At 73.8% G+C, this 55,784-nt stretch carries 57 protein-coding genes and 1 pseudogene; 28 read left to right on the top strand and 30 right to left on the bottom strand.

Annotation, left to right across the window (positions count from 1 at the left end; all coding sequences use genetic code 11):
• Nucleotides 1–31: 31 nt before the first annotated feature.
• Complete coding sequence (locus V6U77_RS14930; protein ID WP_334606915.1) at nt 32–3,403, bottom strand: S8 family serine peptidase; 3,372 nt, start codon at nt 3,401–3,403, stop codon at nt 32–34.
• A 97-nt stretch (nt 3,404–3,500) separates the two neighbouring features.
• Between V6U77_RS14930 and V6U77_RS14925 the strand changes: the two genes are divergently transcribed.
• Nucleotides 3,501–4,058, top strand: coding sequence for a sugar O-acetyltransferase (locus V6U77_RS14925; protein ID WP_334606914.1), 558 nt, complete (start codon nt 3,501–3,503; stop codon nt 4,056–4,058).
• Between the two features lie 100 nt (nt 4,059–4,158).
• Nucleotides 4,159–6,792 carry a hypothetical protein gene (locus V6U77_RS14920; RefSeq protein ID WP_334606912.1) on the top strand — a complete coding sequence of 878 codons (2,634 nt, stop codon included), beginning with the start codon at nt 4,159–4,161 and terminating at the stop codon, nt 6,790–6,792.
• Nucleotides 6,793–6,877: 85 nt separating this feature from the next.
• Here V6U77_RS14920 and V6U77_RS14915 read toward each other — a convergent pair whose 3' ends face one another.
• The 6 genes from V6U77_RS14915 to fdxA form a co-directional block, all read right to left on the bottom strand.
• Entirely contained in the window at nt 6,878–7,528 is a 651-nt protein-coding gene (locus V6U77_RS14915; protein WP_334606910.1) for a nucleoside/nucleotide kinase family protein, read from the bottom strand.
• Nucleotides 7,528–8,172, bottom strand: a complete 645-nt coding sequence (locus tag V6U77_RS14910) for an SIMPL domain-containing protein (RefSeq protein WP_334606909.1) — start codon at nt 8,170–8,172, stop codon at nt 7,528–7,530. Before V6U77_RS14910 ends, V6U77_RS14915 begins: the two co-directional genes overlap by 1 nt.
• 96 nt (nt 8,173–8,268) lie before the next feature.
• Nucleotides 8,269–9,294, bottom strand: a complete 1,026-nt coding sequence (locus V6U77_RS14905; RefSeq protein WP_334606908.1) for a prephenate dehydrogenase — start codon at nt 9,292–9,294, stop codon at nt 8,269–8,271.
• Complete coding sequence (locus tag V6U77_RS14900; RefSeq protein WP_334606907.1) at nt 9,294–9,602, bottom strand: hypothetical protein; 309 nt, start codon at nt 9,600–9,602, stop codon at nt 9,294–9,296. The genes V6U77_RS14905 and V6U77_RS14900 overlap by 1 nt, the downstream gene beginning before the upstream one ends.
• 76 nt (nt 9,603–9,678) lie before the next feature.
• A complete protein-coding gene (gene dapC, locus V6U77_RS14895; RefSeq protein ID WP_334606944.1) occupies nt 9,679–10,785 on the bottom strand; it encodes a succinyldiaminopimelate transaminase in 1,107 nt (368 codons plus the stop codon).
• Complete coding sequence (gene fdxA, locus V6U77_RS14890) at nt 10,782–11,108, bottom strand: ferredoxin (RefSeq protein WP_007464872.1); 327 nt, start codon at nt 11,106–11,108, stop codon at nt 10,782–10,784. Before fdxA ends, dapC begins: the two co-directional genes overlap by 4 nt.
• A 79-nt stretch (nt 11,109–11,187) precedes the next feature.
• Between fdxA and V6U77_RS14885 the strand changes: the two genes are divergently transcribed.
• On the top strand, nt 11,188–12,147 hold the full coding sequence (locus V6U77_RS14885) for a GNAT family N-acetyltransferase (protein ID WP_334606906.1): 960 nt from the start codon (nt 11,188–11,190) through the stop codon (nt 12,145–12,147).
• Between the two features lie 235 nt (nt 12,148–12,382).
• Here V6U77_RS14885 and V6U77_RS14880 read toward each other — a convergent pair whose 3' ends face one another.
• The 3 genes from V6U77_RS14880 to mshB all read right to left on the bottom strand — a co-directional run bounded on the left by V6U77_RS14880 (nt 12,383) and on the right by mshB (nt 14,306).
• The gene (locus tag V6U77_RS14880) at nt 12,383–12,847 is read right to left on the bottom strand and encodes a hypothetical protein (RefSeq protein WP_334606905.1); all 465 of its coding nucleotides are present in this window, start codon (nt 12,845–12,847) and stop codon (nt 12,383–12,385) included.
• Nucleotides 12,848–12,924: 77 nt separating this feature from the next.
• A complete protein-coding gene (locus V6U77_RS14875) occupies nt 12,925–13,362 on the bottom strand; it encodes a hypothetical protein (protein WP_334606943.1) in 438 nt (145 codons plus the stop codon).
• Nucleotides 13,363–13,379: 17 nt separating this feature from the next.
• Nucleotides 13,380–14,306, bottom strand: coding sequence for an N-acetyl-1-D-myo-inositol-2-amino-2-deoxy-alpha-D-glucopyranoside deacetylase (mshB, locus tag V6U77_RS14870; protein ID WP_334606904.1), 927 nt, complete (start codon nt 14,304–14,306; stop codon nt 13,380–13,382).
• 87 nt (nt 14,307–14,393) lie between these two features.
• On the opposite strand from mshB, the gene V6U77_RS14865 reads away from it, so the two are divergent.
• Nucleotides 14,394–16,535 carry a S9 family peptidase gene (locus tag V6U77_RS14865; RefSeq protein WP_334606903.1) on the top strand — a complete coding sequence of 714 codons (2,142 nt, stop codon included), beginning with the start codon at nt 14,394–14,396 and terminating at the stop codon, nt 16,533–16,535.
• 136 nt (nt 16,536–16,671) lie between these two features.
• Here V6U77_RS14865 and V6U77_RS14860 read toward each other — a convergent pair whose 3' ends face one another.
• The 5 genes from V6U77_RS14860 to V6U77_RS14840 form a co-directional block, all read right to left on the bottom strand.
• Nucleotides 16,672–18,417, bottom strand: coding sequence for an ABC transporter substrate-binding protein (locus V6U77_RS14860; protein WP_334606902.1), 1,746 nt, complete (start codon nt 18,415–18,417; stop codon nt 16,672–16,674).
• Nucleotides 18,418–18,524: 107 nt separating this feature from the next.
• Nucleotides 18,525–19,511 carry an ABC transporter permease gene (locus V6U77_RS14855; protein WP_334606901.1) on the bottom strand — a complete coding sequence of 329 codons (987 nt, stop codon included), beginning with the start codon at nt 19,509–19,511 and terminating at the stop codon, nt 18,525–18,527.
• Nucleotides 19,512–19,523: 12 nt separating this feature from the next.
• Nucleotides 19,524–20,525, bottom strand: a complete 1,002-nt coding sequence (locus V6U77_RS14850; protein ID WP_334606900.1) for an ABC transporter permease — start codon at nt 20,523–20,525, stop codon at nt 19,524–19,526.
• Nucleotides 20,522–21,631 (bottom strand): ABC transporter ATP-binding protein, encoded by a 1,110-nt coding sequence (locus tag V6U77_RS14845; RefSeq protein ID WP_334606899.1) that lies wholly within the window; start codon nt 21,629–21,631, stop codon nt 20,522–20,524. The genes V6U77_RS14850 and V6U77_RS14845 overlap by 4 nt, the downstream gene beginning before the upstream one ends.
• Nucleotides 21,628–22,683, bottom strand: a complete 1,056-nt coding sequence (locus tag V6U77_RS14840; RefSeq protein WP_442934435.1) for an ABC transporter ATP-binding protein — start codon at nt 22,681–22,683, stop codon at nt 21,628–21,630. The genes V6U77_RS14845 and V6U77_RS14840 overlap by 4 nt, the downstream gene beginning before the upstream one ends.
• A 391-nt stretch (nt 22,684–23,074) precedes the next feature.
• Here V6U77_RS14840 and V6U77_RS14835 point away from each other — a divergent pair, with 391 nt between their 5' ends.
• The 5 genes from V6U77_RS14835 to V6U77_RS14815 all read left to right on the top strand — a co-directional run bounded on the left by V6U77_RS14835 (nt 23,075) and on the right by V6U77_RS14815 (nt 30,144).
• On the top strand, nt 23,075–24,511 hold the full coding sequence (locus tag V6U77_RS14835) for a TldD/PmbA family protein (protein WP_334606896.1): 1,437 nt from the start codon (nt 23,075–23,077) through the stop codon (nt 24,509–24,511).
• Nucleotides 24,508–25,953: a TldD/PmbA family protein gene (locus V6U77_RS14830; protein WP_334606895.1), complete on the top strand. Its 1,446-nt coding sequence runs from the start codon at nt 24,508–24,510 to the stop codon at nt 25,951–25,953. The genes V6U77_RS14835 and V6U77_RS14830 overlap by 4 nt, the downstream gene beginning before the upstream one ends.
• Before the next feature lie 326 nt (nt 25,954–26,279).
• The gene (locus tag V6U77_RS14825; RefSeq protein WP_334606894.1) at nt 26,280–27,086 is read left to right on the top strand and encodes a hypothetical protein; all 807 of its coding nucleotides are present in this window, start codon (nt 26,280–26,282) and stop codon (nt 27,084–27,086) included.
• Nucleotides 27,087–27,098: 12 nt separating this feature from the next.
• Entirely contained in the window at nt 27,099–29,042 is a 1,944-nt protein-coding gene (locus tag V6U77_RS14820; protein ID WP_334606893.1) for a fumarate reductase/succinate dehydrogenase flavoprotein subunit, read from the top strand.
• Between the two features lie 4 nt (nt 29,043–29,046).
• Nucleotides 29,047–30,144, top strand: a complete 1,098-nt coding sequence (locus V6U77_RS14815) for a succinate dehydrogenase/fumarate reductase iron-sulfur subunit (RefSeq protein ID WP_334606892.1) — start codon at nt 29,047–29,049, stop codon at nt 30,142–30,144.
• Nucleotides 30,145–30,220: 76 nt separating this feature from the next.
• On the opposite strand, the gene V6U77_RS14810 is transcribed toward V6U77_RS14815, so the two are convergent.
• Nucleotides 30,221–30,661 (bottom strand): (deoxy)nucleoside triphosphate pyrophosphohydrolase, encoded by a 441-nt coding sequence (locus tag V6U77_RS14810; RefSeq protein ID WP_334606891.1) that lies wholly within the window; start codon nt 30,659–30,661, stop codon nt 30,221–30,223.
• A 183-nt stretch (nt 30,662–30,844) separates the two neighbouring features.
• Between V6U77_RS14810 and V6U77_RS14805 the strand changes: the two genes are divergently transcribed.
• The 5 genes from V6U77_RS14805 to V6U77_RS14785 all read left to right on the top strand — a co-directional run bounded on the left by V6U77_RS14805 (nt 30,845) and on the right by V6U77_RS14785 (nt 33,729).
• Nucleotides 30,845–31,150: a 4a-hydroxytetrahydrobiopterin dehydratase gene (locus V6U77_RS14805; RefSeq protein ID WP_334606889.1), complete on the top strand. Its 306-nt coding sequence runs from the start codon at nt 30,845–30,847 to the stop codon at nt 31,148–31,150.
• A gap of 299 nt (nt 31,151–31,449) precedes the next feature.
• Nucleotides 31,450–31,611, top strand: coding sequence for a hypothetical protein (locus V6U77_RS14800; RefSeq protein WP_334606888.1), 162 nt, complete (start codon nt 31,450–31,452; stop codon nt 31,609–31,611).
• A gap of 34 nt (nt 31,612–31,645) precedes the next feature.
• Nucleotides 31,646–32,383, top strand: a complete 738-nt coding sequence (locus tag V6U77_RS14795) for a class I SAM-dependent methyltransferase (protein ID WP_334606887.1) — start codon at nt 31,646–31,648, stop codon at nt 32,381–32,383.
• Nucleotides 32,384–32,418: 35 nt separating this feature from the next.
• Nucleotides 32,419–32,781 (top strand): PH domain-containing protein, encoded by a 363-nt coding sequence (locus V6U77_RS14790; protein WP_088998502.1) that lies wholly within the window; start codon nt 32,419–32,421, stop codon nt 32,779–32,781.
• 219 nt (nt 32,782–33,000) lie between these two features.
• Nucleotides 33,001–33,729, top strand: coding sequence for a class I SAM-dependent methyltransferase (locus V6U77_RS14785; RefSeq protein ID WP_334606886.1), 729 nt, complete (start codon nt 33,001–33,003; stop codon nt 33,727–33,729).
• A gap of 71 nt (nt 33,730–33,800) precedes the next feature.
• Here V6U77_RS14785 and V6U77_RS14780 read toward each other — a convergent pair whose 3' ends face one another.
• From V6U77_RS14780 to V6U77_RS14760, 5 genes are all read right to left on the bottom strand, one after another.
• Nucleotides 33,801–35,042, bottom strand: a complete 1,242-nt coding sequence (locus tag V6U77_RS14780) for an RNA polymerase sigma factor (RefSeq protein ID WP_334606885.1) — start codon at nt 35,040–35,042, stop codon at nt 33,801–33,803.
• Complete coding sequence (locus V6U77_RS14775; protein ID WP_442934432.1) at nt 35,035–35,370, bottom strand: YciI family protein; 336 nt, start codon at nt 35,368–35,370, stop codon at nt 35,035–35,037. The genes V6U77_RS14780 and V6U77_RS14775 overlap by 8 nt, the downstream gene beginning before the upstream one ends.
• Nucleotides 35,371–35,494: 124 nt before the next feature.
• Nucleotides 35,495–37,513 (bottom strand): hypothetical protein, encoded by a 2,019-nt coding sequence (locus V6U77_RS14770; protein ID WP_334606884.1) that lies wholly within the window; start codon nt 37,511–37,513, stop codon nt 35,495–35,497.
• 11 nt (nt 37,514–37,524) lie between these two features.
• Nucleotides 37,525–37,785, bottom strand: coding sequence for a hypothetical protein (locus V6U77_RS14765; protein WP_334606883.1), 261 nt, complete (start codon nt 37,783–37,785; stop codon nt 37,525–37,527).
• Complete coding sequence (locus V6U77_RS14760) at nt 37,782–38,099, bottom strand: DivIVA domain-containing protein (protein ID WP_442934434.1); 318 nt, start codon at nt 38,097–38,099, stop codon at nt 37,782–37,784. Before V6U77_RS14760 ends, V6U77_RS14765 begins: the two co-directional genes overlap by 4 nt.
• A 286-nt stretch (nt 38,100–38,385) precedes the next feature.
• Between V6U77_RS14760 and V6U77_RS14755 the strand changes: the two genes are divergently transcribed.
• Complete coding sequence (locus V6U77_RS14755) at nt 38,386–38,802, top strand: GntR family transcriptional regulator (protein WP_334606882.1); 417 nt, start codon at nt 38,386–38,388, stop codon at nt 38,800–38,802.
• 46 nt (nt 38,803–38,848) lie between these two features.
• On the opposite strand, the gene V6U77_RS14750 is transcribed toward V6U77_RS14755, so the two are convergent.
• Genes V6U77_RS14750 through V6U77_RS14735 form a run of 4 tightly spaced genes read right to left on the bottom strand, consistent with a single transcriptional unit; the run spans nt 38,849 to nt 41,539 of the window.
• The gene (locus V6U77_RS14750) at nt 38,849–39,460 is read right to left on the bottom strand and encodes a tyrosine-protein phosphatase (protein WP_334606881.1); all 612 of its coding nucleotides are present in this window, start codon (nt 39,458–39,460) and stop codon (nt 38,849–38,851) included.
• Between the two features lie 41 nt (nt 39,461–39,501).
• Nucleotides 39,502–40,527: a hypothetical protein gene (locus tag V6U77_RS14745; RefSeq protein ID WP_334606880.1), complete on the bottom strand. Its 1,026-nt coding sequence runs from the start codon at nt 40,525–40,527 to the stop codon at nt 39,502–39,504.
• Nucleotides 40,528–40,566: 39 nt separating this feature from the next.
• Nucleotides 40,567–41,091: a DUF3995 domain-containing protein gene (locus V6U77_RS14740; RefSeq protein WP_334606879.1), complete on the bottom strand. Its 525-nt coding sequence runs from the start codon at nt 41,089–41,091 to the stop codon at nt 40,567–40,569.
• On the bottom strand, nt 41,078–41,539 hold the full coding sequence (locus V6U77_RS14735; RefSeq protein ID WP_334606878.1) for a hypothetical protein: 462 nt from the start codon (nt 41,537–41,539) through the stop codon (nt 41,078–41,080). The genes V6U77_RS14740 and V6U77_RS14735 overlap by 14 nt, the downstream gene beginning before the upstream one ends.
• 162 nt (nt 41,540–41,701) lie before the next feature.
• On the opposite strand from V6U77_RS14735, the gene V6U77_RS14730 reads away from it, so the two are divergent.
• The 7 genes from V6U77_RS14730 (at nt 41,702) to V6U77_RS14700 (ending at nt 44,739) form a co-directional block, all read left to right on the top strand.
• Nucleotides 41,702–42,058, top strand: a complete 357-nt coding sequence (locus tag V6U77_RS14730; RefSeq protein ID WP_334606877.1) for a hypothetical protein — start codon at nt 41,702–41,704, stop codon at nt 42,056–42,058.
• A gap of 263 nt (nt 42,059–42,321) precedes the next feature.
• Nucleotides 42,322–42,948: a superoxide dismutase gene (locus tag V6U77_RS14725; RefSeq protein WP_334606876.1), complete on the top strand. Its 627-nt coding sequence runs from the start codon at nt 42,322–42,324 to the stop codon at nt 42,946–42,948.
• On the top strand, nt 42,948–43,211 hold the full coding sequence (locus V6U77_RS14720; RefSeq protein ID WP_334606875.1) for a superoxide dismutase: 264 nt from the start codon (nt 42,948–42,950) through the stop codon (nt 43,209–43,211). The genes V6U77_RS14725 and V6U77_RS14720 overlap by 1 nt, the downstream gene beginning before the upstream one ends.
• Before the next feature lie 29 nt (nt 43,212–43,240).
• A complete protein-coding gene (locus V6U77_RS14715) occupies nt 43,241–43,576 on the top strand; it encodes a YnfA family protein (protein ID WP_334606874.1) in 336 nt (111 codons plus the stop codon).
• 60 nt (nt 43,577–43,636) lie between these two features.
• Entirely contained in the window at nt 43,637–44,065 is a 429-nt protein-coding gene (locus V6U77_RS14710) for a hypothetical protein (RefSeq protein WP_334606873.1), read from the top strand.
• A 79-nt stretch (nt 44,066–44,144) separates the two neighbouring features.
• Complete coding sequence (locus tag V6U77_RS14705) at nt 44,145–44,471, top strand: hypothetical protein (RefSeq protein WP_334606872.1); 327 nt, start codon at nt 44,145–44,147, stop codon at nt 44,469–44,471.
• 49 nt (nt 44,472–44,520) lie between these two features.
• Entirely contained in the window at nt 44,521–44,739 is a 219-nt protein-coding gene (locus tag V6U77_RS14700) for a hypothetical protein (protein ID WP_334606871.1), read from the top strand.
• An 81-nt stretch (nt 44,740–44,820) separates the two neighbouring features.
• On the opposite strand, the gene V6U77_RS14695 is transcribed toward V6U77_RS14700, so the two are convergent.
• The 4 genes from V6U77_RS14695 to V6U77_RS14680 all read right to left on the bottom strand — a co-directional run bounded on the left by V6U77_RS14695 (nt 44,821) and on the right by V6U77_RS14680 (nt 47,939).
• The gene (locus V6U77_RS14695; RefSeq protein WP_334606870.1) at nt 44,821–45,276 is read right to left on the bottom strand and encodes an Rv0361 family membrane protein; all 456 of its coding nucleotides are present in this window, start codon (nt 45,274–45,276) and stop codon (nt 44,821–44,823) included.
• 30 nt (nt 45,277–45,306) lie between these two features.
• Entirely contained in the window at nt 45,307–46,389 is a 1,083-nt protein-coding gene (gene ychF / locus V6U77_RS14690; RefSeq protein ID WP_334606869.1) for a redox-regulated ATPase YchF, read from the bottom strand.
• Between the two features lie 157 nt (nt 46,390–46,546).
• Entirely contained in the window at nt 46,547–47,314 is a 768-nt protein-coding gene (locus tag V6U77_RS14685; protein ID WP_334606868.1) for a peptidase E, read from the bottom strand.
• A gap of 121 nt (nt 47,315–47,435) precedes the next feature.
• Nucleotides 47,436–47,939, bottom strand: coding sequence for a MarR family winged helix-turn-helix transcriptional regulator (locus V6U77_RS14680; protein WP_334606867.1), 504 nt, complete (start codon nt 47,937–47,939; stop codon nt 47,436–47,438).
• A 92-nt stretch (nt 47,940–48,031) separates the two neighbouring features.
• On the opposite strand from V6U77_RS14680, the pseudogene V6U77_RS14675 reads away from it, so the two are divergent.
• Nucleotides 48,032–48,847 (top strand): annotated as a pseudogene (locus V6U77_RS14675) (EamA family transporter); the annotation flags it as partial.
• Between the two features lie 155 nt (nt 48,848–49,002).
• On the opposite strand, the gene V6U77_RS14670 reads toward V6U77_RS14675, so the two are convergent.
• Entirely contained in the window at nt 49,003–49,485 is a 483-nt protein-coding gene (locus V6U77_RS14670) for a hypothetical protein (RefSeq protein ID WP_334606866.1), read from the bottom strand.
• 140 nt (nt 49,486–49,625) lie between these two features.
• Here V6U77_RS14670 and V6U77_RS14665 point away from each other — a divergent pair, with 140 nt between their 5' ends.
• The 5 genes from V6U77_RS14665 to V6U77_RS14645 form a co-directional block, all read left to right on the top strand.
• On the top strand, nt 49,626–51,170 hold the full coding sequence (locus tag V6U77_RS14665) for a DNA-3-methyladenine glycosylase 2 family protein (protein ID WP_334606865.1): 1,545 nt from the start codon (nt 49,626–49,628) through the stop codon (nt 51,168–51,170).
• Nucleotides 51,167–51,667 (top strand): methylated-DNA--[protein]-cysteine S-methyltransferase, encoded by a 501-nt coding sequence (locus tag V6U77_RS14660; protein ID WP_334606864.1) that lies wholly within the window; start codon nt 51,167–51,169, stop codon nt 51,665–51,667. The genes V6U77_RS14665 and V6U77_RS14660 overlap by 4 nt, the downstream gene beginning before the upstream one ends.
• Nucleotides 51,668–51,715: 48 nt before the next feature.
• Nucleotides 51,716–53,533 (top strand): ABC transporter ATP-binding protein, encoded by a 1,818-nt coding sequence (locus V6U77_RS14655; RefSeq protein ID WP_334606863.1) that lies wholly within the window; start codon nt 51,716–51,718, stop codon nt 53,531–53,533.
• Nucleotides 53,530–55,401, top strand: coding sequence for an ABC transporter ATP-binding protein (locus V6U77_RS14650; protein ID WP_334606862.1), 1,872 nt, complete (start codon nt 53,530–53,532; stop codon nt 55,399–55,401). Before V6U77_RS14655 ends, V6U77_RS14650 begins: the two co-directional genes overlap by 4 nt.
• A gap of 139 nt (nt 55,402–55,540) precedes the next feature.
• Nucleotides 55,541–55,784, top strand: a 244-nt coding sequence (locus V6U77_RS14645) for a hypothetical protein (RefSeq protein ID WP_334606861.1), incomplete at its 3' end; no start/stop codon positions are given.

Raw genomic sequence — 55,784 nt, 5'->3', positions numbered from 1 at the left:
CGGTCGGCCGCGGACCCGGCGGGGGTACGCCTCAGCGCAGGCGGTACGCCTGGATGACGCGCTGGGTGACCGTGTTGCCGGCGGTGTCCCGGGCGGTGGCCCGCAGCGAGACGTGTCCGGTGCCGGCCGGGTGGTGCACGGTGGCCGTCCAGCCGTCCCCGCCGGCGCGGACCCGGGCCCGCTGCCAGGTCTTCCCGCCGTCGTAGGAGGCGTCGACCGTCAGCGCGGCGATCCGCGCCCTGGGCGCGCCCGGCTGCCGCTGCACCTGGACCGGGATCGCGAAGCTCCGGCCCGCCGGGGCGGCGTTGTCCCGGTCGAGCCGGGGCGCGAACCGGATCGCCGACGCCGGCAGCGCGGCCGGGTCGTCCCCGCCGACGTGCCGGGACCGGAACGTCCACGTGGCGGCAACCTCGGTGGCGAGGTCGGTGAAGCTCCGCTTCGACAGCACCTCCAGCCGGTAGTCGGCCGCGCCCGGCGGCACGTCGAACCCGCCGTACGCCCCCTCGGGCGTCTCCCCGACCAGCACGCCGTTGCGGTAGAGGGCGGTGCGGGCGGTGTCGGCGAGCGAGCCTCCCGCGTGCCCCTCGGCGTCGCTGTGCAGCGGCAGGCCCACCTCGATGCGGTCGCCCTGCCGGATGATCCCCGCCACCGGGAACGACGGCCCGTACGGCGCGCTGTTCCAGCTCTCCCGGTAGTGCCGCCCGGGGCGCAGGCTGCGCGCCTCGGAGGAGAGGATCGCCTTGAGGTCGGCCCAGCCCTCGTCGGTCGGCACCCCGAAGTCCAGCTCGGAGTACCAGCGCACGCCCCGCGTGTTGTAGTGCTCGACCCGCTGCCCCGGCGTGGCGGTACGCAGGCCGACCGCCCAGCCGCCGACGTCGGGCTCGCGCTGCGCGAAGACCAGACGGTCGGTGACCAGCCCCGGGCTGCCGCCGTTGAACCGGTGGGTGACCGTGGCCAGGTCCTTCGCCCGGTAGTGCCGGACGAAGCCGGTCGGCATCCGGCCCGGCACGCCCTCGCTCAGGGCGTAGAGGTAGGGGCTGCTCGCCGCTTCGAGGTCGGCCCACTGGCTGCTGACCGTGGCGATGAACCGCTCACCGGACGCCGGTTGCCCGAGGCCGAGGGTGTGCAGGCCGTCGAAGTCGGAGTCCAGCAGGCCGAAGGCGTAGCTGCCCGTCTCGGCGAGGAAGATCGCCTCGGTGACGACGAGCGCCGGGGTGGCCGAGCGCTGCGGGACGCTCATCCGGACCGGCCTGCCCCGACGGGCGTCGAGGGTGATCCGCGTGTCCCCGGCGACCACCAGCTCCGGCTGGACGATCTGGGTGAGCGCGGTGACCTCCTCGCCGGCCACGTCGTACACGTAGCTGACCAGCCCGTACCGGCCCTTGGGGAGCCGCAGCTCGGCGGTGCCGTCGGGGTCGTACAGGTCGTACGGGTCGAGCTTGTCCAGCGAGACCAGCGTGGTGCTGTGCTCGCCGGCGACCGCGCCGGCGCGGTTCAGGTGCCGGGCGGTCACCGTGTAGCTCTCCACCTCCCGGTGCACGGCCAGCGGGGTGACGGCCACGACCGTGCCGCCGGAGCGGGCGACGATCCGGCCGGTGTAGTGGCCGTCCGGGCCGTCGACGCGGGTGTCGGCGGTGACGGTGGCGCTCGCCGTGCCGCCGCCCGGCACGGCGATCCGGCTCGCGCCGAGGGTGAACATGCCGGCCGGGGCCGGCCTGCCGTCCGGGCCGGTCGCCTCCACGGCCAGGTCCAGGTCGGTCGTGGTCGCGCCGTCGTTGCGCCAGGTCACCGTGCGGGTGATCGGGGTGTCGTCGCCGTGCGGCCAGAGTGCCCGCCCGAGCGACACGCTGGGCGGATCGCTGGTCACCGTCTGGCGGACCGCGCTGGCCAGGTCGACCCGCCCGGCCCCCTGCTCGTACGCGGTCAGCTCGGGGTTCGGCTTCGCCGAGGACATCAGGAGGGCCTTGAGCCGGTCGGCCTTCCAGTCGGCGTGCTGCTGGGCGAGCAGCGCCGCCGCGCCGCTGACGTGCGGAGCGGCCATCGAGGTGCCCGAGAGCGAGACGTACCCGTTGCCGGCCGGGTCGCCGATCGCCCCGTCCTTGCTGCGCGCCGCCACGATCTCCACCCCGGGGGCGGTGATGTCGGGCTTGAGCGCGTCGTCACCGGTGCGGGGGCCACGGCTGGAGAAGTCGGCGAGATCGTCGTCGCGGTCGACGGCGCCCACCGAGAGGGCGGCGTCGGCGGTGCTCGGCGAGCTGACCGGCGAGAACCGGCCGGAGTTGCCCGCGCTGATCACGAAGAGGGCGCCGGTCTGCGCGGTGAGCGTGTTGACGGCCTCCTCCAGCGGGTCCACCTCCGGGGTGTCGAAGCCGCCGAGACTGAGGTTGATCACGTGGGCCCGCTGCTCGACCGCGGCCCACTGCATCCCGGCGAGGATCGCCGACTCGGTGCAGCCGTACGTCTCGCAGACCTTGCCGTCGAGCAGCGTCGCGTCCGGGGCCACGCCCTGGAGGCGCCCGCCGGAGGCGGCGCCGCTGCCGGCCACGATGGAGGCGACGTGGGTGCCGTGCCCGACCACGTCGCCCGGGGCGGACTCCTCGGTGAAGTTGCGCACCTGGGCCACCCGACCGGTCAGGTCCGGGTGCGTGGCGTCGATCCCCGTGTCCAGCACCGCGACCCGCACGCCCCGGCCGGTGTATCCGGCCCGGTGTGCCTCGGGGGCGCCGATCTGCGGCACGCTGTGGTCGAGCGTGAGCTGTCGTCGGCCGTCGAGCCAGATCCGGTCGGCACCCCCTGCCGCGCCGACCCTCCTGTCGGTGGCGGTGACCGCCGCCCAGACCTGCGCGGCCCGCCGCTTGCTCGCCGTGGCGGCGAGCCCGCCGACGGCGGGCAGTTCGCGGGTGACCGTCACCCCGGCGGGCACGGCCGAGCGCCGGGCCGCGCCGTAGCCGCCGGTGATCAGCAGCGGCAGGTCGTCGCGCCGGGCGTCGTCGTAGCCGGCGGCGACCAGTTCGGTGACGTCGAACAGCCGCCGGTCGACCCGACCGTCCCGGATCACCGCCAGGGCGTCCTCGGGCACGACGGAGAGGTGACCCCGGTCGCGGCGGGTCAGGAAGCGGAGGTCCTCGCGCCCGGGTGCGGGGCGCACGCTGGCCCGTGAGCCGGTGACGGTCACCCGGTCGCCGGTGAGCAGGGTGACGGTGACCGGGCGGCTGGCGGAGCCCGCCGCCGGGAGGGACGCGGTCGGGGCGGGGCGGGCGGCCGGATCGGCGGGTGCCTGGGCCACGGCCATGCCGGGAGTGCCCAGCACCACGCCGAGCACCAGACCGAGACCGACCAGTCTTCTACTTCGTTGCAACGGATCCTCCTCGTCGGGCGTTACTACCTGTAGGGAGATACGCATTGACAGTCATTAGGGTTGCATACCGGGTATGCAAAAAGAAGACGCGAAGATGACAGACCGGTCAACGAACCCGCCCGGCCTTGGGGATGATCGGCCGGTGACCTCCATGAAGGAACGCATGCTGGCCGGCGAGCCCTACATCGCCGACGATCCCGGGATCGCCGCCGACCTGGACCGGGCGGCGCGACTGATGGAACGCTTCAACGGCAGCCCGGCCGCGGATCCCGAGACCCGGTTGACGGCCCTGCGCGAGCTGCTCGGCGAGGTGGGCGAGGGCACGAGCGTCCGGCCACCGCTCTACGTCGACTACGGCCGGCACGTCCGCATCGGACCCCGCAGCTTCGTGAACTTCAACGCCGTCCTCCTCGACGTCGCCCCGATCACCATCGGCGCCGACGTCCAGATCGGACCGAACGTGCAGCTCCTCACCCCCACCCACCCCGTCGAGCCCGGTCCGCGCCGGGACAAGTGGGAGGCGGCAGAGCCGATCACCATCGGCGACAACGTCTGGCTCGGCGGCGGAGCGATCGTGCTCGCCGGCGTCACCATCGGGGAGAACACCGTCGTCGGCGCGGGCGCCGTGGTGACGAAGGACCTGCCCGCGAACGTCGTCGCCGTGGGCAACCCGGCCCGGGTCGTACGCCAGCTCGACTGAGCACGATCACCCCCGCCACCTGCACAAACACCCTCCCACGCTGGCGCGGCGCCACCCACGACCGGCACCGTGGGTGGTGATGTCGTCACCGGAGGCGGAAATGATCGGTCCGGTTCTCGAACTGCGCGTGCCCGGGGTCTCCAACACGCCCCCGGGCCAGGTCCTCGGCCTACGCCCGGCCCCGGGAGCCGACGCGCCGCCCCCGCCCCGGCTCGTCGCGGGTGGAGCGGCCACCGGCTTCTACCGCTCCCCCGCCGCGGAGCCGGGCGACCCGGTCGTCGTCGAGGCGTACAGCTGGGGGCAGCTGACCTCCGGCCCGCGGACCGCACGCGACGTGGAGCGCGCGCTGTGGACGCTGCTGCTCCCCTTCACCCTGGCCAACGTCGCGCTGCACGCCCGGCCGACCATCCCGGCCGACCCCGGCGCCGAACGGTGGAACAGCAGCTCGGGCGTCACCGCCTGGTTCATCCGCCTGTTCTGCCTGAGCCTCACCGGCACCCTCGCCCTCACCCTCACCGCCGTCGGAGTCGACCTCGTGGGCTGGCAGTGCGTGGACGAGGACTGCCTGCGCCGCGTCCCCGGTCCCTGGGAGTTCCTGGGGCAAGGCTGGTGGAGCGAGGGCGCGAGGGCGCTGGCCGTCGGCCTGCTCCTACCGCTTGGCGCGCTGACCCTGCTCGGGCTGGTGAGCTGGCGGACCTACCAGTACGAGGCACAGATGCCCGCCGAACCGACCCCTGTGCCCAGGGTCCCGCAGCCGCCCGACGCGTCCGCGGACGGACCGGCACAGCCCGAGGCCGGTCCTGACCCGCCCGAACCGCCCTCCGGGCCGCCCGGCAACCCGTTGCAGGACCGCGCCTTCTGGAACGGCGAGGGCCAGTTGCGCAGGGGCGCCGTGCTGCACCTGTGCACCGGCGTGGTCGTCGCCGCCGCCGTACCGCTGGGTGCGGTCCTCGCGATGGACCCGCCCCGGGGCGTACGGGCGGCGCTCGCCTGGCCCACCGTGGCGGCGCTCGTCGCCGTCGTGGTCGTCGCGGTCGTGGCGCTCGCGCGCCCCGGCCTGACCCGGCGCGCGGGGGCCACCCCGCTCGGTCGACGGAGCGGCACGGTGATCGTGCTCACCGCTGCCGGGCTGGCCGGGACGGTGCTGGTCCTGCTGCTGCCCGACGGTGCCGCGGGCACGCCCCTGGCCGACCTGCGCCCGGCGCCCGACTGCGGCCGGAGCGCCGCCGCGCCGACCTGCCCGGCCGACCGGTCGTTGCCCGGCCTCGACTGGATCGTCGCCTGGCTCGGCACGGGACAGTTGCTGCTGCTGGTCGCGATCGGCGCGGTGGCCCGGTCCGGACGGCGGGCGCTGGCCGCGCCGGCGGCGGCCACCCTGCTGCTCGTGCTCGGTTTCGCCTGGTCCACCGGCTGGCTGCCCGGGGTGCCGCCCGCGCCGACCGTGCTGGAGTTCTGGACGGTCGTCGTCCCGGTCGTCGCGCTGGCGGCCGCCGGACTGCTGCTGCCGCGCGTCCCGGCACCGGTGGGACAGCAGCCCCTGCCACCCCACACCGACCTCGCCTGGGGCGGTCGCGCTCCGGCCGTCATCGCCGGCCTCGGCTGGATGCTCTGCGTCTCCTACAGCGCCGGGCTGCTCCACTGGGTCACCGGCCGGCTCAACGGCGGCCCGGTGCCGGACGGGCTCTCCCCCGTCGCGTCCCCGGTTCCCGTGATGTGGGCCGGGCTCGCCTGCGCCGGCGCCCTGCTCGCGCTCGCCGCCACGGTCGGCCGGGCCGGTCTGCTCTACCTCCGCCTGCGCCGGCACGAGTACGCGCAGGCGACGGCGCGCACCGGCACCCCTCTCTCGGCGCACGAGCTGCGGCGCTGCCGCGAGGTCAGCACGTGGCGCGCGCTGCACCGGCTGGTCGGCGAGCACGCCGTGCGGCTGGTCGGCTCCTACGCGGCCGTGTCGCTCGCGCTGGCGGCCCTCGCCTGCGCCGCCCTGCTCTCCCGCGACCCGCCGCACCCCGAGGAGCCGACCGACGGCGCCGCGGTGATCGAGTGGATCTCCGAGATGGGCGGTCGGCTGCTCGGCTGGCTGCCGGTGCTGATCGCCACGGTGGGGCTGATGGTCTACCGCAACGACCTCGTGCGCCGCTCGGTCGGCGTCGTCTGGGACGTGGGCACCTTCTGGCCCCGGGCCGCCCACCCGCTGGCCCCGCCCAGCTACGCCGAACGGGCCGTACCCGAGCTGCAGACCCGCACCGCCGGGCTGCTGGCGCTCGCCGAACACGACCCCCGGGCCGTGGACGGGATCATCCTCTCGGGACACAGCCAGGGCACGGTTATCTGCGCGGCGGTGATCCTTCAACTGCCCGCCCGATCACGCCGGCGGATCTGGTTCTTCTCGTACGGCTGCCAGCTGACCCGGCTCTACGGGCGGGTCTTCCCCGGGTACTTCGGCCCCGACCGGCTGCCGGTGCTCGCCGAGGCGCTGACCCCGCCGGGCGGCCGGGCCCGCTGGACCAACTTCTGGCGGGACACCGACCCGCTCGGCTGGCCGGTGACGGCCGGGGAACGGGACCTGTCCGTACGCGACCCGGAGGCGCTGCACCCCAGCGGCGGGGAGGTCGCCGACCCGCCGATCCGCAACCACAGCGGCTACCCGGAGGCGCCCGAGTTCCACCGGGAACGCTCGCGGGTGGCGTGGCTGCTGCGCCGGGGCGTGCCGGCGCCGAGGGCCGGCTCCGGCTGACCCGCACGGCGGCGGCCGGGTCCTCGCCCCGGCTGGCCGCCTTCGCCGCCCGACCGAGTCGGCACGCGGCGCACGGTCGACGCGGTCAGGGCGTCGACGGCGCCTCCGTCAGGCGTACGACCAGGTCGGCGCGGTGCGCGGTGCCGGCCACCTGGGCCGCGTTGGCCTCGTCGCTGCCGGTCGCCCACGCCCGGGCCTGCTCCGGCGAGCGTCCGTACGCCTCGTGCCGGGCGGTCAGTCGGCGCAGCCGCAGCTCGCCGTCGAGGTCGAGGAACCATGCCTCGTGCAGCAGCTGCCGCACCTCGTCCCAGGGCGTCCGGGTCATCAGCAGGTAGTTGCCCTCGGTGACCACCAGCCGCACCGACGGAGGCACCTCGATCGAGCCGGCCACCGGCTCCTCCAGGTCCCGGTGGAACGCCGGCACGTAGACCGCCGTCGGCTCCAGCCGGCGCAGGCGGCGCAGCGTCGAGACGTAGCCGTCGGCGTCGAAGGTGTCCGCCGCACCCTTGCGCTCCGCCCGGCCCAGCCGGCGCAGCTCGGCCTGCGCCAGGTGGAAGCCGTCCATCGGCACCAGCCGGGCCGTCGGGCCGATCGCCTCGACGATCCGCTCCGCCAGCGTCGACTTGCCCGCGCCGGGCGGCCCGGCGATGCCGAGCAGTTGCCGTGGGCCGGCCTCGGCGAGGGCCCGCGCCCGCGCCACCAGCTCGTCGGTCCCGACGACCCGGGCGTCGGCCATCAGCCGAGGACCGGCTCGCTGATCGCGAACCGCGCCTGCACCGCGGCGTGCACGGTCTGCGGCTGCGGGTCGATCTCCAGCTCCGGCGGGCCGCTCTCGGCGCCGTCGGCCGCGTACGCCATCCGGCTCATCATCGGCTGCTCCCCCGCGCCCGCGTCGGCCAGCTCGATCAGGGCGGTCACGCGGGCGCCGAGCGCCTCCGCGTATTCGCGGGCACGGCGCAGGGCGTCGGCGAGCGCGGCGTGCCGAGCCTCCCGGTGGGCCGGACTGTCCGGCCGCAGCGACCACCACGGGCCGGCCACCTCGACCTGGTCCTGGTCGGCCAGGCGCAGCATCAGCTCGCCGAGCGCGGTGAGGTCGGTGACGGTCACGGTAGTGGTCACGCTGCCGCTGTACGCCACCACCCGCTCCCCGGAGCGTCTGGTCTCCGGCCTGACCCGCAGCTCGCCGGTCTCCCGCCGGTCGATGCCGGGGCCCTCGGCGTCGAGCAGCACCCGGACGGCGGCGGCCCGCTCGGCCAGCCGGGTCAGGGTGGCCTCCCGGTCCCGGTCGCGCGCCGTGGCGGTCACCGCGAACCGGGCGATCTCCGGAGCCACCTCCCGGTACGCCTCGCCGCGCACCACCACCACCGGCCCGTCCACCATGCCCTCACCCTAACCGGGCGCGCACCGGCCCGCCCGGCGTCTCAGCGCACGCTGACCGCGCGGTCGGCGGTCGGCGCCCCACCCGGCCTGCCCGGCTCAGGTCGGGTCGGCCGTCGCCGGGAGGTGGCCCGTGTAGCCCACCCGGTCGCCGTCGAGCCGGCACCCGGTGAGGTAGCCGCCCGCGGCCCCGAGCTCCATCAGGTACGCCACCTCGGCGCGGTGGTCGCCGCCGACGGCGAACTCCCGGCGGTGGGCGAGCAGGTCACGGTCGAGAAGGGCGGTACGCAGGTCCCGCGCTCGCTGGAAGAGGGCGACCAGGGCGTCGCTGTCCTGGGCCCGCAACGCGGAGGCCAGCCCGTCGAGGAACGCGCTGACCTGACCGAGTTGGCGCACCACCTGCTCGCGGTTGTCGAACAGCATGTCGGCCGTACGCCTGGCCGGGGTGCCGGCGACCCGGGTGCCGTCCCGGAAACTGCCCGCGGCGAGACCCAGCACGGCGTCCCGGACGTCCGACCCCGCCACCGCGCCGGCGAGGCTGCCGGCGAGCAGGTGCGGGATGTGGGACGAGAGCGCCACCACCGAGTCGTGCACCGCCGGCGACATCGGCACCACCCGGGCGGCGAAGACGTCCACGACGAGGCTCGACAGCATCCGGAACGGCCCGATGCCCTCGGCCGACGGGCAGAGCACCCACGCCGCCCCCTCGAAGAGCGCCGGCACGGCGGCGGCGATCCCCGACCGCTCGGTGCCCGCCATCGGGTGGCCGGGGACGAACCGGTCGGTCAGCCCGTGGGCGACGGCGAAGGCGGCCACCGCGCCCTTGGTGCTGCCCACATCGGTGAGGACGCACCCGTCGCCGGTGTGCTTCGCGGTGGTGAGCAGGGTCTCCGGCATGCTCGGCAGCGGACCGCAGAGGAACACGACCTCCCGGTCACGGACCGCCTCGCCCAGGTCGTCGGGGAAGGTCACCCCGCGGTCGCGGCCGTCCGCCCGGGTGGCCCGGTCCGGGTCCCAGCCGACGACGTCCAGCCCCGCCTCGTGCAGCCGGAGCAGGATCGAACCGCCGATGAGACCGGTGCCCACCACGGCCACCCGAGGCTGTGCACGGGGACTGTCCACCATCACGCACCTCGGCGGTTCGGTCGGTACATGTCGAGGACACCCCGACTCGACTCGGCGCCGAGGATATCGCTTTTCCAGTACCCCTTCATCGCGTCCGGGCGCAGCGGCCGGAGCGTCAGCATGCCGCTGCGCGTGGGGTGGTCCTCGTGCGCGTCGCTGATCTTGTAGATCAACTCGACCTGGCCCTTCTCGTACGTGACCCCGACGGAGGAGACCGTTGCGAAGCAGCGGGTCACGAAGCCCGGCTCGCCCCGGACCGCCGCCTGCGCGTCCTGCTCCGTCCGGTAGGGCTGGACCGGATAGGACAACTCGCCCCCGCGCAGGTCGATGCGGGCCAGACCCCGGTTGCCGGAGGACGACTTGTAGACGCGGCGCGGCGCCCGCTCAGGCGTGCAGCCGACCGGCGACCGCCGCCACGTGCTCGTCGGACTCGGTCAGCGCCACCCGGACGTGCTGCCGGCCGCCCGGGCCGTAGAACACGCCCGCGGCGGCCAGGATGCCCCGCCGGGCCAGCCAGTCGACCGTATCCCAGCAGTCCTCGCCCCGGGTGAGCCAGAGGTAGAGCCCGGCCTCGGAGTGCTCGACGGTGAAGCCGGCGCCGGTGAACGCGGCGTGCAGGACCTCCCGCCGGGCCCGGTAGCGCTCCCGCTGCTCGTCGGCGTGCCGCTCGTCGCGCAGCGCGGCCACCATCGCCCCCTGCACCGGCGCCGGCACGATCATTCCGGCGTGCTTGCGGACCTTGAGCAGCTCCGCCACCAGCGCCGGGTCGCCCGCCACGAATCCCGCCCGGTAGCCGGCCAGGTTGGACCGCTTCGACAGCGAGTGCACGGCCAGCACCCCGTCGTACGACCCGCCGCAGACCTCGGGCGAGAGCACCGAGACGGGCTCGGCGGACCAGCCCAGCGGCAGGTAGCACTCGTCGCTGGCGACCACCGCGCCGCGCTCCCGGGCCCAGTCGACCACCTTGCGCAGGTGGGCCGCCGGCAGCACCCGGCCCGTCGGGTTGCCCGGCGAGTTGACCCAGACCAGACGCACGCGGGAGGTAGGGCCCACGGCGGTCAGCGAGTCGGCGCGCACGACGGTGGCGCCGGCGAGCCGGACCCCGTCCTCGTAGGTCGGGTAGGCGATCGAGGGCACCACGACGATGTCGCCGGGGCCGATCCCGAGCAGCGTCGGCAGCCAGGCGACGAGTTCCTTGGAGCCGATCGTCGGCAGCACACCGAGGCCGTCGACGCCGGCGCCGCAGGCCCGTGCGATCCACGCCGCGATCGTCTCGCGCAGCACCGGGGTGCCGGCCGTCAGCGGGTAGCCGGGGGCGTCGGCCGCGTCGGCCAGCGCCCGCTTGATCACCTCGGGCACCGGGTCGACCGGCGTACCCATGGAGAGGTTGATCAGGCCCTGAGGATGCGCCGCGGCCAGGGCGGCCGCGGCGTCCAGGGTGTCCCAGGTGAACTCCGGCAGCCGTGACGAGACCGGCGCGGGCCGGTTCAGTGGCCCTCACCGCGCGGCGGCTGCGCGGCGACGAACGTCGCGTCCTTCTCCACCTTGCCGATCTTCGAGGCGCCACCGGGCGAGCCCAGGTCCTCGAAGAACTCGTAGTTGGCGCCGGTGTAGTCCTTCCACTGCTCCGGGACGTCGTCCTCGTAGAAGATCGCCTCGACCGGGCAGACCGGCTCACAGGCACCACAGTCCACGCACTCGTCGGGGTGGATGTAGAGCATCCGGTTGCCCTCGTAAATGCAGTCGACCGGGCACTCCTCGATGCAGGCCTTGTCGAGCACATCCACGCACGGTTCGGCGATGATGTAGGTCACCGGTCTTCTCCTCCGCAAGACACGCCGCGATCACCCGCGACGGTTAGAGCCTAGTATCTCGCCGGGGAGGGGGTCGATCGTGCTCCGACAGCAGGATGTGGGACACCGGATCGTGGTGCGCCGGATCGTGGGGATCCGCGAGGGTCGGCCGCTCTTCTCGGACGCCCTCGGCGAGCTTGTCGAGCTGAACGAGACCCACCTCACACTCGCCACCGCGCAGGGTCGGCTCCGGGTCCCGGTGGCCGAGGTGCACCGGGCGAAACGGGTGCCACCGACCCGCCGACCCACCGCCGCGGCGGTGGTCGAGCTGGAACTGGCCGCCGACGAGGCCTGGCCCGCCGCCGTACGGGGGCGGCTCGGCGACTGGCGGCTGCGCGCCGCCGACGGCTGGACCGGCCGGGCCAACTCGGCGCTGCCCGTGGGCGACCCGGACCGGCCCCTGCCCGCCGCGCTGGACGCGGTGCAGCGCTGGTACACCGACCTCGGCCTGCCGCCGATGGTCAACACCCCGCTGCCGCTCGCCGCCCCGGTCGGCGCGGAGTTGGACGCCCGTGGCTGGGGCAGCCGACCGCCCGTGCTGGTGCAGACCGTGCCGCTGGCGGGGCTGCCGCCGGCCGCGCCGGAGAGCGCCACGGCACCGCCGGTCGAGCTGGCCACCGGCCCGTCGGACGACTGGCTCGCCGTCGCCGCCGGCCGCAAGGGCGGCCTGCCGGACGCCGCCCGGCACGTGCTCACCGCCGTGGACCAGGTCCGCTTCGCCCACGTGTACGCCGACGGCGCACTGCTCGCCATCGGTCGGGGCACGGTCACCGGGCAGGGACGCTGGCTCGGGCTCAGCCTGATCGAGGTGCTGCCCGAGGCGAGGCGGCAGGGCGTGGCCGGCCGGATCGTCCGCGCGCTCGCCGACTGGGGTGCCGCGACCGGCGCCTCGCGCGCCTTCCTCCAGGTCGAGCAGCACAACACCCCGGCCGTGGCCCTCTACCGCTCCCTCGGCTTCACCACCCACCACACCTACCTGACCCGCACCCCACCCCCCTGACCCGCCCTCGCGCTGCCCCCGACCTCGTCGATCATGAAGTTTTCGCCTTTGGATAGCGCATTCCAGGGCGCAAACCTCATGATCGGCGGCCTGGTCGTGCGTCGGGTCGCCGGTCAGCTCCTGGCGGTCGAGGGGGCGGGCGCGCGGTGGGGGGTGGGGCGCGGCGCAGGGGACGGGCAGGGACGGGCGGGGACGGGCAGGGCAGGGTGGGGTGGGTGGGTGGGAGGTCAGGTGGTCAGCGGCGGACGACGCGGCGGGGCTTGGTGGCCCGGAGCTCGGCGTAGCGCTTGAGGGACTGCGAGCGGTGGTCGAGACCGAGCGCCGTGAGGAGCAGGTAGCCGAGCAGCACGCCGACGCCGGCCGCCGCGAGGTAGAGCCAGATCTGGGCGAAGAAGGTGCCCGCGCCCCCGCCGAAGGGGTTGTCGCCGACCAGCAGCGGCCCGACCAGCACCGTCAGCAGCAGCGCGATCCCGACTGCGGCGGCAAGGTCCGCACCCCAGGCCGAGACGGGTCGACGCCTGCCCCAGACGAAGGCGACCGCCGCCAGGACCAGCCCGATCACCACGAACATCCCCAGCGACACCCGGTCGGCGGCTGTGTCGTCGCCGTCGAAGCCGAACCGGGTGACCAGCCGGGCGACCACGTTGACCGCGAACAGCGCGACCGCGAGAACCCCGATCGCCCGCCACCGCTCACTCATCGCACGCCTCCCGCCGTACCGCCCGCCGGGCGGCGGGCCTCCTGGCAGGAATGTCTACCATCGCGACCCGGGCGTCGTCAGTCCCCCGACCGGACGGGTGGCGGAGCCAGGACCTGCCGGAAACCCATCACCGCGAACGTCATCGCGCCGGCCACGATCATCGCCAGGCCGACCCAGTTGTCGCCGGAGACGAGCAGGTCCCCCTCCGCGGTGCGGACCGCCGCGACCGCCATCAGGACGAACCACGGCGTCGCGGGCAGCGCCACCGCCCACCGGCGGCCGACGGTCTCGTGCGCGAACCAGCTCAGCGCGATGTTGGCGCCGATCGCCACGAGCACCGAGACGCCGATCAGCTGCCCGCCGACCCGGAGCGTGGCCAGCAGCAGCTCCAACACCCCGGTGAGCATCCCACCGAGGACGGCGACCAGCCCGCCGGCCACCCGCAGGGCGAGGTCGAGCAGCGGCCGGTGCCGTACGGGCGGTGGCGGGGCGCTCTCCTCGGGGATGACCGACATCGGCGCGGCGGGCAGCGTCACCGGAGGCCGGCCGCCCCGACCGGGGACCGGTCCGGGCCGTCGGCGACGTCGAGCCCGGCGAAGAGGTCGTCCTCCCAGCCGTACGGGCCGCTGCCCGGTCCCTTCTCCCCCACCGCGAGGGTGTAGTACTCCATGCCCATGAACTCGCCGCCGGAGCTGCCGGCGATCGTGTAGAGCCACGAGTCGTCGGGGATCTGGGTGGCGTGCGCCCGCATGGCCGCCTCCTTGGCGGCGTGCTGATCGGTGGCGTCGATGCGGGCGGCGATCTGCGCGTCCGGGGTGCCGAAGGGCAGCTCCGAGATGTCCTGGATCCCGGCGAAGGGGTTGTCCGCCGACTCGACGAACTGGCCCATCCCCGCCTCCAGCACGCTGAGCGGCATCGCGGTCCAGTAGACCTTCGCCGGGGCGAGGCCCTGCGCGCCGGCCAGCTCGTACGCGCGCATCGCCACCCGGTGCGCCTGGATGTGGTCCGGGTGCCCGTAGAAGCCGTTGTCGTCGTAGGTGACCATGACCTGCGGGCGTACCTCCCGCATGATCTCCACCAGGTGCCCGGCGGCCTCGTCGAGGTCTGCCTGCCAGAAGGCCCGGGGGTGCTCGTTGGTGGCGAGGCCCATCATGCCGGAGTCGCGGTAGCGGCCGGCGCCGCCGAGGAAACGGTGGTCGGTGACCCCGAGCGCGGCGCAGGCGGCGTCCAGCTCGGCGATCCGCCAGCCGCCGAGCTGGTCGGCCTCGGCCGCGGCGAGCTGGGCCAGCGCCGGGACGTGGATCTCGCCTTCCTCGCCGAGCGTGCAGGTCACCAGGGTGACGTGGGCACCCGCCGCGGCGTAGTGCGCCATCGTCGCGCCGGTGCCGATGGACTCGTCGTCGGGGTGCGCGTGGACCAGCAGGAGCCGGCGGTCAGGCAGCGTCGTCACGCTGGTCACTCTAACCGGCGGTTCTCCCCCGCCGACCCTGACGCGTCCGCGCAGGTCGGCCACATCACCCGTGGTGGCGGCTCTACGATCTGGGCTGTGGACTTTCCGGAGCTGGCCGCCCGCACCCGCCGGTTCAGCCGCGGAGCGCCGCGGGCGGTCACCGTGGCCGACGACGGCTCCCGGGTGCTCTTCCTGCGCTCGGCCGGCCCGGAGGACCCGGCGGACGCGCTCTGGCTGCTCGACGTGGCGACCGGGGAGGAACGCCTCGTCGCCGATCCGGCGGCGCTGCTCGGGGCCGACGCCGACCCCGACGCGCTGGGCCCGGGCGAGCGCGCGCTGCGCGAACGGCTGCGGCTGAGCGCCTCCGGCATCGGCTCGTACACGCTGGACGGCGCCGGGCGGGTGGCGGTCTTCGCACTGGCCGGGCGGTTGTTCCGGGCCGACCTGGTGCACGGCGACGTGGTCGAGGTCGCCACCGTCGGCCCGGTGCTCGATCCGCGCCCCGACCCCACGGGGCAGCGCCTGGCGTACGTCACCGACGCCGCCGAGGGGGTCCGCCGGGGGCAGCTGCGGGTGGTCGAGCACGACGGCACGGACACCCTGCTGGCCGGGGAGGACTCCGGGGTGACCTGGGGGCTGGCCGAGCACATCGCGGCCGAGGAGTTCCACCGCTACCGCGGCTACTGGTGGGCGCCGGACGGTCGTTCGGTGCTGGCCGCCCGGGTGGACGAGTCCCGGGTGCAACGCTGGCACCTGCACGACCCGGCCGACCCGGCGAGCGCGCCGACCACGGTCGCGTACCCCCGGGCGGGCACCGCGAACGCCGAGGTCAGCCTGCACCTGCTGGACCTCGACGACGGCTGGGTCGACGTGCACTGGGACCGGGAGACCTACCCGTACCTGACCGCCGTGCACTGGGCCGAGGGCGGGCCGCTGATCACGGTGCTGCGCCGTTCCCAGCAGCACGGGCTGGTGCTCGCCGTCGACCCGCGCACCGGCGAGACGCAGGTGCACGCCGAGTTGGCCGACCCGCGCTGGGTGGAGCCGGTCCCCGGCACCCCGGCGCACCTGCCCGACGGTCGGGTGCTGGTCGGCGGCGAACTCGCCCACGACGGGTACGACGCCCGCTGCCTCTTCGCCGACGGCACCCTGCTCACCCCGCCGTCGCTCTACGTGCGGCGGGTGGTGGGGCGGCTGCCGGGCGGCAACGGCCCGGCCGACCTGCTGGTGGAGGCGAGCGACGGGGAGCCGAGCGAGCGGCACCTGTTCCGGGTACGCACGACCATCGGCGGGGGCGTCGACGCGCGCCGGATCACCACCGACCCGGGCTGGCACACCGCCGCCGTGGGCGGCGACGTGCTGGTGGTGGGGAGCGCCTCGCTCGACCATCCGGGCACCCGGTGGACGGTGCGGCGGGGCGGGCAGGAGGTGGCCGTGCTGCGCTCGTTGGCCGCCACCCCGCCGTACGCGCCGCTGCCGCTGCTGGAGCGGGTCACCGACCGGCGGCTGCCGACGGCCGTGCTCTACCCGGACAACCACGTCACGGGCCGGCGGCTGCCGGTGCTGCTGGACGTCTACGGCGGGCCGGGGCACCAGGAGGTGCTCGCCGCCCGCTCGGCGTGGCTGGAGCGGCAGTGGTGGGCCGACGCCGGCTTCGCGGTCGTCACCGTCGACAACCGCGGTACGCCGGGCGTGGCCCCCTCCTTCGAGAAGGCGATCCACCGGCGGGTGGCCGACGTCGTCCTGCTCGACCAGGTGGACGCGCTCACCGCGTTGGCCGGCAAGCACCCCGACCTGGACCTGGACCGGGTGGCGGTGCGCGGCTGGTCGTTCGGGGGCTGGCTGGCCGGCTTGGCGGTGCTGCGGCACCCGGAGCTGTTCCGGTGCGGCGTCGTCGGGGCGCCGGTCACCGACTGGGCGCTGTACGACACCGCCTACACCGAGCGCTACCTGGGCCTGCCGGACGACGGCACGGACATCTACGCGCACCACTCGCTGGTGGAGCTGGCCGGCGAGCCGGTGACGGGTGCGCAGGAGGCCCGGCCGCTGCTGCTGGTGCACGGCCTGGTGGACGACAACGTCGTGGCCGCGCACACGCTGCGCCTGTCGGCGGCGCTGCTGGCCACCGGCCGGCCGCACTCGGTGCTCCCGCTGACGGGGGCCACGCACATGGCCGCCGGGGGCACCGCCGAACGCCTGCTCAGGCTGGAGCTGGACTTCGTCCGCCGGCACGTCTAGGCGAGCGGCCCGGTGACGTGGGGGTGGCGCCGGGATCCGGCCCACCGACACGGCGACCCCCGGCCGACGACGTTGTCGACCGGGGGTCGGTCCGTTGCGGTTTCACCGGGCGGGTGTCATCGCGTCACGGGCGGTGTCACTGCTTGACGTAGGCGTCCACGAAGCTCGGCCAGCCGAAGATGCTGCCGATGAAGACGCCGCCGGCCTTCTCGCCGTGCGCCAGGGAGACCACCTCGACGTAGAGCGGCACCGCCGGCGCCGTCTCCTTCATCAGCCGCTCGTCGATCTTGCTCCACTCGTCGGCCTGCTTGGCCGGGTCGAGCGCGAGGATCCGGTCGAACTCCGCGTTGAGCGCCTCGTTGTTGAGCTGCGAGGTGTTGCTGTTGCCCTCGGCCTTGATGCCGCGGCCGTCGAAGAGCACGGGCAGGATCGACGCGCCGCTGGGCCAGTCGGCCGCCCACGAGTCGACCCAGAGGTCGTACGGGTTGTCCTTCTTCTTCACCGTGTCGAGGTAGCCGTCCTCGGGGATCGTCTTGATCGTGACGGTGAAGCCGGCCTTCTCCAGGGCGTTCTTGATCTGCGTGGCCCGCTCCTGGGAGCTGGTCACGTCGGAGGTGAGCAGAACCAGGTTCTGCGTCTTGCCCGCGAGCAGCTCCTTGGCCTTCTCCGGGTTGCCGCTGTCGCCGGCCGGGTACGCGTCGAACTGCTTGTAGCCGAGCGTGGTGGGCGGCAGCAGCGTCGTCATCGGCACGGCGCCGTAGGGGCCGCCGAGGTTCTTGGTGATGCTGGTGCGGTCGATCGCGTGGTTGATCGCCTGGCGCACCGACAGGTCGGTGACCCGGGCGGTGTTGATGCTCAGGCGGTACGCGTTCGGCGTGGCCGCGACGATCATCCGCTCCTTGAGCTTGGGGTCGCCGGTGACCTTGGCGATCAGCTCGGACGGGACACCGCCGGTGGCGACCGCCGCGGCGTCGTTGCCGGTGCCGGCGAGCACCCGGTTGGTCTGGGCGGCCTGGTCCGCGCCGAGCGACCAGACGAACTTGTCCGGGTACTGGTGGCGCACGGCGTCGGTGGCCGGGTCCCAGTGCTCGTTGCGCTCGAGCACGATCTCGACGCCCGGGGTGTGCTTGGTGAACTTGTACGGGCCCGACGAGAACGGCTGGTTGTCCAGGTTGACGCCGGTGTCCTTGTCGGCCGGCAGCGGCGCGGTCGCCGGCAGCGAGACGGCGAACGGCAGGTCACAGCGGGGCTTGTTGAACTCGAAGCGCAGGGTGCGCTCGTCCGGCGTGGTCAGCCCCGGCGGCAGCGAGGTCTTGTTGGCCTTGAAGTCCCACTTGGTGTCGTACTGCGGGCTGTCGACCAGCCACTCCTGCAGGTAGGTCGGGCCGCCGGTGAGGTCCGGGTCGAAGGACCGGGCGATGCCGTACGCGATCTCCTTGCTGGTGATCGGCCGGCCGTCCTCGAACTTCACCCCCTGCTTGACCTTGAACTCCCAGACCTTGCAGTCGTTGTTGACGTTGGTGCCGGGGGTCTCGGCCAGGTCGCCGACCAGGGTGACGTTGCCCTTGCCGTCGTCCTTGAACGTGGTGAGGAAGCGGGCGTAGAGCTGGCTTCCCATCAGGCCGGCGAACGAGTAGATCCGCTGCGGGTCCATGTGGGAGATCTTGTTCTCCCGCAGGATGTAGAACGTGCCGCCCTTGGCCGCGCCGGGCACCTCCGGCGCCGGGCCGAGCGAGTCCTTGGGGTCGGTGGCGATGGCGCCGCTGCGCGGCTTGGTGGTGTCCACCCCGCCGGTGTCGTCACCGGTGTTCTCGCTGCACGCACCGAGGGAAACCACCAGTGCGATCGCACCGCCCAGTGCGGTGACGTGTCTTGCTCGCATACTCACTCCTCCGGATCGCCGATGAAGGAAAGCTTCGCTCAGCCTTCAATGACGGTAAATTTCGAGCGGATAACGGGGCTACAACGATCGGCGCCCGGCGCGGCGGGTCAGCCGAGGCGCACCCGGGGGTCGACGAACGCGTAGAGCAGGTCGACGACCATGTTGGCGACGACCACGAACAGCGCGGCGATGAGCACGGTCCCCATGATGGTCGGCAGGTCGCCCTGGCTGACCGCCTCCACCGCCGTACGGCCCAGCCCCTGGATGCCGAAGGTGGTCTCGGTGATCACCGTGCCGCCGAGCGCCGTGCCGACGTCGAGACCGGCGATGGTGACGATCGGCGTGATCGCCGCGCGCAGCGCGTGCTTGCCGTACACCTGCCGCTTCGGCATGCCCTTGGCCCGGGCGGTGCGCACGAAGTCCTCCGAGAGCGTCTCGAGCATCTGGGCCCGGGACAGCCGCGCGTAGATGGCGGAGAAGAGCAGTGCCAGGGTGACCCAGGCCAGCACCAGCCCCCGCGCCCACTCCACGGGATCGTCGAAGATGGACGTGTAGCGCGGCGTGGGCAGGATCTGCAGGGTGTAGACGAAGATCAGCAACAGCACCGCGCCGACGAAGTAGAGCTGCAGCGAGGCGAAGGTCAGGGTGAGCCCGATCGAGATCCGGTCCAGCAGCGAGCCGCGCCGCAGCGCCGAGACCATGCCGAGCCCGACGCCGATGGCGAGCCACAGCACCGCCGCGGGCAGGACGATGCTCAACGTCACCGGCAGCACCCGGGCGAAGGTGTCGGTGACCGCCTCGCTGTTGACGTACGAGTAGCCGAGGCAGGGTGCCGCGCACTCGCCGCCCTGCGCGCTGCCCAGGTCGCGGCCGACGAAGATGCCCTTCATGTAGTCGGCGTACTGCTGCACCTTCGGCTCGTTGAGCCCCAGCTCCGTACGCACCCGCTCCAGGCGCTCGGCGTTGCAGTTCTTGGGGCACATGCCGGTCACCGGGTCGGCGGGCAGCGCGAAGAACAGCAGGAAGCTGACCACACTCACCGCGAACAGCACCGAGATCGCCAGCATCACCCGCTTCAGCAGGAAGCGCACCATGTGCAGTACCCCTTACCGTGACGACTTCGGGTCGAGCGCGTCCCGCAACGCGTCGCCGAAGAGGTTGAACGCCAGCACGAGCGCGAAGATCGTGATGCCGGGGAAGAAGACGTAGGCCGGGTCGGTCTGCAGGTAGTCGATGCTCCGGTAGATCATCCGGCCGAAGCTGGGCACCGACTCGGGCAACCCGACGCCGAGGAAGGACAGCGCCGCCTCGCTCGTCACGTACGACGGCACCAGCAGCGAGAACGACACCAGGATCGGGGCCCAGATGTTCGGCAGCAGCTGCCGGAAGAGCATGTGCCCCAGCCCCGCGCCGCTGGCCTTGGCCGCCTCCACGAACTCGCGTTCGCGCAGCGACACCACCTGCCCCCGGACCAGCCGGGCGGTGCTGGTCCAGCCGAACGCGGTGAAGACCACGATCAGCGTGGTGACCGCGAACCAGGTCGGCACCTCGTCGCGCGGGCCGTAGAAGCGCAGCGAGAACGTCGGCACCACGGCCAGCGCGAAGATCAGGAACGGCATCGCCAGCGCCACGTCGGTGATCCAGCTGATCACCGCGTCCGCCACCCCGCCGAGGTATCCGGCGAGGATCCCGAGGACCACGCCGATCGTGGTGGTGATCAGGGCCGCGCCGAGCGCGATCAGCAGCGAGGTGCGGATGCCGTAGATCATCCGCATGAAGATGTCCCGGCCCAGGCCGGGCTCCAGACCGAACCAGTGGTCGCCGCTGATCCCGCCGACGTAACCCAGCGGCATCCCGGTGCTGTCCAGCAGGTCGCCGAACTGCTCGTTCGGCGTCACCCCGTAGAGCCGCTGGACCAGGGGCGCGCCCACCGCCAGCAGCACGAAGAAGACCAGCACCACGCCGCTCACCAGGGCGGTGCGGTCGCTGCGCAGCCGGCTGCGGACGAGCTCGCCCGGCGAGCGGCCGACCAGCGTCTTACCCTCGCCGGCGTCACCGCCGGACTCGATCTCGGCCAGCGCCGTGCCCTCGACCGGGGACAGGCTCACTTCGACACCTCCTCGGCGGTCGTGCCGGCCCCGGCGGTCCCGGGGTCCGCCGGCCGCGCGTCGTCACCGGCCGCTCCCGTGGTGGCGCCGACCGGCCCCGCCTCCGGGAAGTGGCAGGCGATGGACTGGTCGCCGCCGCGCGGCACCAGCGCCGGCTCCTCGGCGGCGCACCGCTCCTGCGCCTTCCAGCACCGGGTGCGGAAGCGGCAGCCCGAGGGCGGGTCCAGCGGCGTCGGGACGTCCCCGGAGAGCCGGATCCGGCCCGCCGCGCCGAGCTGGGTGACGTCGGGGATCGCCGAGAGCAGGGCCCGGGTGTACGGGTGCTGCGGGCGCTCGTAGATGTCGTCCCGGTCGCCGATCTCGACGATCTTGCCGAGGTACATGACGGCGACCCGCTGGCAGAAGTGCCGCACCACGGCCAGGTCGTGGGCGATGAAGACGAACGCCAGGTCGAGATCGCGTTGCAGGTCGCGCAGCAGGTTCACCACCTGCGCCTGGATCGACACGTCCAGGGCGGACACCGGCTCGTCGGCCACGATCAGCTTCGGTTGCAGCGCGAGCGCCCGGGCGATGCCGATGCGCTGCCGCTGGCCGCCGGAGAACTCGTGCGGGTAGCGGTTGTAGTGCTCGGGGTTCAGCCCGACGAGTTCCAGCAGCTCCTGGACCCGTTTCTTCACCCCGCCCGGCGGGTCGATCCCGTTGACCTGCAGGGGCATCGCCACGATCCGGCCCACGGTGTGCCGGGGGTTCAGCGACGCGTACGGGTCCTGGAAGATGATCTGGAGGTCCTGCCGCAGCGCGCGCAGCTCACGGCGGCCCGCGTGGGTGATGTCCCGTCCGGCGAACTCGATGCTGCCCGCCGTGGGGTCCAGCAGCCGGACCAGCATCCGCCCGGTGGTCGTCTTGCCGCAGCCGGACTCGCCCACCAGGCCGAGCGTCTCGCCGGGCCGCACGTCGAAGTCCAGCCCGTCCACGGCCCGGACCAGGCCGGAGCGCCGCAGGCCGTTGCGGACCGGGAAGTGCTTGCTCAGCCCGCGCACCCGCAGCAGCGGTTCAGCCGTCCCGGCCGGCCGCACCGGCGCCGTGTCTGCCTGGGCACTGGTCATCGGGCCACTCCCACCTGGGCGATGTCCTCCGCGTACAGCCGCGTGCGGTCGTCGGCGGAGAGGTGACAGGCCACCAGGTGGCCGGGCGCCCCCGCCGGGCGCAGCTGCGGGACCTCGGTGCGCGAGCGGTCGCCGTTGCGGCCTGCGTAGCGGCAGCGCGGATGGAATGCGCAGCCGGACGGCAGGTTGATCAGGCTCGGCGGATTGCCCTTGATCGGCACCAGCTCCGCGTCCGCGTCGCCGTGCAGCGAGGGCACGCTGGAGAGCAGACCCCAGGTGTACGGGTGCTGCGGCCGGCGCAGCACCTGCTCGACGCTGCCGTGCTCGACGGCCCGGCCGCCGTACATGACCAGCACCTCGTCGGCGACCTGGCTGACCACGCCCAGGTCGTGGGTGATCAGGATGATCGCGGAGTGGAACTCGGCCTGCAGGTCGGCCAGCAGGTCGAGGATCTGCGCCTGCACCGTCACGTCCAGCGCCGTGGTCGGCTCGTCGGCGATCAGCAGGTCCGGGTCGTTGACCAGCGCCATCGCGATCATCGCCCGCTGCCGCATGCCGCCGGAGAACTCGTGCGGGTACTGGTCGAAGCGGCGGGCCGGCTGGGGGATGCCGACCCGGCCCAGCATGTCGACCGCGCGCTGCCGGGCCTCGCGCCTGCCGGCCTTCGGGTGGTGCACCCGGTACGCCTCGGCGATCTGCCTGCCCACCGTGAAGTACGGGTGCAGCGCCGACAGCGGATCCTGGAAGATCATCGCCATGTCGCGGCCGCGCAGCCGGCGTACCTCCTCGTCCGGCAGGCCGACGAGCTGACGGCCGCCGATGGAGATCTCCCCGGTGATGCTGGCCCGCTTGGCGCTGTGCAGCCCGAGGATGGCCAGCGAGGTGACGCTCTTGCCCGAGCCGGACTCACCGACGATGCCGAGGGTGTGTCCGCGCGCCACCTCGAACGACACCCCGTCGACGGCGCGCACCACGCCGTCCTCGGTGTCGAAGCGGACCCGCAGGTCGCTCACCCGCAGGTAGGGGTCCTGACCGGAGCGCTGCTCCGGCACGCTGGGGCGGTCCGGTTTCCCGGACGGCGCCGACTCCGGCCTGTCCACGACCGCCTCCCTCAGTGACGAAGAGAACTTACAGGAAAGCACTGAGGGTGAAAATAAGCTACATCGCCGGGGCTGTCAGCGGGCCACAGCGTAACGACTCTGCAACGGGTGTGAACACCCCTCACCTCGGCATTCACCGGCGTTGACCTTCCGCCTCCGGACGGCGGGTACGACGACGGGCGCGCCGGTCGGACGAGGATGTCCCCGGCACGAGGTGGAGGTGACGATGACCGCGGCGGTGTTCGGCCACGACGGCCCGTGGAGCGAAGAGAAGTACCTCGCCATCCGACCGGCGGACCCGCTCGCCTGACGGCTGTCGGTGGGCTGGCCTAGGGTCGGGCCCATGACCGAGTTCGACGCGGCGACCGCCGCGGTGCAGGCCGCGCTCGACGCCGGGGCCCGGTACGCCGACGCGCGGGTGATGCACCGCCGCTACGAGTCGATGTCCGCCCGCAACGGCGACATCCAGGAACTGACCCAGGACGAGAGCATCGGGCTGGGCGTCCGGGCGCTGGTCGGGTCGGGCTGGGGCTTCCACGCCCTACCGGACCTGTCGGACGCCGCCGCCCGCGACGCCGGCCGGCGCGCCGCGCGGATCGCCGCCGCGAGCGCGCGGGTGCCGGGGCCGCCGATCGACCTGGTGCCGGTCGACGCGGTCACCGCGAGCTGGGCCTCCCCCTGCGCGGTCGATCCGCTCGGCGTGCCGCTCTCCGACAAGGGCGACCTGCTGGTCGGGGCGACGGGCGTCATGGCGGAGCACGGCGCCGACGTGGCCGAGGGGCTCTACCAGGTCTGGGACACGGCCAAGTGGTTCGTCTCCAGCGAGGGGCACCGCATCGACCAGCGGATCCGCGAGTGCGGCGGCGGCATCTCCGCCACCTCCGTCGGTGACGGCGAGACCCAGCGCCGCTCCTACCCCAGCTACCGCGGCCAGTACGGCACGACGGGGTGGGAGCTGGTCGAGTCGCTCGACCTGGCCGCGCACGCGGCGCGGATCGCCGAGGAGTCCAGGGCGCTGCTCACGGCGCCGCCCTGCCCGGCCGGCGAGACCGACCTGATCCTCGGCGGCGAGCAGCTCGCCCTCCAGATCCACGAGTCCGTCGGGCACGCCATCGAGCTGGACCGGATCCTCGGCTGGGAGGCCGCCTTCGCCGGCACGTCCTGGTTGGACCTGGCCCGGCTCGGCTCGCTGCGCTACGGCTCCGAGCTGATGAACGTCACCATCGACCCGACCATCCCCGGCGCGCTGGGCAGCTTCGGCTTCGACGACGAGGGCTCACCCGCCGTGCGGCGGGACGCGGTGCGCGAGGGGCGCTGGGTGGGCGTGCTCGCCGGCCGCGACTCGGCCGCCGTCGCCGGCCTGGACCACGGCGGGAGCGTACGCGCCGACGGGTGGGCCCGGCTGCCGATGGTGCGGATGACCAACGTGGGCCTGGAACCAGGCCAGCACACCCTGGAGGAGATCGTCGCCGCCACCGACGACGGGGTGCTGATGGACATCAACCGTTCCTGGTCCATCGACGACAAACGGCTCAACTTCCAGTTCGGCTGCGAGATCGGCTGGGAGGTGAAGAAGGGCCGGCGGGGGCGGATGCTGCGCAACCCCACCTACACCGGTATCGGGCCACTCTTCTGGCGCTCCATGGACATGCTCTCCTCCGAGACCGTCGCGTGGGGCACCCCGAACTGCGGCAAGGGCCAGCCGGGGCAGACCGGCCACACCGGCCACCCGGCCGCGCCGGCCCGCTTCCGCGACGTGCGGGTGGGGGTCCGCGCATGAGCGGCGGGAGGTTGGGCGTGGGTGAACTGGAGATCGCCGGTCAGGTGGTGGAGCTGGTCCGCCGGCTCGGCGGGCCCGGCGCGCAGGCCGAGGCCGTGGTCACCCGGGCCGACCTGGCGCTGACCCGGTTCGCCAACTCCTACATCCACCAGAACGTGGCCGAGTCCGAGGTGGCGGTCCGGCTGCGGCTGCACGTCGACGGGCGCACGGCCGCCGGCAACGGCAGCGTGGTCACCGTCGAGGGGTTGCGGGCGCTGGTCGAGCGCACCCTCGCCGCCGCGCGGCTCTGCCCGCCCGATCCGGCCTGGCCCGGGCTGGCCCCACCGGCGCCGGCCGCCGCGACGGCGGTCGACGAGGCCACCGCGCACGCCGAGCCGGACGAGCGGGCCGAGCGCGTGCGCGCCTTCGTGGCGGCGGCCGGCGGGCTGGAGACGGCCGGCTACTGCCGCACGGCGCACCGTTGCTCGGCGTTCGTCAACTCGGCCGGCCACACGGCGTCGGGCCGCGCCGTCGAGGCGGCGATGGACGGCATCGCGCGCACGGGCGGCTCGGACGGCGTCGCCCGGCTCTGCGCCGACCGGCTGACCGATCTCGACGGTGCCGCGCTCGGCGCCCGGGCCGCCGCCAGGGCGCGCGCGGGGGTCGACCCGGTGGAGCTGCCGCCCGGCCGCTACGAGGTCGTGCTGGAGCCGGCCGCGGTCGCCGACCTGCTCCACAACCTCTCCTGGTACGGCTTCAACGGCAAGCGGCACGCCGAGCGGCAGTCCTTCGCCGAGCCGGGGGCGGCCCAGTTCGACCCGGCGGTCACGCTGGTCGACGATCCGCTCGCCGGCACCGGGCTGCCGTTCGACGTGGAGGGCACCCCCCGGCAGGCGCTGGTGCTGGTCGAGGCGGGCACCACCCGGGCGGTGGCGCACGACCGGCGCACCGCCGCCGGGCAGGGCGCGGCCTCGACCGGGCACGCGTCGCCGGACGCCGCCACGTGGGGCCCGATGCCCCACAACCTGCGCCTGCGCCCCGCCGCTGGGGGCACCGGCGACTTCTCGGCCACCGCGACGCCGACCGACGCCGCACCCGACGGCACGGCGGGCACGGTCGGGCAGTCGGCCGTGGTCGACGCCGACACCGCCGCGCTGGTCGGGCGGGTGCGGCGGGGGTTGCTGGTCAGCGACCTCTGGTACACCCGGGTGCTCGACCCGAGGAGCCTGGTCGTCACCGGTCTGACCCGAAACGGCGTCTGGTTGGTCGAGGACGGCGTGGTGACCCGGGCGGTGCGCGACCTGCGCTTCACCGAGTCCTACCCGCGCGCCCTCGGGCCGGGTGCGGTGCTCGGGATCGGCCGGCGGGCGGTGCGTCAGCCGGACCGCTCGGACGGGACGTGGTGGGAGGCGCCGCCGCTGCGGCTCGCCTCGTGGAACTTCACCGGTGGCGCCTCCGGCTGAGCGTCCGGCCGGCGCCGCACGCCCGACGGCCGCCCACCCGCGACGCTCGCGGTGGGCCGCTCCCGGCGCAGGACAGGCGTCGGGTGAAGTTCTTAACATCCGGACATCGATCATCGTTCAAGGCTTTCCACCAGCCCGGACACACGGGACACTGCCTTGCGCGGACGGCCCGCAAAGATCGGCGTAACGTGTGTCACTTAGCTGCGCCACATCGCCGGCACGGTCGTTGGTGTGCGCATGACGTGGCAGGCGGGCGCGGGTTCGCGGTCCGCATGCCGACCGGCACTTGATCCGCCCGTGAGGGTCCTGTCAGGGAGACGACTGGAATGACATCGACGGCAACGAGGCCGCGGGGCGCGCGGGCGCGCGCCGCCATCGCGGCGAAGACGTTGCGTACCGACCGCTGGTGGCTCGCCCCGCTGATCACCGTGATCGGGCTCAGCGCGTGGGTGGCTTACGCGACGGTCCGGGTCTTCATGCACGACTTCTACTGGGTCGAGGACTACCACTACCTGACCCCGTTCTACTCCCCCTGCGTGACCGACCGGTGCCTGCCGGAGGCGGCGCACTTCGGCCGGTTCCTGCCCGGCTGGTGGATCATCCCGGACGCGGCGCTGACGCTGCCGTTCCTGCTGCTGTTCCGGCTCACCTGCTACTACTACCGCAAGGCGTACTACCGGTCGTTCTGGCTGTCGCCGCCCGCCTGCGCCGTGCCGGACGGGCACAAGTCCTACAGCGGTGAGACCCGCTTCCCGCTGCTCGGGCAGAACCTGCACCGCTACTTCTTCTACGCCGCCGCGATCATCTCGCTGATCAACACCTGGGACGCGGTCCTGGCCTTCCGCTCCCCCGAGGGCTTCGGGTTCGGGCTGGGCAACCTCATCCTGCTCGGCAACGTGGTCATGCTGTGGGCGTACACGATCTCCTGCCACTCGTGCCGGCACATCATCGGCGGGCGGCTCAAGCACTTCTCCAAGCATCCGGTGCGCTACCGGGCCTGGACCTTCATCTCGGTCCTGAACGTCCGGCACATGCAGCTCGCCTGGATCACCCTCGGCACGCTGGCCCTGACGGACTTCTACGTCATGGCGCTCGCGGCCGGCTGGTTCAACGACCTGCGGTTCATCAACTAGAGGGCCCCTGACATGACCAATCTTCAGACGAGCGCTACCACGCGGATCGAACGACACCACTACGACGTCGTCGTGATCGGGGCCGGCGGCGCCGGCCTGCGCGCGGCGATCGAGGCCCGCCTCGCCGGCAAGAAGACCGCCATCATCTCCAAGTCGCTGTTCGGCAAGGCGCACACGGTGATGGCCGAGGGCGGCGCCGCCGCCGCGATGGGGAACGTGAACAGCCGGGACAACTGGCAGGTGCACTTCCGCGACACGATGCGCGGCGGCAAGTTCCTCAACAACTTCCGGATGGCCGAGCTGCACGCGAAGGAGTCGCCGCAGCGCATCTGGGAGCTGGAGACGTACGGTGCGCTCTTCGACCGCACCAAGGACGGCAAGATCTCGCAGCGCAACTTCGGCGGCCACGAGTACCCCCGCCTGGCGCACGTCGGCGACCGGACCGGCCTGGAGCTGATCCGCACCCTCCAGCAGAAGATCGTGTCGCTGCAGCAGGAGGACAAGCGCGACCACGGCTCGTACGACGCCCGCATCAAGGTCTTCTCCGAGACCACGATCACCGAGCTGCTGCTCGACGGCGACCGGGTCGCCGGTGCGTTCGGCTACTACCGGGAGTCCGGGGAGTTCGTCCTGTTCGAGGCGCCGGCGGTGGTGCTGGCGACCGGCGGCGTCGGCCGCTCCTACAAGGTCACCTCGAACTCGTGGGAGTACACGGGCGACGGGCACGCCCTGGCCCTGCGGGCCGGCGCGACGCTGATCAACATGGAGTTCCTCCAGTTCCACCCGACCGGCATGGTCTGGCCGCCCTCGGTGAAGGGCATCCTGGTCACCGAGTCGGTGCGCGGCGACGGCGGCGTGCTCAAGAACTCCGACGGCAAGCGGTTCATGTTCGACTACGTCCCCGACGTCTTCCGCAAGCAGTACGCGGAGACCGAGGAGGAGGCGGACCGCTGGTACACCGACCCGGACAACAACCGGCGCCCGCCGGAGCTGCTGCCGCGTGACGAGGTGGCCCGGGCCATCAACAGCGAGGTGAAGGCCGGCCGGGGCACGCCTGCGGGCGGCGTCTACCTGGACATCGCCTCCCGCAAGCCGGCGGAGGAGATCCGTCGCCGCCTGCCGTCGATGTACCACCAGTTCAAGGAGCTGGCCGACGTCGACATCACGAAGGAGCCGATGGAGGTCGGGCCCACCTGTCACTACGTGATGGGCGGGGTCGAGGTCGACCCGGACAGCGGGGCCGCCTTCGGCCACGTGCGGGGCCTCTTCGCCGCGGGCGAGGTGTCCGGCGGCATGCACGGCTCCAACCGGCTCGGTGGCAACTCCCTGTCCGACCTGCTGGTGTTCGGCAAGCGCGCGGGCGGCCACGCCGCCACGTACGCCGGCAGCCTCCCCGCCCGCCCGAAGGTGGGCGTCGCCGCCGTGGAGGCCGCGGTGGAGGCGGCCCTCGCGCCGTTGCAGCGGGACACCGGCGAGAGCCCGTACGTCCTGCAGCAGGACCTCCAGGCGGTGATGGGGGACCTGGTGGGAATCATCCGCCGGGAGAGCGAGCTGGTCGACGCGCTGGGCAGGCTGGCGGAGCTGCGCGAGCGGGTGGCGAAGGTCAGCGCGAGCGGCGGCCGGCGCTACAACCCGGGCTGGCACCTGGCGCTGGACCTGCGCAACATGCTGGTCGTCTCGGAGTGCACCGCGAAGGCGGCGCTGGAGCGGCGGGAGTCGCGCGGCGGCCACACCCGGGAGGACCACCCGGCGATGGATCCGGCGTGGCGCCGGGTCAACCTGGTCTGTGCCCTCGACGGCGACACGGTGCGCCTGGAGCGCAAGCCGCTGCCGAGGATGCGCCCGGAGCTGATCGGCCTCTTCGACCGCGCGGAGCTGGCCAAGTACCTCACGGACGAGGAACTCGCCGAGTTCGACGCCCAGGTCGCCGACGTCGAGACCGAGAAGGAGCGCTGACGAGATGGGTAACCAGAACGCCCCGGGGCCGGGCAAGCCGGGGGCCAAGCGCCAGTTCCGCATCTGGCGTGGCGACGAGAACGGCGGCGACCTGCAGGACTACATGGTCGAGGTGAACGAGGGTGAGGTCGTCCTCGACGTCATCCACCGGCTCCAGGCGACCGACGCCCCCGACCTGGCCTGCCGGTGGAACTGCAAGGCCGGCAAGTGCGGCTCCTGCTCCATGGAGATCAACGGCAAGCCGCGGCTGAGCTGCATGACCCGGATGTCCACCTTCACGGAGGACGAGACGGTCACGGTCACCCCGCTGCGCACCTTCCCGGTGATCCGGGACCTGGTCACCGACGTCTCGTTCAACTACGAGAAGGCCCGGGAGACGCCGGCGTTCGCGCCGCCGGCGGACCTGGCGCCCGGCGAGTACCGGATGCAGCAGGTCGACGTGGAACGCTCGCAGGAGTTCCGCAAGTGCATCGAGTGCTTCCTGTGCCAGAACGTCTGCCACGTCATCCGCGACCACGAGGAGAACAAGCAGGCGTTCTCCGGGCCGCGGTACTTCATCCGGGCGGCCGAGCTGGACATGCACCCGCTGGACGCGAAGACCGACCGCAAGGAGTACGCGCAGGCCGAGCAGGGCCTGGGTTTCTGCAACATCACGAAGTGCTGCACCGAGGTCTGCCCCGAGCACATCAAGATCACGGACAACGGGATCATCCCCATGAAGGAGCGGGTCGTCGACCGCAGGTACGATCCCCTTGTGTGGCTCGGTAGCAAGATCTTCCGGAGGGGTCAGGTGCCTCAGACCAGCGTGACCAGCGAACACGTCAGCGGTGCGGTGCGCGGCAGCGCGGCGCACGGGGGCGTGCACTCGCACGCGGGCGGCTCCCACGACCCGCGGGCCGAAGTGCAGGCGCAGCGCGGCGTCAACTGGGACCGTGAGGTGCCGAGGCCGACCGCGCCGGCCGTCGACGACCACGGCAAGCTGCCGCTGACGGAACTCACCTTCGACCGGGCCGCGGCGCCGTCGCCGTTCGGTGACGACGTGACCTTCCCGCTGCCCCCGGAGCACCTGAACTTCGCCCACCCGGAGCAGGACAAGCACTGAGTGTGCCTGGCGATGACGGGGGCCGCGGCTGATGCCGCCGGCCCCCGTCCCCTTTCCCCTGGGTGTCCGCTTCGGCTCAGGTCGACGACAGGATGGGTCGGAGAGCGGCGACGATGGGTGCGTCGGCGGGGAGCCAGGTGACGGTGTCCAGCTCGTCGGCGGCGAGCCAGCGCAGCGCCGAGTGCTCCAGGGCCTGCGGCTGGTCGCCGTGCAGCAGGCGGGCCGCGTACACCTTGAGCACCGAGCGGCCGTGGGCCATCCGGACGTTGCGGCCCACCCGGTCGCCGATCTCCACGCGTACGGCCAGTTCCTCGGCGCACTCCCGGGCGAGCGCGGCGGTCTCGCTCTCGCCGGGCTCCACCTTGCCGCCCGGAAACTCCCACATGCCCGCCACCTCGGGCGGGGCCGAACGGGCGCAGGCGAGCACCCGACCGTCCCTGATGATCGCCGCTCCGACGATCACCCTGAGGTCCCGTCGTTCGGCCTGCCCGCCGCCGTTAGCCCGTTCGGTCTGCACGGGCGTCCAGCGTGCCAGATCAATAGGCGGTTTGGGTACCGTGGTCGACCGTCAGGCCAGGAGAACCCGGAAGTGTGGGCGTGGACACACCCAACGTGCGAGGACAGACTAGAAGGCACCGACAAGACACGGGACGGCGACGATTTGGCCACAAGCCGGCAACGGCGCCTGGGAGGTGCGGTGATGCGTGCGCTGTTCAGCAGTCGATCCAAGCACGACTATCTCAGCGATGCTCTCACCCTCCTCACCGGCTGGGTCCGGGAGGGTGAGCAGATCCGACGCACCCTCGCCATCGACGACACGCAGCACGCGGCCCTCACCGAGCGGGTGAAGGTGGTCGCCGACTCGCTGCACCTGCGTCCGGAGATCAGCCGTCGGGCCGACCAGACCCAGATCCGCGTGGGGCACGGCAACACGCCGCTGACCGAGGGCGAGGTCCTGCTGGCCGCCCGCATCGAGGACGCCTACCGCGCGGTCACCCAGTCCTGAGCCGCCTCCCCCGGTGGCCGTCGAGTGCCCCTTGCCGGCCACTGGCGCTCCCTCATGTCCCGTGGGCGTCGCCGGCCGGGCCCTCCGCCGCCCCGTCGCTGGGCGCCCTCGGTCTGGATCCCCCGGTGGCGCGGCGCCCGTCGGGGCCGGCCGTCACAGGACCCCGGGTCGGCTGAGAAGAACCTGAAGAAGCTGGTGTTTCCCTGAAAGGTGCGTGGGTATCAATCCGGCGCGGAAGCAGACAACAACCCCGCAACGCGGCGGGGTTCATGCGTGCAGCGCCGGCACCGTTGCTGCCGGTGGGCGAGCACAGCCGCCGCTACTACCCGCGTCCCGAGGTGGCGTACGTGCCGATCCGCGACGCGCCACCGATCCGGCGGGGCCTCGTCTGGCGGGAGAGCAACGGCACGGCACGGGTCCACGAGTTCGTCCGGGCCGCGACCGACGCCGACGCGGCCTGACGGGCGCCCGTCCGGACTGGCATGATCGGCCTCGATGAGGCACGGCGAGTTCCGTCATCCCCGGCTGGTCCCGGTCTACGACGCCGAGTGCCCCTGGTCGCGTGACGACGACTGGTTCCTCGCGGTCGTCGCCGGGACGCCCGCCGTGCGGGTCGTCGACCTGGGCTGCGGCACGGGCCGGCTCACCGTCGCCCTGGCCGCGGCCGGCCACACCGTCACCGGCGTCGACCCGGCCGGCGCGTCGCTGGCCGCCGCCCGCACCAGGCCGGGCGCCGAGCGGGTGACGTGGGTCGAGGGCACCTCGGCGGTGCTGGCGGACGAATCGTTCGACGTGGCGGTGCTGACCAGCCACGTCGCACAGTTCTTCGTCGATGACGACGACTGGGCGCGTACGCTCGCCGACCTCGCCCGGGCGCTGGTGCCCGGCGGCCGCCTGGTGTTCGACTCGCGCGACCCGGCGGACCGGCGGTGGGAACGCTGGAACCCGGTCGACTCGCGGCGACGGATCACGCTGCCGGACGGCGAGGTGGTCCGGGCGTGGACGCGGGTGCGCGCGGTTGCCGGCGGCCGGGTCGACTTCACGCACCACTACCTCTTCCCCGACGGCGACGAACTGCTCAGCTCGGCGACCCTGCGCTTCCGCACGGAACAGGAGTTGCGCGACTCGCTACGGGCGGCCGGGTTCGTTGTGGAACGGATGCTCGGCGGCTGGGGCGGCGAGCCGGTGGGCCGGGGCGACGGCGAGTTCCTCGTCCTCGCCCGCCGGCAGTGATCTTCGGCTGGCACGCCCGGCCTACCGTGGGAGGCATGGCGAACGCGACGTACGACCGCAAGGAGCAGTTCCAGCAGATCCAGAGCGGGCTGCTCCACGGAGAACAGATCATCGCCGTCTACGACGCCGTCGGCACCGGCACCGGCTTCATCGGCCTGACCGACCGGCGCGTCATCATCCAGGACCGCTCCTTCGTGGGCAAGCGGTACGCCATCACCAGCATCCCGTACTCGAAGATCACCAGCGTCAGCGTGGTCAGCAACAAGTCGTGGGGCGGCTCGTTCTTCTCCACCGGGGCCATCGCGATCCACGTCGGCACGCACACCTACGAGGTGGAGTTCCGGGGCGCCGACAAGAGCCACCACGTGCACAACGTGATCCTGCACCACATCAGCTGAGGTCGAACCACCTCGCTGACGGGTAAAGCGGTTGCCCGGCGCGGGGCGGGGCCGGTTGGGTGGGGTCAGGCCGAGTGAAGGGAGACGACGATGTCCGACGCATCGAGGTCCACCCGGGCAGGAACCCCCGACCAACCGGAATCGAGGCTTCGTGTACACCCGCACTTCCGCACCACCCGCGCCAGAGGGCGCTGACCACGTCACCCGGGGAGGCCGCTGATGTCGGTCTTCGACGATCCCGGCCTCTTCGGCAGGCTGTGGGCCGACACCTATGACGGTCCCGGCAACCCGGACCCGGCTCCGGCCGTCGACTTCCTCGCCGGCCTGGCCGACGGCGGCCCGGTCCTGGAGCTCGCCATCGGCACCGGCCGGGTCGCGCTGCCGCTCGCCGAGCGGGGCGTCATGGTCGAGGGCGTCGAGGCGTCACCGGAGATGGTGGCGAAGCTGCGCGCCAAGCCCGGTGGCGACATCCCGGTCGTCATCGGGGACATGGCCGACGTGCCGGTCACCGGCCCGTACCGGCTGGCTTACCTGGTGTTCAACACCCTGTTCAACCTGGTCGAGGCCGAGCGGCAGGCTGACTGCTTCCGCAACGTCGCCCGGGTGCTCGCGCCGGGCGGCGCGTTCGTCATCGAGACGTTCGTGCCGGACCCGGCCGACTTCGACCGGGACGAGCAGGTCCAGATGCGGGCGGTGGCCGAGGACTCGGCCACCATCCGCGTGCACCAGTACGACCGGGCGGCGCAGACGTTCGTCCGGCAGACCATCACGTTCGACCGGGACGGCGTCCACCTGCGTCCCTTCGCGATGCGCTACCTCTGGCCCGAGCAGGTCGACGAGCTGGCGGAGCGGGCCGGCCTCCGGCTCGCCGGGCGGTACGCCGACTGGCAGCGGTCATCCTTCGGGGCGGACAGCGCCTCGCACGTCTCGGTGTACCGCAAGGAGTAGGCACACCGGGGCAGCACCCGCGCGGGGAGGGAGCGACCGATCCGACCGCTCCCTCCCCGGTCGGTGTCGGGTCAGCTGCCGGGCGGCAGGGTCGCCGCGCGTTCCAGCAGGGCGCGCCGGGCGGCGCCGGAGTGTGCCTCGGCGGCCCGCCGGAACAGCTCGGCGGCCCGCTCGCGGTCGCCCTGCCGGGCGGTCAGCTCGGCCTCGGCGGCGACGGCGAGCGGGTAGCCGTCCAGCGCCCCGCCGGCCCGGGCGCCGGCCAGCAGCGCCAGCCCCGCCGCCGGCCCGTACGCGAATCCGTGCGCGACGGCACGGTTCAGCTCCACCACCGGCGACGGCTGCCGCCGGGCGAGCCGGTCGTACGCCTCGGCGATCGCCGCCCAGTCGGTGGCCTCGGCGGACGCGGCGGTGGCATGGCACGCGGCGATCCGGGCCTGGAGGGCGTACGGGCCGTCGTCCGCACCGACCCGGGCGAGGACGGCGACCCCCTCGGCGATCGCGTCGTGGTCCCAGCGGGCGCGGTCCTGCCGGTCGAGGGTGAGCAGGTTGCCGTCGCCGTCGCGTCGGGCGGCCCGCCGTGAGTGCTGGAGGAGGAAGAGCGCCAGCAGTGCGGCCACTTCGGACTGGGCCGGCATCAGTCGGTCGAGCAACCGGGCCAGGCGGATCGCCTCGTCGGCGAAGGCGGGCTCGCCGTCGGCGTCGTAGCCCCGGGTGAAGAGCAGGTAGAGCACGGCGAGTACGCCCGGGAGCCGCTCGGCGAGCGCCGGGCCGGTCGGCACCCGGTACGGGATGCCGGCGGCGGCGATCCTCGCCTTGGCCCGGGTGAGCCGCCGGGTCATGGTCGACTCGGTGGCCAGGAAGGCCCGCGCGATGTCGGCGGTCGGGACCCCGCAGACCGTACGCAACGTCAGCGCGATCCGCGCCTCGGGCGCCAGGGCCGGGTGGCAGCAGGTGAAGACGAGCCGCAGCCGGTCGTCCACGATCTCCCCCTCCCCCGCCGCTGCCGGTTCCGCTGCGTTCGGCGTGAGCACGGCCAGCTCACGCAGCTTGCGCCGTTCGACCGAGGCCCGCCGGAGCACGTCGACCGCGCGGTTGCGGGCCGCCGTCATCAGCCAGCCGCCCGGGTTGGCGGGCACGCCCTCCGTCGGCCACCGGGTCAGCGCGAGCGCCGACGCCTCCTGGGCGCAGTCCTCGGCCAGGGTCCAGTCGCCGGTCACCCGGATCAGCGTCGCGACGATCCGGGCGTACGACCCGGTGCTCGCGGCGGCCACCGCAGCGGCCACCGCGAGCGGGTCGGCGGGGTCGTCAGCCATCCAGACTGACGACCGGACGCAGTTCGAGTCGCCCCTGGCGGGCCATCGGGTGGGCGCGCGCCACCTCGATCGCCTCGTCCAGGTCGGCGCACTCCAGCAGGTCGAAGCCCACGATGACCTCCCTGGTCTCGGCGAACGGACCGTCGGTGACCAGCAACTCCCCGTTGCGGACGCGGACCGTGGTGGCCGCCGTCGTCTCCGCGAGCGCGTCGCCCGTCAGCCGCCGACCCCGGGCGTCGTTCTCCGCGACCCACGCCTCGACGTCCGGCCAGTCGGCCCGGTCGGTGTCCGGCTCGCTGTCGGTGCAGACGAACATCAGGTACTTCATGCCGCTCCTCGGTGTCGGTTCTTCACCAGCATGACGAACGGGCGGACCGGTTCCGGACAGCGTGCGACCGGCGATCTCAGAATCTCGCGGGACCGCGCCGACGACCGGATGCTCCCCGCCGCCGTCAGGCGGGTCGTGATCCGAGAGCGCGGACGGCGTCGGCCAGGGTGGCCGCGCGGGCGAGGAGCGGCCCGCCCTCCTGCCCGGTCAGCCGGACGGCACAGCCGGCCTGGCTGAACGTGATGGTGACGGACCGCCCGGCGTGGTGCGCGGCGAGCCGCGTGAGCAACGGCACCGGGTCGGCGACCTCGACCGCCGTAGGCCGCTGCGGAACGGGGATCGGGGTGGCGGGGTCGGCCGGCACGGCGGCGAGCACCGTGTTGTCCAGGTACGTCAGGCAGTGGGCGACCGCCGCCTCCACCGAGTCACGCACCGGCGGGTCGAGTCGGTCAGCCGGAGTGCCGAGCGGAAGCAGCTCCACGCCCCAGGTGAGGCCCCGGGGCGACAGCGGATCGTCGGGTTCAGGTCGATGCCGGCACACGACCACGGCGAGGCTGAGATCGAGCCCGACGGCGAGGCGTACCAGGTCGGCCAGCGGGGGCACGTCGGGTGCCGTCGCGGCGACGATCAGCCGCGCACCGGGCCGCCCGGCGGCCAGCCCGGCGAGGAACACGGCGGTCGGGTCGGTGACCGGTCGATCCAGGACGACGAGGCCCTCGCGTACCAGGTGGGGCAGCGGGGTGCCGCCGTCGGCGTCGGTGAGGTCGCACGGGCGTACGCCGAAGGAGGCGGCCCGGTCGGTGAGCCGGTGGCGGCGGGGAAGCCGGTGGACCGACTCGCAGCCCGGCAGGGGCGCGACGGGCGGTGCCTCGCCGGGCCGCCACAGCTCGTGCCGGGCCTGCGAGCGCAGGTCGGTGACGGTCACCGTCAGGGCCGAGTGCAGCCGGCGGCTGCCGCGGCAGCGGGCGCAGACGAAGACCGAGGGCGCGAATCCGGCGCCGCAGCAGTGCGCGCAGGCCGGGTCGGCCGGTCCGCCGCCCAGGGTGCAGTCGCAGCGGCTCAGCCGGCTGCCCGGGGCGCAGTCGGCACAGGTCGTGTGCCCGATGGGCGGGCCCTGCCAGGACGGCTGCGGCGGCTCCCCCGCTCGCAGCAGCACGGTCCTGCGGTGCCGCACGACCTGCCCGGTGTCCCGCTCGTGCAGGACGATGGTGCTGCCCCCGGGCACCAGCCGCGTGTGCCACCAGCGGCCGTCGCGCCAGATGGCCTGCGCGGCCGGTGCGCGTCGCAGGTCGGTCGCCATCCGACGCCCGACCCGGTCCAGGTCCACCACGGGCGCCGGCCGCGCGCCCGGTGTCCGCACGATGGCGTACGCGGGTGCGGTCAGTCCACGTTCGCCGAGCCCGGTCAGCGCGTCGGTGACGGTGGTGCAGGCGACCGCGGCGCGCAGGTCCGACGCCCATCCGGGAGACTCCGCCGGCACCTCCCCGCCCGGCACCTCGAAGCGGACGTGCCAGGTCGGGTCGCCCCACGGCTGCCGGCGTGCCTCGATCACGAGGTCGAGGCAGAGCAGGTCGGCCAGGCCGCAGAGCCGGCTCAACGCCTGTGCCGGCCGGACCACGGGCGGGGTCACGCTACGGCCGAGCAGCACCCGCCACGGTCGGTGCTGGTGGCGGGCGATGGCTTCCGCCTCCAGCACGTACCGCCGCTCGGCCGGCAGGTCGGGCCGCCACCGGCGGTTCAGCGGCACCGTCAGCTCGCCCGCCTCCCACGGTCGACGCCGGTCGATCAGACCGGCCGCGCCGACGGCGGCGGTCAGCTGCCGGACCAGCGGCGTCAGTGCCAGGCACCACCCGCCGGCAGTGGCCCGGGTGGGCGGCACGCTGCCCGGGACGACGCTGCGCGACGCCACCTGGCCGGTGTCCAGGTTCGCCACGGTGAGCACCAGCTGTGCCCGCCGCCGCCCCCGCTGACCGCAGTCGACGCACCCCTGCGCCACCGTGCCGGACCCGCCGCAGAGCCGGCAGTCGCGGTACGCCTCCCGGGCGTCGTCGCCCCACTCCACCAGCAGCCGGTTGCCGCCGTCGCCGCAGCGGCACGGCTCCAGGTTGAAGGTGAGCCCGGCGCAGGTGGTACAGGTGATCACGGGCGGCCCGGTCACCGGGTCGGCCGCCGCGTGCACGGGCCGTCGTGGTCGGCGCGCAGCAGGCAGCGCCGCCCTCCGGGCAACCGGAGATCGCAGAAGACCCGATGGCGTACGCCCTGGTTGTCCTCGGTCGAGACGGTGGTCTCGCCGGGGTCGGCCTGGGCCAGCAGGCCCGACCAGCGGGCCACGACCCGGGCGAGCCGTACGGCACCGGCCAGGTCGCCGGCGAGCACCGGCAGGTGGACGACGAAGCGCTGCCGGGGGCCCGTCACCACCGCTGCCCCGCGTTGGTCCGCCGGGCCTGCTCGGACTGCCAGCGACGCAGGGCGTCCTTGATCCGGGTGGTCTCGTGCCGGCTGCTGCCGAGGGCGTCGTAGACGGCCGCCAGGTCGCCGGCCACCCGGTCGAGGAACTCGTGCACCTCCTCCGGGTCCAGCCCACGCCGGCCGAACCGGGTGGGCCGGAACCGCCGCTCCCGCACCTGCCAGGGGCGCAACGGCGAGTACGACGCGGACCGGTAGTGGCCCGGCTTGACGGGTTGTCTCGGCCGCTCGTCGCCCTGCCTCGACCGCTCGCGCCGACCGATCAGCCGGAAGATCCGCACGACTGCCTCACCTCTCTCGTGGTCCCGGTTGTCCTTGGAAGGGGCGGGCCACCCGCCCGCCGCGCACGGGCGGCCCACCCCGCCCTGCCGCCGCAGCCCACCGGCAGTACGACACCAGGGCAGCTCACAACGGCAGCGCTGAGCAGCACGGTTTCCACCCGAACACCGACCGTGACTGCCACCATACTGGTGAAGGACATGTGGCCACAAGCCCCTATGCCCATCAGGCCAGGGCCGTAGTTGCGCATGGGGTGACAAGGCTAAGAGCATGAGCATCGATCTGCGGTCGCACACCCCGGTCTACGTGCAACTCGCCGACCTGCTCCGCCGCCGCATCGAGTCAGGGGAACTGCCGCCCGGATCCGAACTGGAGAGCGAGGCAAGGCTCAGCCAGGAGTACGGGATCGGCCGAGACGCCGTCCGCAGGGCCATCGCCGTGCTGCGATCTGAAGGGCTGGTCAGCACCACCCGAGGTCACGCAACTCGGGTGCGGGAGAGGCCGGAGCGCCGGAGCATCGAGCTACCGCCAGGTGGCTCCGCGGTCACCCGCATGCCGAGCGACGGCGAGCGCCGAACCTTGCAGCTTGAAGAGGGCGTACCCGTGCTCGAGATCCGCACGGCGAAGGGCGAGGTGGAGGTTCTACCGGGTGATGAGGTCGAGTTGACTCGGCCGAGTTCGGACTGACCCCTTCCCTGCATACCAGTCTGCGCCTCCACGATCACCCGTCCCGCTACTCCCTCAGGCGGGCGCGCGCCGCCGCGACGGTCCCGGGCTCGATGTCGGCCCTGGCGAGGTACGGCGTCGCGCCGCCGTAGCGGTCGTCCAGGTGCGCCAGCGTGTGCAGCATCGCCTCGGGCGAGCAGCCCTCGGTGCGCGCGTAGTCCGCGGCGACGACATCGGCGGCGACGCCCGCCACCGTCAGCAGGAGCGCCACGAGCACTCCCGTGCGGTCCCGGCCTCCGTGGCAGTGCACGACGACGCCGCCCGGCGGGGCCTCGGCCACCGCCCGGAAGGCCGTGCCGATGCGCGACCGGTTGTGGTCGAGCATCGGGGCATAGGTGTCGGGCGGCGGCTCATAGCCCAGGACGTCGTTGAGCATCGGGACGTGGCGATAGATCGGTTCGCCCGCGAGCGGGCTGGGACGCCGCTCGCACTCCCACGACCAGCGCAGGTCGACGATGCGGCTGACCGGGCCACACCGCACGGACTCGACCGCCGCAGGTGTCAGGAGATGGTGGCCGTCCGACCGCAGCAGGGCGCCGGCTCGGATGCGGCCGCCGTCCACGGTGGGCAGACCGCCGAGGTCGCGGGCGTTCCGACAGCCCGACCAGTCGAGATCCATCCGGCCCACTTCCCTGTCTTCGCCCGACGGCACGGTGGCTCCTACTGCTGGTCGAGCAGGAAGGGCACGTCCGGGCAGCTCAGGCACACGAAGATGCGCAGCGCGCCGTGCCGGCCGACGACCACCCCGGTCGGCTCGTCCCGGTCGTCATCCGGCTCGCCGTCCGCCCGCGTCGGCTGCCACCGCCCGGGGCCCCGCTCGGAGGAGTCGACGACGAGGGCCAGCGTGGTGGGACCGGCGCAGCGGGGGCACGGGGTCGGGTGCGGGTCCGTCAGGCTCCAGTTGGCGTAGCCGCCGACCTTCCAGCCGGGTGCCATGAAGGTGTCGACGTAGTCCTCGTCGTCGTACCCGCCCTCCTCGTCCCTCTCGTCGGCCAGCGTCCGCAGACCCTCCGGCAACTCCTCCGGGTGCGGGTACTCGACGATCTGCTCCGGGTGCAGCCGGCACGGCCGGGGCACGTAACCGTCGGTCCCGACCTCGCCGCGCACCGGCTCCGCGAGGAGGTCGGTCAGCTCCGACTCCCGCCGCCAGCGCAGCTCCACCGTCGGCCCCCACGGGCCCTCGGAGTGCTCGAACGGACACCACAGCACCTGCAACAGGTCCGCCCCGCCGGGACGGGGCAGGTCGGGGACGTCCCGGGCGCGCAACTGCGCCAGCGCCACCATCGGGTTCGGCGCGGGATGCGGTCGCGGCACGTACCGGTGGCCGACGACCGGGCCGCCGTCGCGCGAGCCCCAGCCGGTGAAGCCCGGGCCGACCAGACGGGCGATCTCCTGGTGCAGCTCGAACTCGCCCTCGGCCAGGACGTGCGACTGCCTGCGCCCGCGCTCCGCCGTCCGCATCCGGGTCACCAGCTCGGCCGGGATCGGCACCTCCTCGTGCACCATGTACGGCGCGTCGCAGGTCGGCCAGGGCTCGTCGGCCGGCCAGAGCAGTGGCCCGCCCACGTGGCTCCCGGCGGCCGTGACCGCCCCCGGGCGCGGGTGCAGCCGGGTCGCCGTGCGGCCGAGCTTCTCCAGGCCGGGGTAGCGGGCCAGCGCGTCGGGCGGGAGGGGCGGGGTGATCATGGCGCGATCGTAGGCGGTCGCCCGCCGTCCGCCCAGGCCCTACGGCGTCAGCGAACCGTCGCGGTGCCGCCTGCCCAGCCGCCAGCCCGCCACCGCCCAGCACGTTCCCCAGAGCAGGAAGAACGGCGACCACAGCAACAGGTCCCACCACGCCAGGTCGCGGGCCAGGGCGGCGTGCGCGGCCGGTGGCGGCCGGACGCCGGTCAGCAGCAGCGCGTCGCCGACGAGGCCGTGCCCCAGCGCCCCGACCGACCGGGCGACCATGAGGACGCCGAGCGTCCAGGTGACCGCCAGCAGCAGCCGACGCGCCAGCGCCGACCGCCAGGGGTGCAGGGTGGCCAGCGCGACCACGACGCCGACCAGCGCGGCGGCGGCCAGCACCCAGTGGCTCGCCACGAAGAGCGGATCGCGGGCGAGCAGCCGCTCGCGCAGCTCCGGAGGGAGCGGGTCCTTGTCGGCCAACGCGTTGGCCCCCAGCGCCTGCGCGAGCTTCATCGCCCCGTAGGCCGACGCGCACGCCGCCGCGCCGTACGCGCCCACCCGCGCCCGGTCAGTCCGCGACACGTCTCGTCGCCACCGCGTAGGACCGGATCATCGCCACGAGCAGCCCGATCACGACGAGCCCGAGGACCCCGTGGTACCACTGCCAGCCCACGCCGAGGCCCACGAACACGTCCACCACCATGATCGCCGCGCCGGCCCCGACGGCCAGCAGCATGCCCGCCAGCGCCAGCAGCATCAGCGGCCTCGGCAGCCGACGCCCCGGCGCCGTGACCGTGGCGAGGGCGAGGCAGGCGCCCGCCACCCCCGACGCGGCCGCCGACCACTGCGCCGTGGCCACCCCCATCACGTCGCGGGCGTACCGTTCGTGCTCGGCCGCCGGGACGACCGGGCCGCCCGGGAAACCGAGCCGGGAGTCGAGCGCGAAGGAGGCCTTGCCGACGGCGTACGCGAGGAAGAGCACCGCCACCGCGTAGGCCGGCCATCGCCGCGCACCAGGAGAAGCGTCCATGGCCTCGACGCTAGGCCCGGCGGACCGCGCGCCGACTCCCGAGCGCGAGGGGACCACCTCCCCCATGGGAGGGAGCGCGGGTGCGTCAGGCCAGGCACAGCCGGGGCCGGTGCCCGTTCGCGGCCAGCGTCTCGCGCCGGCCCGGAGGGCTACCGTCGAGACATGGACGACCATATTTCTGTCGCCGGTGCCGCCTGGGTGCCGGACGCGTGCACGCTGCCGACGGCCGCACGACCGCTGCGACTCGCCGAGTTCGACCGGTTCTTCCGCAACGCGGTACGCGACGTCACGCGGCTCTCGGCGCGGCACCTGCGGTTGCGGCTGGCCGGGTCCGGGCAGGCGGAGCAGACGGCACGGGACCTGACGGCGCGCGAGTCGGCGTGCTGCTCGTTCTTCACGTTCGACCTCTCCCGGACCGGCCCGGACGCGCTGACGCTGGACATCCGGGTACCGGCGGCACACGTCGACGTGCTCGACGGCCTCGCCGACAGCGCGGCGACAGCGGCGTGCGGACGGTGACCGGGGCGTGCGGACGGTGACCGAGGCGTGCGGACGGTGACCGAGGCGTGCGGCCTGCCGTCCTGGTGACGGCAGGGCCGCCGGCAGCACGTGAGGGCGCGCCTCCACCGGTGATCATCGCGGTGTGGAGGCGCGCCCTGCCGACGGTGTCGGCCTTGGAGGAATCCCGTGCGATCCGCTCCTGTTGCCAATATTCCGTAGTTGCCATCGATTTGCAATAAGGCATACTGACCGGAAGAGCCTCCACTCGCGAAAGGGTCACCATGGCCGTCTACAAGCTCCCCGACATGCCCTACGACTACGGGGCGCTCGAACCCGCCATGAGCGGCCAGATCCTGGAGCTGCACCACAGCAAGCACCACGCCGCGTACGTCAAGGGCAGCAACGACGCCCTCGACCAGCTCGCCGAGGCCCGCGACAAGGGCGACTACTCGGCGCTGGTCGGCCTGGAGAAGACCCTCGCCTTCAACCTCTCCGGGCACGTCCTGCACTCGATCTTCTGGAACAACCTCTCCCCGGAGGGCGGCGACCGCCCCGACGGCGAGTTGGCCGCCGCCATCGGCGAGCACTTCGGCTCGTTCGACGGCTTCGCCGGGCAGCTCTCCGCCGCCACGAAGAGCGTGCAGGGCTCCGGGTGGGGCGTTCTGGCCTGGGAGCCGCTGGCGCAGCGCCTCATCGTCGAACAGGTCTACGACCACCACGGCAACGTCGGCCACGGCTCGACGCCGATCCTGGTCTTCGACGCCTGGGAACACGCCTACTACCTTCAGTACAAGAACGTACGTCCCGACTACGTCGACCGCCTCTGGGACCTGGTCGACTGGGCCGACGTCGCCAGGCGCTTCGACGCCGCCCGCGCCGCCGGCAACCCGCTCACCGTGGCACCCTGATGGCGGCCGACCCGGGGTCGGCCCTCATCGCTGCACAACGCGCCGCCGGGGTCATCGCCGCCAGGCACCGCGGTGACCTCGACGGCGCGGAACGGCTGCTCGCCATGTTCCCCGACGAGGCCGCCCGCAGCCGCGGTTTCATGTTCCTGGCCGAACTGGCACTCAGCCTCGTAGGGACCCGGACAGGCCAGAGCATGGAGGACGTCGCGCAGGAACTGGCCCTGCACATCGCGGCCGTCAGCGGCGGGCCGCCCGCCCGCTGAGCAGGTGGGGCTCCGCTACCTTCGACCCCATGACGGTGGCCCGCTCCATCCTGCTGTTCCTGCTCGCCGCCCTCGCCGAGATCGGCGGGGCCTGGCTCGTGTGGCAGGGCTGGCGCGAGAACCGGGGGCTGCTGTGGATCGCGGCCGGGGTCGTCGCCCTCGGCCTCTACGGCTTCGTCGCCACCTTCCAGCCCGACCCGAACTTCGGCCGCATCCTGGCTGCCTACGGCGGCGTCTTCGTCGCCGGCTCCCTCGCGTGGGGCATGGTCGTCGACAAGTTCCGCCCCGACCGCTACGACCTCGTCGGCGCGGCCCTCTGCCTCGTCGGGGTCGCCGTCATCATGTACGCCCCCCGCGAAGGCTGAGCGGTGACGGTCGCTCCTGCGACCGGCGCGAGATGACGGTGCCTGCTACCTTCGGCGTCCATGGACGACTCGCCCCCGTGGTATCGGCCGGTACCCGACGCGCTGCTCCTGGTCGGCACCACCCTCGCCCTGTTCGGCTACCTGATTCCGTGGTTCCGGATCAGCGAGAGATACCTGTGGTCGTATTCGGGCGGGGCCTACCTGCGCGTCGGAGGCGGCTGGACCTGGTGGGTCGTGGTTCTCCTCGTGACCGCCATCGGTGCCAGCCTCTGGGCCCGCCGGGCGGTGGGCTTCGCTCTGCTCGCCACTGGCGCGGCGGTGGCCGGCATGTTCCTCGCCAGCGCCGTGGTCGCGGTGAGCCTGGGTGCCCTGCCGGAGCGCAACAGCATCAACTGGGTCGGTGAACTGCCCTTCGGGTGGGGCCTGCCGCTGATGGCCATCGGCTTCGGAACCGTCGCCGCCGGGGCGCTGGCCGCCGTCCGCCGCTGACCCTCCGACCAGGGCCGCCCGCCGCTCAGGCCGGGCAACCCGGTGGACGCCCGGCACAGCACCTGGCACGGTGCCTCCCGTGACCGCCGCAGACCCCACGCCCGTACGGCAGCTGTTCGCCTCCGCCGACATCGACGCCACCACGCTGCTGGCGTCGGAGACCGCCGAAGGGCTGCCGGTGTACGGCGTACGGATCGAGATCGCGCACGCGGCCGGGCTGTGGCGCCGCCTCCGTGCCCGGCACGACGACACGGGGCTGCGGCCGTTCCTCAGCCGCTACAGCCCCACCGAGTGGGCACAGTGGCGCGTCGACGCGCCGCACGATCCGGGCAGGCTGGCGACGGCGCTCGCCCGGTCACCGTCGGAGGTGATCGACGAGCTGAATGGGACTGACGGGGCGCCATGACAACCGGTGTTCCACTCGTGCGGTCCGGAGCCCCTGGCAGACTGCCGTCATGACGTCCGAGCCGGAATCGTGGACCATCAGGCACTTCTCACAAGCCAACCCGGTCGGTCCCGGCCAGGACAGCGTCCCGGCACTGCTGCGTCGCATCGCGGACAGCATCGAACAGCGGTCCGGCATCGAGGTCCAGGACGTCGTCCTGCACAACGACGTCACCGCCGACGGCGGCTGCTGGTCGGCCACCGTCTACTTCCACGACGGGTCGAGCTGACGAGATGCGACGTACGGGGTCGGCCCCTTCGACGCGGCACCATCCGGCCCGGCGGCACCAGGCCAGCCCGTTGCCCACGGGTCAGTACGGCTGGCCGCACACCTTCCAGGCCCCTTCCTCCTTCACCAGCAGGAACGTGTGCCGGTCGGTGAAGCCGCTGTCGAGTGTCAGGGCCATGTTCACCGTCGCCGACGTGCGGCCGTTGACGCTCGACACGTTGACGCCGTCGACCTTGTGACTCTGGATCTTCGGCTGCTGGGCGACGCCCTGTGCGAACGCCTCCCTCGTGTACCCGCCGCGCGTGTCGCCGCACAACAGCTCGTACGCCGCGTCCGGATCGCCGGCCTCCAGGTGGCTCACGAACGACTCGGCGGCCTGCCGCGCCGGATCCGTCGCGCCCTTGACCCCCTTGTACAGGAAGAAGCCGCCGATGCCGGCACCACCGCAGCACAGCACGGCGACCACGCCGACGACGATCAACACGGTCCGCAGCGTGCGCCGCTTCGGCGGCTGGGGCACGTGGTACGGGTGAGTCATGGGTAGAGACAGTAGAGGACGCGAAAGCCACTACACGTTGAAGCGGAACTCCACGACGTCGCCGTCCTGCATGACGTACTCCTTGCCCTCGATCCGGACCTTGCCGGCGGCCTTGGCCGCCGCCATCGATCCGGCCGCGACCAGGTCGCCGAAGGAGACCACCTCGGCCTTGATAAAGCCGCGCTGGAAGTCGGAGTGGATGACGCCCGCGGCCTCCGGCGCGGTCGCGCCGACCGGAATGGTCCAGGCGCGCGCCTCCTTGGGACCGGCGGTCAGGTACGTCTGGAGCCCGAGCGTGCGGAATCCGACGCGGACGAGCTGGTCCAGGCCCGGCTCGTTCTGCCCGATCGACTCCAGCAGCTCGCGGGCCTCCTCGTCGGGCAGGTCCACCAGCTCGGATTCGATCTTCGCGTCCATGAAGACGGCCTCGGCCGGGGCGACCAGGGCGCGCAGCTCGTCGAGGAACTCGGCGTTGGCCAGCTCGGCCTCGTCGACGTTGAAGACGTAGAGGAAGGGCTTGGTGGTGAGCAGGTGCAGCTCGCGCAGGTGCTCCAGCTCGATGCCCGCGTCCTTGGCGCCCGCGTAGAGGGTGACGCCGGTGTCGAGCAGCTCGACGGCCTGCTTGGCGGCGGCGACGGCGGCGCGGTCCTTGCGGAGCTTGGCCTCCTTCTCCAGCCGGGGCAGCGCCTTCTCCAGGGTCTGCAGGTCGGCGAGGATCAGCTCGGTGTTGATCGTCTCGATGTCGTCGGCCGGGGAGACCTTGCCGTCGACGTGCACCACGTTCGGGTCGGAGAAGGCCCGGACGACCTGGCAGATGGCCGAGGCGTCGCGGATGTTCGCCAGGAACGCGTTGCCCCGGCCCTGCCCCTTGGAGGCGCCGCGCACCAGCCCGGCGATGTCGACGAACGACACCGGGGCGGGCAGCACCTTCTGGGAGCTGAAGATCTCGGCGAGCGTGTGCAGCCGCTCGTCCGGCAGCCCGACGACGCCGACGTTGGGCTCGATGGTGGCGAACGGGTAGTTCGCCGCGAGCACGTCGTTCTTGGTCAGCGCGTTGAACAGGGTGCTCTTGCCGACGTTGGGCAGGCCGACGATGCCGATGGTGAGACTCACGACGAGCCAGCTTACGCCGGTCCCCCACACCCCCGGTCAGGCAGGCCGGCGCATCGGGGCGCGCCCGACCGATCTTGGTACGGGACGGCCCCTCCCCAGGGGCACTCCCGTACCAAGATCCACCCGCGTTCGGCTCGGCCCGGCCGGCTGGGCCGGCTCAGCCCAGCAGGCGCGGCGCGATCGGGGTCTCCCGGACGGTGCCGTCCTCGGCGCGGGCGACCTCGTACGCCGAAGGCCCCGCGCGGTCGGCGACCGCCTCGACGAGCCGGCTGCCGCGGTAGAGCAGACCGGTGCCGTCGTCGGTGCAGTGCGCGGTCGGCAGCGTGCCGTCGCCGACGAGCCGGTGCATCAGCGGGCGGCGCTGCTCCTCGCTGTCGTAGTGCACGCCGTTGCCGTAGGGCAGCCAGCCCAGCCCGTCGGTGAAGCCTCGCAGGGTGGCGCCGAAGCTGTCGGTGGCCCCGCCGTTGTGCCAGCAGATCGAGCCGGCGGAGACGCCGCCGAGCACCACGCCGGCCTCCCAGCACTCGCGCAGGATCTCGCCGAGGCCGTGCACCCGCCAGACCGCGCAGAGGTTGGCGACGCTGCCGCCGCCCACCCAGATCACGTCCTGGGCGAGCAGGTGGGCGCGGACGTCGTCGACGTTGGGCATCGGGAACAGCGCCAGGTGCGTCATCCGGAACCGGCTGCCGGCGAACGCCTCGTAGACCCGGGCGAGCGTGGTCGGCTGGTCACCCTCGGCCTGGTTGAGGAAGCAGATCCTCGGCTCCGCCCCGGCGTCGGCCAGCTCGGCGGCGAGATCGAAGACGGGGTTGACCCGCCGGGGCCCGCCCTCGGGGCGAGGGGCGTAGATGCCCATGCTGGTGGCGAGGATGGTCGGTTCGCTGGCGGGCACGGTCGTCCTTCCGTCGGGGGCGGCGCTGCCCATCCTGCCCGAGAACCGTCCCCTGCCGCCGGCCGCCCGGCACGCCGGCACCGCCGTGGGCCGGCCGCCCACCCGCGTCGGCCCGGGGCGTCAGCGCCGTCGTCGTCGAGGTCCGCGCCGCCGCTCACCCCTCGCCGTCGGTGACCGCGCCCAGCAGCGTACGCAGCAGGTCGGCGAGGCGCCGCTGGTCCTCGGGGGGCAGCGCGTCGAGCAGCCGGCGCTGGACGGCCAGCCCCGCCTCGACGGCCTCCTCCACGAGTTCGAGGCCGGCCGGGGTGAGCGTGACCTGGAGTCCTCGCCGGTCCGCCGGGTCGGGTGAGCGGCGAACGAGTCCGGCGCGCTCCAACCGGTCGAGGCGGCCGGTCATCCCCCCGGAGGTCAGCATCAGCGAGGCGGCGAGCGCCTTCGGCGCCAACGTGTGGGGGGCGCCGGCGCGGCGCAGGGCGGCGAGGACGTCGAACTCGCCCCGGCTGATCGACCAGCGGGCGTAGGTGCGCTCCTGCTCGTCGCCGACGAGCCGGGCCAGCCGGTAGATCCGGCCGAAGACCGCCATCGGCTCGGGGCGCATCCCGGGCCGTTCCCGCTGCCACTGCTCGACGATGCCGTCGACGTCGTCCCGCTCGGTCACCCGCCGATTGTGCCGCACCTCGCACTCCCGCTTTGCCTCGTCACAAAGTAACTTAGTGCTGAGATACTTAGCGACAAGCATACGGAGGAACCGTGGACCGACGCTGGGCCGACGTCCTGCTCACCGCCGCCGCGCCGACCGCGTGGGGCACGACCTACCTGGTCACCAGCGAACTGCTGCCGCCCGACCGGCCGCTCTGGTCGGGCGCGATCCGGGCCCTCCCCGCCGGCCTGCTGCTGCTCGCGCTGACCCGGCGCCGCCCGCAGGGTGCCTGGTGGTGGCGCGCGGCCGTGCTCGGCGCGCTGAACATCGGGGCGTTCTTCCCGCTGCTCTTCTTCGCCGCGTACCACCTGCCCGGCGGCACCGCCGCGGTGCTCGGCGCCACCCAGCCGCTGCTGGTAGCGGGGCTGACGGTGCTCGCGCTGCACGAGCGGCCCCGCCCCCGGGCGCTGACCGCCGCGCTCGCGGCGCTGGCCGGGGTCACCCTGGTCGTGCTGCGCCCTGACGCGGGACTCGACCCGGCCGGCGTCGCCGCCGGGCTGACCGCCACCGCCGCCATGGGCGCCGGCCTGGTGCTGACCCGCCGCTGGGGCCGGCCGCCGGGCGTCGGCACGCTCACCGCCACCGGCTGGCAGCTCACCGCAGGCGGGCTGATGGTGGTGCCGGCGGCCCTGCTGGTCGAGGGGGCGCCGCCCGTGCCGGACCCGCCCGCGCTGGCCGGCTACGCGTGGCTGACGCTGGCCGGGACGGCGTTGGCGTACGCGCTGTGGTTCCGGGGCGCGGCCCGGCTGCCGGTCACCCAGGTCTCGCTGCTCGGCGCGCTCAGCCCGCTGACGGCCGCCGCGCTCGGCTGGGCCGTGCTCGGGCAGGCGCTGACCGGGTGGCAGCTCGTCGGCTTCGCCGTGGCGGTCGGCGCCACCGTGGCCGGGCAGCTGCCGTCGCGCCGGGCCGGCGGATCGGTCGCGGCGGGCCGGGCCGGCGGATCGGTCGCGGCGGGCCGGGCCGGCGGATCGGTCGCGGGGCCCGGCCTGGCGGATCGGTCGGGCCGGCTTGGCCGGGTGGGTCAGTCGCGGGGGCCGGCCTGGCGCGGGACCACCGCCTCGATCCGCAGGGCGCCGGGGGCCAACTCCCCGGCGGCGGCCAGCGGCAGGGTGAAGCGGGCCTCGGCGGCGGGACCGGCGGCGTAGGACTCGCGGAGCATCCAGCGCACCTCGTCGGCCGTCCAGCCCAGCCCGGGTCGGGCCGCGATCTCGCGGACCAGGCGCAGCGCCACCCGGGTGTCGTCGTCGTAGAACCGCATGCACCAGTGGTGCACCCACATCCCCAGGGCGCGCACGCCGTCGGTGTCGAGCGAACGCACGAGCCGACCGCAGGCGGTGTCGCCGAAGGCCCGACCCGGATCGCCGGCCCGGTCCCGTTCGATCGCACCGACGGCGGCCGGGGCCACCGCGCGCATCCGGTCGTAGAAGCGCTGCACCACCGCGCCGTCCAGCGGAGGGTGCCCGTCCCGTGTCGACGCCGCCCGCCGACCCGCCACGCTCGCCATCGCCGCACCCCTTCTTGAGTTGGTGGCCGGACGGTACCGGCCACAACCGACACTTTCGGCTCCGGCGTCCCGTTCGGGCCCGCACGGCCACGTCCGATTCCCGCGAGCCCAGGGCGCCGGGCAGGGGCATCATCGGTGACGTGGAGTTGGACTTCGAGCGGTGCTACCGGGCGGTCGACAGCCGCGACCAGCGGTTCGACGGCTGGTTCTACACGGGCGTCACGTCGACCGGGATCTACTGCCGGCCGTCCTGTCCGGCGATGACGCCGAAGCGGCAGAACGTCCGGTTCTTCCCCTCGGCCGCCGCCGCCCAGACGGCGGGGCTGCGCGCCTGCCGGCGCTGCCGGCCCGACGCCGCCCCGGGCTCCCCCCAGTGGGACGTACGCGCCGACGTGGTCGGCCGGGCCATGCGGCTGATCGCCGACGGGGTGGTCGACCGCGACGGCATCCCCGGACTGGCCGCCCGGCTCGGCTACACGGAACGGCACCTGCACCGCATGCTGCGGGCCGAGATGGGCGCCGGTCCCCTGGCCCTGGCCCGGGCGCAGCGCGCGCAGACCGCCCGCACCCTGATCGAGACCACCGGGCTCGGCATGGCCGAGATCGCGTTCGCCGCCGGGTTCGGCAGCGTCCGGCAGTTCAACGACACGGTCCGTGAGGTGTTCGGGACGGCCCCGTCCGAGCTGCGCACCGCCCGCCGCCGGTGCCCCGCGCCCGGCGGGGCGGGCACGATCACGCTGCGGCTCGCGTACCGCCCGCCGTTGCACGCGGCGGCGCTGCTGGACTTCCTCACGCTGCGCGCGCTGCCCGGCGTCGAGGAGGTGCGCGACGGGACGTACCGGCGGGGCCTGCGGCTGCCGCACGGTGCCGGCGAGGTGGCCCTGACCCCGGCGGACGGACACGTGACGGCGACGCTGCGGCTGACCGACATGCGCGACCTCGCCCCCGCCGTGGCCCGCTGCCGCCGCCTGCTCGACCTCGACGCCGACCCGAGCGCCGTCGACGACACCCTCGCCGGCGACCCGGCGCTGGCCGGGGCGGTCGCCGCCGAGCCGGGCATCCGGCTCCCCCGCTCGGTCGACGGCTTCGAGATGGCCGTGCGCGCGATCGTCGGTCAGCAGGTCTCCGTCCGCTCGGCCCGCACCACCCTCACCCGCCTGCTGACCCACCTGCGCCCGCCCACCCCCGGCCCCGGCGGCGTCGATCAAGAGGTCCGGGCACCTGGGGAGCGCTCTCGGGAGCCCGAACCTCTTGATCGACCAACCGAGGGGGCGGGGAGCGCGGAGGGAGCCGAGCGGGCGGGCCGGTTGCGGGGGTTTCCGAGTGCCGAGGAGGTGCTCGGGGTGCCGGACGAGGTGTTCGGGATGCCGGCGGGGCGGCGGGAGACGATCCGGGCGCTGGCGAAGGCCGTGGCCGACGGGACGCTCGACCTGGCGCCGGGCGGGGACCGGGAGGAGAGCGTCCGCCGGCTGCTGGCACTGCCCGGTGTCGGGCCCTGGACCGCGGGCTACGTCGCCATGCGCGCCCTCGGCGACCCGGACGTCCTGCTCCCCACCGACCTCGCCGTACGCCGGGGCGCCGCCGCCCTCGGCCTCCCCGACGACCCCAGGACCCTCGACACGTACGCCGACCGCTGGCGCCCCTGGCGCTCGTACGCGGTGATCCGACTCTGGAGAGCAGCATGAGCATGAACGACAGCACCGTCATCGCCACCCCCGCCGGACCGCTCAGCATCGTGGCCGGCCCGGACGGCGCGGTCCGGGCGGCGGGCTTCACCGGCGACCCGGAGAGCCTGCTCCCCCTGGTGCACCCGAGCCTGCGGGCGCCGCTGCGGCACCGGGCCGACCTCGGCCCGGTCAGCGTCGCCGTGGCGTCCTACCTGGACGGCGAGCTGACCGCGATCGACGCCGTGCCGGTGCGGCAGCACTCGGGGGGCGCGTTCATGGCGCACGCCTGGCAGGTGCTGCGCGAGGTGAAGCCGGGAGACCCGGTGACCTACACCGGTTTCGCCGGGCTGGCCGGCCGCCCCGCCGCCGTACGCGCCGCCGCGGCGGCCTGCGCCCGCAACGCCGCCGCCCTCTTCGTGCCCTGCCACCGGGTGCTGCGCACCGACGGGACGCTCGGCGGCTACCGCTGGGGGCTGGACGTGAAGAAGTGGCTTCTCGGGCACGAGCGGCGATGACGGAAAACCGACACCTGCGCCGCTCCCAGATGAGGCTACCGTCGGGTAGTGCCTGCGGAAGGTGACGGCGATCCGGCTTCCCGGGGCGAGGCCGGCCGGCACCCGCTGCACGGCCTCTGGCGGCTTCGCCACTACCTGCGCCCCCACGCGGCCGAGTTCGGCTGGCTGCTGCTCGCCGGCCTCGTCGCCACCGGGGCGGGCATCGCCGTACCGCTCGTGGCCCAGCGGGTGGTGGACGGTCCGGTGGCCCGGCAGGATCCGGCCGGGTTGTTCCGGCTGGCCGGGCTGGCGCTGCTGCTCGGCCTGGTCGAGGCGCTGCTGATCTTCATCCGACGCTGGGTGCAGTCGTCGTCCTCGATGCGGATCGAGGCGGCCATCCGCGAGGACGTCTACGCCCACCTGCAACGGCTGCCCGCCAGCTTCCACGACCGCTGGCAGTCCGGCCAGCTGCTCTCCCGGGTCACCAGCGACCTGTCGGTGCTGCGCCGGTTCCTCTCCTTCGGCCTCTTCTTCCTGGTCCTCAACCTGGTGACCTACCTGGCCGTGGTGGCGCTGCTGATCCGGCTGCACCCCGCGCTGGGGCTGCTGGTGGCGGGCAGCGCGGTGCCGCTGTTCCTGATCAGCCGCCGCTTCGCGCGGCACTACCACGCGGCCTCCCGGCGGATGCAGGACCAGCAGGGCGACGTGGCCACGCTGGTCGAGGAGACCGCGCAGGGGCTGCGCACGATGAAGGCGTACGGGCGGGGGCCGGAACTCGCCGCCCGCTTCGCCGCCGGCGCGCGGGCGCTGCACGACACCGGAGTCGCCAAGGGTCGGCTGCTGGCCCGCACCTCCGCTCTGCTCGACCTGGTGCCCAACCTGACCCTCGGGGTGGTGCTGGTCGCCGGCGCGGCGGCCGCCGCCGGCGGGGTGCTGACCATCGGAGAGCTGGTCGCCTTCGTCAGCCTCCAGCTGATGCTGATCTGGCCGGTGCAGTCACTGGGCTGGATCATCGCCAACGGTCAGGAGGCCGCCACCGCCGCCGACCGGGTGCGGGAGGTGCTGGACACCCCGCCGGCCATCGTGGACGCCCCGCACGCGCTCGCCCCGCGCCGCGCCGACGTGCGGGGGCGGCTCCGCTTCGAACGGGTCTCGTTCCGCTACCCGGGCACCGCCGCGCCGGTGCTGCGGGAGATCGACCTGACCGTCGAGCCGGGCGAGACCCTGGCGCTGGTCGGGGCCACCGGCTGCGGCAAGAGCACCCTGCTCTCCCTGGTGCCCCGGCTGCACGAGGTGACCGGCGGGCGGATCACCCTGGACGGGCACGACCTGCGCGAGCTGCGGCTGCCCGCGCTGCGCCGGCTGGTCGGGGTGGCCTTCGAGGAGCCGACGCTGTTCTCCATGTCGGTGTGGGAGAACCTCACGCTCGGCCGGCCGGAGGCCGACGAGGACGAGGTGCGCGCCGCGCTCGCCCTGGCCCAGGCCGACTTCGCGTACGAGCTGCCGTGGGGGTTGGCCACCCGGGTGGGCGAGCAGGGACTGTCGCTCTCCGGCGGGCAGCGGCAGCGGCTGGCGCTGGCCCGGGCGGTGCTCGGTCGGCCCGCGCTGCTCGTGCTGGACGACCCCCTCTCCGCCCTCGACGTGCACACCGAGGCACTGGTCGAGGCCGCGCTGAAGCGGGTGCTGCGCACCACCACCGCGCTGCTGGTCGTGCACCGGCCCTCCACGGTCTCCCTCGCCGACCGGGTGGCGCTGCTGGAGGAGGGGCGGATCACCGCCGTCGGGCGGCACTCGGAGCTGCTCGCCGGCGTGCCGGCGTACCGCGCGGTGCTCTCCGCCGAGCCCACCCCCGCGCCGCCCGGCGAGCGCGGTCTGGTCCGTTCGTGACCGGCGACACCGCCCGGCCCGCGAGCGGCGCGGACCTCGCCCGGTGGCGGGGCGTCGCCACCGACCCGGAGGCGGACCGCAGCAGCGCCGAGGACAGCGCCCCCGAGGCGGTGGCCCGGCTCCGGGCCCGCAGCCGGGTGCTGCTGCGCGACCTGCTGCGCCCGCACCGGCGCCGCCTCGGGCTGGCCGTCGCGCTGCTGCTCGGCCAGAACGCCGCCGCGATGGCCGGGCCGTACCTGGTGATGCTCGGCATCGACCGGGCGATCGTCCCGCTGCGGGCCGGCGAGCCCGGCCCGCTGCTCGCCGTCGCCGTCGCGTTCGTCGCCGCCACCGCCGTCGAGTACACCGCCCGCCGGGGCTTCCTCATCCTCTCCGCGCGGATCGGGCAGGCCGTCCTGCTCGACCTGCGCCAGCGGGTGTACGCGCACTTCCTGCGCCTGTCGGTGGCGTTCCACGAGCGGTACACCTCCGGCCGGATGGTCTCCCGGCTCACCAGCGACCTGGACTCGATCGGCGAGCTGGTCGGCGGCGGCATCGACGGCGTGGTGCTGGCCGTGCTGTCGATCCTGTCGATCGCCGCCATCCTGCTCTGGCTGGACGTGCCGCTGGCCGCGGTGACGCTGCTCGCGTTCCCGTTCCTGATCTGGCTGAGCCGCTGGTTCGCGCGGGCCTCGACGGACGCGTGGCGGCGCACCCGGGAGACCGTCGCGCTGGTCATCGTCCACTTCGTCGAGTCGATGCGCGGCATCCGGGCGGTGCAGGCGTTCCGCCGGGAACCGCGCAACCAGGAGATCTTCGGGGCGGTCAGCGACGACTACCGGCGGGCCAGCCGCGACGCGTTCCGGCTGATCGCGACGTACTCGCCGGGGATCAAGGTGATCGGCAACGTCACCGTGGCCGTGGTGCTCTGCTACGGCGGCTGGCGGGTGCTCAGCGGGGCGACCGGGATCGGGGTGCTGGCGGCGTTCCTGCTCTACCTGCGACGGTTCTTCGAGCCGATGCAGGAGCTGAGCCAGTTCTACAACTCGCTCCAGTCGGCCACGGCGGCGCTGGAGAAGCTCGCCGGGGTGCTCGACGAACGGCCGGCGGTGGCCGAACCGGCCCGGCCCGTGCCGCTGCCCACCGGGCCGGGGCGCGGGGCGGTCACCTTCCGGGCGGTCACCTTCGGCTACCGGCCCGACGCGCCGATCCTCGCCGGGTTGGACCTCACCGTCCCGGCCGGCCAGACCGTGGCGCTGGTCGGGGCGACCGGCGCCGGCAAGTCGACCGTCGCCAAGCTGCTCGCCCGATTCCACGACCCGGGCTCGGGTGCGGTCGCCCTCGACGGGGTCGACCTGCGCGAGATCGCCGACGCGGAGCTGCGGCGCGCCGTGGTGCTGGTGACCCAGGAGACCCACCTGTTCGGCGGCACGGTCGCGGAGAACATCCGCTTCGGCCGTCCCGACGCGGACGACGCCGCCGTGGAGGCCGCCGCGCGGGCGATCGGCGCGCACGACTTCATCGCCGCCCTCCCCGACGGGTACGCCACCGAGGTGCAGCGGCGCGGCGGCCGGCTCTCCGCCGGGCAGCGGCAGCTGGTCGCGTTCGCCCGGGCGTTCCTGGCCGACCCGGCGGTGCTGATCCTGGACGAGGCCACCTCGTCGCTGGACGTGCCCACCGAGCGGCTGGTGCAGCACGCGCTCGGCACCATCCTGGCCGACCGCACCGCGCTGGTGATCGCGCACCGGCTCTCCACCGTGGAGACGGCCGACCGGGTGCTGGTGCTCGACGCCGGCCGGATCGTCGAGGACGGCCCGCCCGCCCGGCTCGCCGTCGCCGGTGGCCGGTACGCCGCCCTGCACCGCCAGTGGCGCGACTCCCTGGTGTGAGCCCCCGGTCGGTCGCGCCGGCCGGTCACCCACGATCGACGGCCCCCACGACGATCGTCGATGCCACTAGACTCACCGCGCCGAGCGGGGCGGTCCACCGGGTTCCCGTCCCGACGGCGGCGACGAGGGGGGTTGCGAAGTGCGGTTCGGACGACGGTTGATGGTGGTCGGGGTGGTCGCCGCCTGCGCGCTGGGTGCCGCGGCGGTCGCCGGGACGCCGTTCGGCGACGCCGGCCGGACACCGGTCACGCTCGCCGCCGGGGAGACCTTGGCGGCGCCGGACGACGCCGTCGTCCCGGCGGGCGCGCCGGTCCGCGCCCGCAGCGGGCCCGGCAGCCGCCCCGGGGGCGGCGCCACGCCGGGCGCGGCGGCGACCCTCCGGT

Source organism: Micromonospora sp. CPCC 205546, assembly GCF_036902715.1.
Classification (GTDB): Bacteria; Actinomycetota; Actinomycetes; order Mycobacteriales; family Micromonosporaceae; genus Micromonospora.
This window is presented reverse-complemented; position numbering and strand designations above follow the sequence as displayed.

Coding starts and splice junctions, on each gene's coding strand:
- V6U77_RS14835 (WP_334606896.1), top strand. CDS start 23,075: ATGACCGAGTTCGACGCGGCGACCGCCGCGGTGCAGGCCGCGCTCGAC.
- V6U77_RS14830 (WP_334606895.1), top strand. CDS start 24,508: ATGAGCGGCGGGAGGTTGGGCGTGGGTGAACTGGAGATCGCCGGTCAG.
- V6U77_RS14715 (WP_334606874.1), top strand. CDS start 43,241: ATGACGGTGGCCCGCTCCATCCTGCTGTTCCTGCTCGCCGCCCTCGCC.
- V6U77_RS14725 (WP_334606876.1), top strand. CDS start 42,322: ATGGCCGTCTACAAGCTCCCCGACATGCCCTACGACTACGGGGCGCTC.
- V6U77_RS14780 (WP_334606885.1), bottom strand. CDS start 35,042: ATGGCTGACGACCCCGCCGACCCGCTCGCGGTGGCCGCTGCGGTGGCC.
- V6U77_RS14905 (WP_334606908.1), bottom strand. CDS start 9,294: ATGGTGGACAGTCCCCGTGCACAGCCTCGGGTGGCCGTGGTGGGCACC.
- V6U77_RS14710 (WP_334606873.1), top strand. CDS start 43,637: ATGGACGACTCGCCCCCGTGGTATCGGCCGGTACCCGACGCGCTGCTC.
- V6U77_RS14700 (WP_334606871.1), top strand. CDS start 44,521: ATGACGTCCGAGCCGGAATCGTGGACCATCAGGCACTTCTCACAAGCC.
- V6U77_RS14825 (WP_334606894.1), top strand. CDS start 26,280: ATGACATCGACGGCAACGAGGCCGCGGGGCGCGCGGGCGCGCGCCGCC.
- V6U77_RS14845 (WP_334606899.1), bottom strand. CDS start 21,631: ATGACCAGTGCCCAGGCAGACACGGCGCCGGTGCGGCCGGCCGGGACG.
- V6U77_RS14915 (WP_334606910.1), bottom strand. CDS start 7,528: ATGGCCGACGCCCGGGTCGTCGGGACCGACGAGCTGGTGGCGCGGGCG.
- V6U77_RS14720 (WP_334606875.1), top strand. CDS start 42,948: ATGGCGGCCGACCCGGGGTCGGCCCTCATCGCTGCACAACGCGCCGCC.
- V6U77_RS14775 (WP_442934432.1), bottom strand. CDS start 35,370: ATGAAGTACCTGATGTTCGTCTGCACCGACAGCGAGCCGGACACCGAC.
- V6U77_RS14730 (WP_334606877.1), top strand. CDS start 41,702: ATGGACGACCATATTTCTGTCGCCGGTGCCGCCTGGGTGCCGGACGCG.
- V6U77_RS14920 (WP_334606912.1), top strand. CDS start 4,159: ATGATCGGTCCGGTTCTCGAACTGCGCGTGCCCGGGGTCTCCAACACG.
- V6U77_RS14755 (WP_334606882.1), top strand. CDS start 38,386: ATGAGCATCGATCTGCGGTCGCACACCCCGGTCTACGTGCAACTCGCC.
- V6U77_RS14735 (WP_334606878.1), bottom strand. CDS start 41,539: ATGGACGCTTCTCCTGGTGCGCGGCGATGGCCGGCCTACGCGGTGGCG.
- V6U77_RS14785 (WP_334606886.1), top strand. CDS start 33,001: ATGTCGGTCTTCGACGATCCCGGCCTCTTCGGCAGGCTGTGGGCCGAC.
- V6U77_RS14875 (WP_334606943.1), bottom strand. CDS start 13,362: ATGTCGGTCATCCCCGAGGAGAGCGCCCCGCCACCGCCCGTACGGCAC.
- V6U77_RS14855 (WP_334606901.1), bottom strand. CDS start 19,511: ATGGTGCGCTTCCTGCTGAAGCGGGTGATGCTGGCGATCTCGGTGCTG.
- V6U77_RS14660 (WP_334606864.1), top strand. CDS start 51,167: ATGAGCATGAACGACAGCACCGTCATCGCCACCCCCGCCGGACCGCTC.
- V6U77_RS14820 (WP_334606893.1), top strand. CDS start 27,099: ATGACCAATCTTCAGACGAGCGCTACCACGCGGATCGAACGACACCAC.
- V6U77_RS14795 (WP_334606887.1), top strand. CDS start 31,646: ATGAGGCACGGCGAGTTCCGTCATCCCCGGCTGGTCCCGGTCTACGAC.
- V6U77_RS14930 (WP_334606915.1), bottom strand. CDS start 3,403: ATGCGTATCTCCCTACAGGTAGTAACGCCCGACGAGGAGGATCCGTTG.
- V6U77_RS14805 (WP_334606889.1), top strand. CDS start 30,845: ATGCGTGCGCTGTTCAGCAGTCGATCCAAGCACGACTATCTCAGCGAT.
- V6U77_RS14745 (WP_334606880.1), bottom strand. CDS start 40,527: ATGATCACCCCGCCCCTCCCGCCCGACGCGCTGGCCCGCTACCCCGGC.
- V6U77_RS14750 (WP_334606881.1), bottom strand. CDS start 39,460: ATGGATCTCGACTGGTCGGGCTGTCGGAACGCCCGCGACCTCGGCGGT.
- V6U77_RS14910 (WP_334606909.1), bottom strand. CDS start 8,172: ATGGTGGACGGGCCGGTGGTGGTGGTGCGCGGCGAGGCGTACCGGGAG.
- V6U77_RS14815 (WP_334606892.1), top strand. CDS start 29,047: ATGGGTAACCAGAACGCCCCGGGGCCGGGCAAGCCGGGGGCCAAGCGC.
- V6U77_RS14880 (WP_334606905.1), bottom strand. CDS start 12,847: ATGAGTGAGCGGTGGCGGGCGATCGGGGTTCTCGCGGTCGCGCTGTTC.
- V6U77_RS14695 (WP_334606870.1), bottom strand. CDS start 45,276: ATGACTCACCCGTACCACGTGCCCCAGCCGCCGAAGCGGCGCACGCTG.
- V6U77_RS14685 (WP_334606868.1), bottom strand. CDS start 47,314: ATGGGCAGCGCCGCCCCCGACGGAAGGACGACCGTGCCCGCCAGCGAA.
- V6U77_RS14790 (WP_088998502.1), top strand. CDS start 32,419: ATGGCGAACGCGACGTACGACCGCAAGGAGCAGTTCCAGCAGATCCAG.
- V6U77_RS14860 (WP_334606902.1), bottom strand. CDS start 18,417: ATGCGAGCAAGACACGTCACCGCACTGGGCGGTGCGATCGCACTGGTG.
- V6U77_RS14670 (WP_334606866.1), bottom strand. CDS start 49,485: ATGGCGAGCGTGGCGGGTCGGCGGGCGGCGTCGACACGGGACGGGCAC.